Annotated in this window: 52 protein-coding genes, 2 tRNA genes and 1 pseudogene (2 of these 55 running past the window's edge); 31 read left to right on the top strand and 24 right to left on the bottom strand. The window is 65.5% G+C overall.

Annotation, left to right across the window (positions count from 1 at the left end):
• Positions 1-365: the 5' portion of a PucR family transcriptional regulator gene (locus ACFTS5_RS12695; protein WP_378630417.1), read on the bottom strand. The gene continues 775 nt to the left of window position 1, outside the view; 365 of the gene's 1,140 nt are visible here — the first part of the coding sequence; the start codon lies at positions 363-365; its stop codon lies off the left edge, out of view.
• 257 nt (positions 366-622) lie between these two features.
• On the opposite strand from ACFTS5_RS12695, the gene ACFTS5_RS12690 reads away from it, so the two are divergent.
• From ACFTS5_RS12690 to ACFTS5_RS12675, 4 genes and pseudogenes are all read left to right on the top strand, one after another.
• Positions 623-1,957, top strand: coding sequence for a YhgE/Pip domain-containing protein (locus ACFTS5_RS12690; RefSeq protein ID WP_378630415.1), 1,335 nt, complete (start codon positions 623-625; stop codon positions 1,955-1,957).
• A gap of 124 nt (positions 1,958-2,081) precedes the next feature.
• Positions 2,082-2,258: pseudogene (locus ACFTS5_RS12685) on the top strand (TetR/AcrR family transcriptional regulator); the annotation flags it as partial.
• A gap of 18 nt (positions 2,259-2,276) precedes the next feature.
• Positions 2,277-3,320: a TetR/AcrR family transcriptional regulator gene (locus ACFTS5_RS12680; RefSeq protein ID WP_378631433.1), complete on the top strand. Its 1,044-nt coding sequence runs from the start codon at positions 2,277-2,279 to the stop codon at positions 3,318-3,320.
• Positions 3,321-3,484: 164 nt separating this feature from the next.
• A complete protein-coding gene (locus ACFTS5_RS12675) occupies positions 3,485-5,320 on the top strand; it encodes an acyl-CoA dehydrogenase (protein ID WP_378630413.1) in 1,836 nt (611 codons plus the stop codon).
• 68 nt (positions 5,321-5,388) lie between these two features.
• Here ACFTS5_RS12675 and ACFTS5_RS12670 read toward each other — a convergent pair whose 3' ends face one another.
• The 3 genes from ACFTS5_RS12670 to ACFTS5_RS12660 all read right to left on the bottom strand — a co-directional run bounded on the left by ACFTS5_RS12670 (position 5,389) and on the right by ACFTS5_RS12660 (position 8,926).
• On the bottom strand, positions 5,389-6,987 hold the full coding sequence (locus tag ACFTS5_RS12670) for a succinic semialdehyde dehydrogenase (protein WP_378630410.1): 1,599 nt from the start codon (positions 6,985-6,987) through the stop codon (positions 5,389-5,391).
• 78 nt (positions 6,988-7,065) lie between these two features.
• Positions 7,066-7,983: an acetoacetate decarboxylase family protein gene (locus ACFTS5_RS12665; protein ID WP_378630407.1), complete on the bottom strand. Its 918-nt coding sequence runs from the start codon at positions 7,981-7,983 to the stop codon at positions 7,066-7,068.
• 226 nt (positions 7,984-8,209) lie between these two features.
• Entirely contained in the window at positions 8,210-8,926 is a 717-nt protein-coding gene (locus ACFTS5_RS12660) for a type 1 glutamine amidotransferase domain-containing protein (protein WP_378631432.1), read from the bottom strand.
• A 240-nt stretch (positions 8,927-9,166) separates the two neighbouring features.
• Here ACFTS5_RS12660 and ACFTS5_RS12655 point away from each other — a divergent pair, with 240 nt between their 5' ends.
• Together ACFTS5_RS12655 and ACFTS5_RS12650 are read left to right on the top strand one after the other, a co-directional pair.
• Complete coding sequence (locus ACFTS5_RS12655) at positions 9,167-10,003, top strand: alpha/beta fold hydrolase (protein WP_378630405.1); 837 nt, start codon at positions 9,167-9,169, stop codon at positions 10,001-10,003.
• Between the two features lie 114 nt (positions 10,004-10,117).
• On the top strand, positions 10,118-11,020 hold the full coding sequence (locus ACFTS5_RS12650) for an oxygenase MpaB family protein (protein ID WP_378630402.1): 903 nt from the start codon (positions 10,118-10,120) through the stop codon (positions 11,018-11,020).
• Here the strand turns inward: ACFTS5_RS12650 and ACFTS5_RS12645 are convergent.
• Positions 10,988-12,004 (bottom strand): AraC family transcriptional regulator ligand-binding domain-containing protein, encoded by a 1,017-nt coding sequence (locus tag ACFTS5_RS12645; RefSeq protein ID WP_378630399.1) that lies wholly within the window; start codon positions 12,002-12,004, stop codon positions 10,988-10,990. The genes ACFTS5_RS12650 and ACFTS5_RS12645 overlap by 33 nt on opposite strands.
• Positions 12,005-12,079: 75 nt before the next feature.
• Positions 12,080-13,336: a PucR family transcriptional regulator gene (locus tag ACFTS5_RS12640; protein ID WP_378630397.1), complete on the bottom strand. Its 1,257-nt coding sequence runs from the start codon at positions 13,334-13,336 to the stop codon at positions 12,080-12,082.
• A 135-nt stretch (positions 13,337-13,471) separates the two neighbouring features.
• On the opposite strand from ACFTS5_RS12640, the gene ACFTS5_RS12635 reads away from it, so the two are divergent.
• Positions 13,472-14,974: a flavin-containing monooxygenase gene (locus tag ACFTS5_RS12635; protein ID WP_378630395.1), complete on the top strand. Its 1,503-nt coding sequence runs from the start codon at positions 13,472-13,474 to the stop codon at positions 14,972-14,974.
• A 181-nt stretch (positions 14,975-15,155) separates the two neighbouring features.
• On the opposite strand, the gene ACFTS5_RS12630 is transcribed toward ACFTS5_RS12635, so the two are convergent.
• A complete protein-coding gene (locus tag ACFTS5_RS12630; RefSeq protein ID WP_378630393.1) occupies positions 15,156-15,902 on the bottom strand; it encodes a type 1 glutamine amidotransferase domain-containing protein in 747 nt (248 codons plus the stop codon).
• A gap of 216 nt (positions 15,903-16,118) precedes the next feature.
• On the opposite strand from ACFTS5_RS12630, the gene ACFTS5_RS12625 reads away from it, so the two are divergent.
• Positions 16,119-16,667 (top strand): YbhB/YbcL family Raf kinase inhibitor-like protein, encoded by a 549-nt coding sequence (locus ACFTS5_RS12625; protein WP_378630391.1) that lies wholly within the window; start codon positions 16,119-16,121, stop codon positions 16,665-16,667.
• Between the two features lie 34 nt (positions 16,668-16,701).
• On the opposite strand, the gene ACFTS5_RS12620 is transcribed toward ACFTS5_RS12625, so the two are convergent.
• From ACFTS5_RS12620 to ACFTS5_RS12610, 3 genes are all read right to left on the bottom strand, one after another.
• On the bottom strand, positions 16,702-17,631 hold the full coding sequence (locus tag ACFTS5_RS12620; protein WP_378630389.1) for an alpha/beta hydrolase: 930 nt from the start codon (positions 17,629-17,631) through the stop codon (positions 16,702-16,704).
• Positions 17,632-17,828: 197 nt separating this feature from the next.
• Positions 17,829-18,743 carry an acetoacetate decarboxylase family protein gene (locus ACFTS5_RS12615; RefSeq protein ID WP_378630387.1) on the bottom strand — a complete coding sequence of 305 codons (915 nt, stop codon included), beginning with the start codon at positions 18,741-18,743 and terminating at the stop codon, positions 17,829-17,831.
• Positions 18,744-18,974: 231 nt separating this feature from the next.
• Positions 18,975-19,874, bottom strand: coding sequence for a bile acid:sodium symporter family protein (locus tag ACFTS5_RS12610; protein ID WP_378630385.1), 900 nt, complete (start codon positions 19,872-19,874; stop codon positions 18,975-18,977).
• Positions 19,875-20,153: 279 nt separating this feature from the next.
• Between ACFTS5_RS12610 and ACFTS5_RS12605 the strand changes: the two genes are divergently transcribed.
• Positions 20,154-21,212 (top strand): AraC family transcriptional regulator ligand-binding domain-containing protein, encoded by a 1,059-nt coding sequence (locus tag ACFTS5_RS12605; RefSeq protein ID WP_378630384.1) that lies wholly within the window; start codon positions 20,154-20,156, stop codon positions 21,210-21,212.
• Between the two features lie 174 nt (positions 21,213-21,386).
• On the opposite strand, the gene ACFTS5_RS12600 is transcribed toward ACFTS5_RS12605, so the two are convergent.
• Complete coding sequence (locus ACFTS5_RS12600) at positions 21,387-22,682, bottom strand: NADH:flavin oxidoreductase/NADH oxidase family protein (RefSeq protein ID WP_378630382.1); 1,296 nt, start codon at positions 22,680-22,682, stop codon at positions 21,387-21,389.
• A 272-nt stretch (positions 22,683-22,954) separates the two neighbouring features.
• On the opposite strand from ACFTS5_RS12600, the gene ACFTS5_RS12595 reads away from it, so the two are divergent.
• From ACFTS5_RS12595 to ACFTS5_RS12580, 4 genes are read left to right on the top strand one after another with little or no spacing between them, the layout of a single operon-like run.
• Positions 22,955-24,184: a DUF2236 domain-containing protein gene (locus ACFTS5_RS12595; RefSeq protein WP_378630381.1), complete on the top strand. Its 1,230-nt coding sequence runs from the start codon at positions 22,955-22,957 to the stop codon at positions 24,182-24,184.
• An 18-nt stretch (positions 24,185-24,202) separates the two neighbouring features.
• Positions 24,203-25,894, top strand: a complete 1,692-nt coding sequence (locus ACFTS5_RS12590) for an aldehyde dehydrogenase family protein (RefSeq protein WP_378630378.1) — start codon at positions 24,203-24,205, stop codon at positions 25,892-25,894.
• 17 nt (positions 25,895-25,911) lie between these two features.
• Positions 25,912-27,498: an AMP-binding protein gene (locus ACFTS5_RS12585; RefSeq protein WP_378630377.1), complete on the top strand. Its 1,587-nt coding sequence runs from the start codon at positions 25,912-25,914 to the stop codon at positions 27,496-27,498.
• 22 nt (positions 27,499-27,520) lie between these two features.
• The gene (locus ACFTS5_RS12580) at positions 27,521-28,186 is read left to right on the top strand and encodes a TetR/AcrR family transcriptional regulator (RefSeq protein WP_378630375.1); all 666 of its coding nucleotides are present in this window, start codon (positions 27,521-27,523) and stop codon (positions 28,184-28,186) included.
• 7 nt (positions 28,187-28,193) lie between these two features.
• Here the strand turns inward: ACFTS5_RS12580 and ACFTS5_RS12575 are convergent, their stop codons facing one another.
• On the bottom strand, positions 28,194-28,883 hold the full coding sequence (locus ACFTS5_RS12575) for a TetR/AcrR family transcriptional regulator (protein WP_378630374.1): 690 nt from the start codon (positions 28,881-28,883) through the stop codon (positions 28,194-28,196).
• Positions 28,884-29,097: 214 nt separating this feature from the next.
• On the bottom strand, positions 29,098-30,096 hold the full coding sequence (locus ACFTS5_RS12570) for a hypothetical protein (protein ID WP_378630372.1): 999 nt from the start codon (positions 30,094-30,096) through the stop codon (positions 29,098-29,100).
• 481 nt (positions 30,097-30,577) lie between these two features.
• Between ACFTS5_RS12570 and ACFTS5_RS12565 the strand changes: the two genes are divergently transcribed.
• From ACFTS5_RS12565 to ACFTS5_RS12520, 10 genes are all read left to right on the top strand, one after another.
• Complete coding sequence (locus ACFTS5_RS12565) at positions 30,578-31,372, top strand: SDR family NAD(P)-dependent oxidoreductase (RefSeq protein ID WP_378630370.1); 795 nt, start codon at positions 30,578-30,580, stop codon at positions 31,370-31,372.
• 43 nt (positions 31,373-31,415) lie between these two features.
• Complete coding sequence (locus ACFTS5_RS12560) at positions 31,416-32,192, top strand: hypothetical protein (RefSeq protein WP_378630368.1); 777 nt, start codon at positions 31,416-31,418, stop codon at positions 32,190-32,192.
• Positions 32,189-33,466, top strand: a complete 1,278-nt coding sequence (locus tag ACFTS5_RS12555) for an aminotransferase class III-fold pyridoxal phosphate-dependent enzyme (protein WP_378630367.1) — start codon at positions 32,189-32,191, stop codon at positions 33,464-33,466. The genes ACFTS5_RS12560 and ACFTS5_RS12555 overlap by 4 nt, the downstream gene beginning before the upstream one ends.
• On the top strand, positions 33,463-34,614 hold the full coding sequence (locus ACFTS5_RS12550; protein WP_378630365.1) for an MFS transporter: 1,152 nt from the start codon (positions 33,463-33,465) through the stop codon (positions 34,612-34,614). The genes ACFTS5_RS12555 and ACFTS5_RS12550 overlap by 4 nt, the downstream gene beginning before the upstream one ends.
• Positions 34,615-34,643: 29 nt before the next feature.
• Complete coding sequence (ald, locus tag ACFTS5_RS12545; protein ID WP_378630363.1) at positions 34,644-35,741, top strand: alanine dehydrogenase; 1,098 nt, start codon at positions 34,644-34,646, stop codon at positions 35,739-35,741.
• Between the two features lie 270 nt (positions 35,742-36,011).
• On the top strand, positions 36,012-37,064 hold the full coding sequence (locus ACFTS5_RS12540) for an NAD-dependent epimerase/dehydratase family protein (RefSeq protein WP_378630362.1): 1,053 nt from the start codon (positions 36,012-36,014) through the stop codon (positions 37,062-37,064).
• Positions 37,065-37,419: 355 nt separating this feature from the next.
• Complete coding sequence (locus tag ACFTS5_RS12535) at positions 37,420-38,019, top strand: molybdopterin-dependent oxidoreductase (RefSeq protein ID WP_378630360.1); 600 nt, start codon at positions 37,420-37,422, stop codon at positions 38,017-38,019.
• The gene (locus ACFTS5_RS12530; RefSeq protein ID WP_378630358.1) at positions 37,989-38,753 is read left to right on the top strand and encodes a ferredoxin reductase; all 765 of its coding nucleotides are present in this window, start codon (positions 37,989-37,991) and stop codon (positions 38,751-38,753) included. Before ACFTS5_RS12535 ends, ACFTS5_RS12530 begins: the two co-directional genes overlap by 31 nt.
• Complete coding sequence (locus ACFTS5_RS12525) at positions 38,750-39,046, top strand: DUF6510 family protein (RefSeq protein ID WP_378630357.1); 297 nt, start codon at positions 38,750-38,752, stop codon at positions 39,044-39,046. Before ACFTS5_RS12530 ends, ACFTS5_RS12525 begins: the two co-directional genes overlap by 4 nt.
• A 139-nt stretch (positions 39,047-39,185) precedes the next feature.
• Positions 39,186-40,154 (top strand): alpha/beta hydrolase, encoded by a 969-nt coding sequence (locus ACFTS5_RS12520; protein ID WP_378630355.1) that lies wholly within the window; start codon positions 39,186-39,188, stop codon positions 40,152-40,154.
• 60 nt (positions 40,155-40,214) lie between these two features.
• Here the strand turns inward: ACFTS5_RS12520 and ACFTS5_RS12515 are convergent, their stop codons facing one another.
• The 4 genes from ACFTS5_RS12515 to ACFTS5_RS12500 all read right to left on the bottom strand — a co-directional run bounded on the left by ACFTS5_RS12515 (position 40,215) and on the right by ACFTS5_RS12500 (position 44,640).
• Positions 40,215-41,900: an FAD-binding dehydrogenase gene (locus tag ACFTS5_RS12515; protein WP_378630353.1), complete on the bottom strand. Its 1,686-nt coding sequence runs from the start codon at positions 41,898-41,900 to the stop codon at positions 40,215-40,217.
• A 121-nt stretch (positions 41,901-42,021) separates the two neighbouring features.
• The gene (locus ACFTS5_RS12510; RefSeq protein ID WP_378630351.1) at positions 42,022-42,687 is read right to left on the bottom strand and encodes a TetR/AcrR family transcriptional regulator; all 666 of its coding nucleotides are present in this window, start codon (positions 42,685-42,687) and stop codon (positions 42,022-42,024) included.
• A gap of 90 nt (positions 42,688-42,777) precedes the next feature.
• Positions 42,778-43,971: a saccharopine dehydrogenase family protein gene (locus tag ACFTS5_RS12505; protein ID WP_378630349.1), complete on the bottom strand. Its 1,194-nt coding sequence runs from the start codon at positions 43,969-43,971 to the stop codon at positions 42,778-42,780.
• Between the two features lie 595 nt (positions 43,972-44,566).
• A tRNA-Pro gene (locus ACFTS5_RS12500) sits at positions 44,567-44,640 on the bottom strand.
• A gap of 1,183 nt (positions 44,641-45,823) precedes the next feature.
• Between ACFTS5_RS12500 and ACFTS5_RS12495 the strand changes: the two genes are divergently transcribed.
• The 3 genes from ACFTS5_RS12495 (at position 45,824) to ACFTS5_RS12485 (ending at position 47,819) form a co-directional block, all read left to right on the top strand.
• A tRNA-Pro gene (locus ACFTS5_RS12495) sits at positions 45,824-45,897 on the top strand.
• Positions 45,898-46,225: 328 nt separating this feature from the next.
• Entirely contained in the window at positions 46,226-46,717 is a 492-nt protein-coding gene (locus ACFTS5_RS12490; protein WP_378630347.1) for a DinB family protein, read from the top strand.
• Between the two features lie 49 nt (positions 46,718-46,766).
• Positions 46,767-47,819 carry a fused (3R)-hydroxyacyl-ACP dehydratase subunits HadA/HadB gene (locus ACFTS5_RS12485; protein ID WP_378630345.1) on the top strand — a complete coding sequence of 351 codons (1,053 nt, stop codon included), beginning with the start codon at positions 46,767-46,769 and terminating at the stop codon, positions 47,817-47,819.
• A 1-nt stretch (position 47,820) separates the two neighbouring features.
• Here the strand turns inward: ACFTS5_RS12485 and ACFTS5_RS12480 are convergent, their stop codons facing one another.
• Positions 47,821-48,228: a helix-turn-helix domain-containing protein gene (locus ACFTS5_RS12480; RefSeq protein ID WP_378630344.1), complete on the bottom strand. Its 408-nt coding sequence runs from the start codon at positions 48,226-48,228 to the stop codon at positions 47,821-47,823.
• Positions 48,229-48,455: 227 nt separating this feature from the next.
• On the opposite strand from ACFTS5_RS12480, the gene ACFTS5_RS12475 reads away from it, so the two are divergent.
• Complete coding sequence (locus ACFTS5_RS12475) at positions 48,456-50,987, top strand: molybdopterin-dependent oxidoreductase (protein WP_378630342.1); 2,532 nt, start codon at positions 48,456-48,458, stop codon at positions 50,985-50,987.
• Positions 50,988-50,989: 2 nt separating this feature from the next.
• The gene (locus ACFTS5_RS12470; RefSeq protein WP_378630341.1) at positions 50,990-51,565 is read left to right on the top strand and encodes a TetR/AcrR family transcriptional regulator; all 576 of its coding nucleotides are present in this window, start codon (positions 50,990-50,992) and stop codon (positions 51,563-51,565) included.
• A 1-nt stretch (position 51,566) separates the two neighbouring features.
• On the opposite strand, the gene ACFTS5_RS12465 is transcribed toward ACFTS5_RS12470, so the two are convergent.
• Positions 51,567-52,700, bottom strand: a complete 1,134-nt coding sequence (locus tag ACFTS5_RS12465) for a helix-turn-helix transcriptional regulator (protein ID WP_378630339.1) — start codon at positions 52,698-52,700, stop codon at positions 51,567-51,569.
• A gap of 86 nt (positions 52,701-52,786) precedes the next feature.
• Between ACFTS5_RS12465 and ACFTS5_RS12460 the strand changes: the two genes are divergently transcribed.
• The gene (locus ACFTS5_RS12460) at positions 52,787-53,257 is read left to right on the top strand and encodes a grhN (protein ID WP_378630337.1); all 471 of its coding nucleotides are present in this window, start codon (positions 52,787-52,789) and stop codon (positions 53,255-53,257) included.
• A 9-nt stretch (positions 53,258-53,266) separates the two neighbouring features.
• Entirely contained in the window at positions 53,267-54,064 is a 798-nt protein-coding gene (locus ACFTS5_RS12455; protein WP_378630335.1) for an MBL fold metallo-hydrolase, read from the top strand.
• Positions 54,065-54,067: 3 nt separating this feature from the next.
• On the opposite strand, the gene ACFTS5_RS12450 is transcribed toward ACFTS5_RS12455, so the two are convergent.
• Positions 54,068-54,652, bottom strand: coding sequence for a TetR/AcrR family transcriptional regulator (locus ACFTS5_RS12450; RefSeq protein ID WP_378630334.1), 585 nt, complete (start codon positions 54,650-54,652; stop codon positions 54,068-54,070).
• Positions 54,653-54,757: 105 nt separating this feature from the next.
• Between ACFTS5_RS12450 and ACFTS5_RS12445 the strand changes: the two genes are divergently transcribed.
• On the top strand, positions 54,758-55,594 hold the full coding sequence (locus ACFTS5_RS12445) for an SDR family oxidoreductase (RefSeq protein ID WP_378630332.1): 837 nt from the start codon (positions 54,758-54,760) through the stop codon (positions 55,592-55,594).
• Positions 55,595-55,598: 4 nt separating this feature from the next.
• Here ACFTS5_RS12445 and ACFTS5_RS12440 read toward each other — a convergent pair whose 3' ends face one another.
• The 4 genes in view from ACFTS5_RS12440 to ACFTS5_RS12425 are tightly spaced (at most 51 nt apart) and all read right to left on the bottom strand, a layout consistent with a single transcriptional unit that may run on beyond the window.
• Entirely contained in the window at positions 55,599-56,075 is a 477-nt protein-coding gene (locus tag ACFTS5_RS12440) for a nitroreductase family deazaflavin-dependent oxidoreductase (RefSeq protein ID WP_378631430.1), read from the bottom strand.
• Between the two features lie 51 nt (positions 56,076-56,126).
• Positions 56,127-56,507 (bottom strand): carboxymuconolactone decarboxylase family protein, encoded by a 381-nt coding sequence (locus ACFTS5_RS12435; protein WP_378630331.1) that lies wholly within the window; start codon positions 56,505-56,507, stop codon positions 56,127-56,129.
• Positions 56,504-57,391, bottom strand: coding sequence for an NAD(P)-dependent oxidoreductase (locus tag ACFTS5_RS12430; RefSeq protein WP_378630330.1), 888 nt, complete (start codon positions 57,389-57,391; stop codon positions 56,504-56,506). Before ACFTS5_RS12430 ends, ACFTS5_RS12435 begins: the two co-directional genes overlap by 4 nt.
• A protein-coding gene (locus ACFTS5_RS12425) for an SDR family oxidoreductase (RefSeq protein WP_378630328.1) crosses the window boundary here: on the bottom strand, positions 57,388-57,671 show its final stretch. It continues 466 nt past the right edge of the window; only the last 284 of its 750 coding nucleotides appear in the window; its start codon lies off the right edge, out of view; the stop codon is at positions 57,388-57,390. Before ACFTS5_RS12425 ends, ACFTS5_RS12430 begins: the two co-directional genes overlap by 4 nt.

Raw genomic sequence — 57,671 nt, 5'->3', positions numbered from 1 at the left:
GCGCGACGCTCGGAATCCATTGCCTCACCGACCGACTCGGCGATGTCGTCGATGAAGGTGCTGATCGATTCCGCCGATCGATCGAAAAGCTCCGGCAAGTCATCGGACTCCGTGGACAGCGTGAAGCATGTGTGCATCCAGTGCCGCCACATCACGGTCTGGCCCGTTCGGTAGGCGTTGAGAATCGACTTGTCCAGGCCGCGACGCGCCATATCCCGCGCACTGGCGAGCAACTCGGGTGGCACCTCGGCCCGCACACGCATGCCGGGTTGCTGCATATTGGCTACCGCCCACTGCCGCAGCACGGCCACATTTCCGCGCCGCACCGCCTCGGCGAGCGTGGGATCTTCGGCGATCGCGCGCATCCGAGCCCCCCTCAAGATCTCGCCGCGACTGCCGAACCACTCGTCGGCGGAACTGAACGCCACCTCCGCGGCACGGCGCCAGATCTCGGCAACACTTGGCGATGGATCCGGCCACAAGTGAGTCATTCGAACACTATGCACCAGTTTCCCGGAACAATGACAGCACTTTGACCTGGAATCTGGTCGCTTCGCAGAGGATCGTTAGCTGCATCGCACAGCAGGTCGACCAACCACACACCTTCACCAGGAGCACTCAGATGAGCGATAACCCCGTCTCCAACGACACAGCGACCACCACGACCGGTCCGCGTTCCGTGGGCCTTCGCTGGATCATGCCGGTCGTCGTGGTGACAGTGTTCACGTCTCTGCTCGGCCTCATGTACCTCGCCTACGTGGCGAAACCGGACCAGAACCTGCATAACTACCCCATTGCCGTTGTCAACAACGATGTCGGCGACAGCTTCGGTCCACCTGGGCAACAGTCGACCGTCAACTACGGAACCCAGGTTCTCGACGCGATCACCACGAACACCTCCGACGAGAAGTTCGACCTGCAGGTGGTGGGTATCAACGAAGCCCAGCAGTTGATGCAGAACGGCGAGGTCTACGGCGCACTCATCATCCCCGGCGACTTCACCAAGCAAATCGGGATTCTCGGCACCGGCTCGGTGGTACCCGGCGATGTGCAAAGACCGGCGATCACGATGGAGACCAACCCACGGCTGGGCCCGTTCAGCACCTCGATCTCCACTCGATTCGCCAACGAGACGGTCAGCGCGGTCAACACCGCACTCGGCGCACAACTCACCGACCGTGTCCAGCAACAGCTCGGCACGGGGACACAGCTCAGCGCCGCCACACGACTGACGCTGGCCGAACCTGTCAGGGCGATCGTCGAGCCGTACCACGGTGTGCCCGAAGGCTCCGGACAAGGCCTGACTGCGTTCTTCTACGCGCTGACCATCCTGCTCGGCGGTATGACCGGTGCCATGACAGTGCACGCGATCATCGACTCCATGCTGGGATTCGCCCCCACCGAATACGGGCCGTACTTCAGTCATGCTCCCGCCTCGAAGATTTCGCGCCTGCGCACGCTCGTCATCAAGTGGGCAACGATGGTGGCGACCGCGGCATTGAGCTCGGGAGCGCTGATCGGGATCGGATCAGCACTGGGTGTGCATATCGATCAACCGTTCGAGTTGTTCCTCTTCAGCACCTTCGCGATGACCGCCGTGGGTGTCACCTCGTTGACGATCATGGCCGCCGTCGGCTCGATCGGCGTCCTGGTCAACCTGATCCTGTTCGTCATTCTCGGCATGCCGTCGGCCGGTGGCACAATTCCGGTCGAGGCGACTCCCCGGTTCTTCGGATGGCTGGCCGACTTCGAACCGCTGCGCCAGGTCTACCTGGCTGTTCGCTCTCTCATGTACTTCGACGGCAGCGCCGCCGCCGGGTTGGCACAGGGATTCTGGATGACCGCGGTCGGCCTGGCCATCGGCACCGTCTCCGGGGTCCTGATCACCTGGTACTACGACAAGAAGGGCCTGACTCGCAGCTCTCGCACCAACGCCGCGACCGCGATACCTGCCTGACCACACCCTCGAATCCCGAAGTGTGCGGCCCGATCGGCTCGAAGCCGATCGGGCCGCACACACGCGCACAGCACACTCATCACGCTCCGGCCATCGCTCGTCGGAGCAATCACCTTCGAGGACCATGAAAATAGATCATCCAATCCATCGCGCGCGTCCACGGAACCGGCGGGCGAAAGTCCTGGCCGCGGCATTCGACGCGTTCGCCCACAACGGTTACCACGACACCTCCATGGCCGACATAGCCGACGCGGTCCGGATCACCCCCGCCGCGCTGTACCGGCATTTCAACAGCAAGCAACAGCTGCTGGGACACTGTGTGCTCGCCGGCCTCGACGACGCTCTCGCCCGGCTCGACTCCGCGGCCGCGTCGCCGAATCCGGATGACGCGATTATCACTACCCTTGTTCATGTCGCGCTCGCCCAACGCGGACTGCCGAGGCTTTGGCAACTCGAGTCCCGGCACCTTCGCGAACAGGACCGGGCCGCGGTGCTGGTGCGCGCGACCAGAATCACGCGCCATGTCCGTCGAGCGATCCGGTCGCGACGTCCCGAGCTGTCCGCCGCCGAGGTGGACAGCTTGAGCTGGTGTGCGTTGTCGGTCGCTGTCAGTCCGGCCTACCACCGCGTCGAACTGCCGCTCCCCATGGCCGCCCATGTGCTCAGAGCGACAATACGGGCAGTCATCACAACCGATCTCTCGACTGCCCCTACCACCGCGGCCCGCGCTGAGTCGAAATCCGACCAGCCTCTCGGTCCCGAACTGGACCGGGGGCAGCGACGTGAGCGCATCCTCGCCGAGGCGGCGCGCCTGTTCACCGTGCACGGATTTCCTGACGTCAGCATCCATGACATCGGGGCCGCGGCAGGCGTTACCGGTCCGGCGGTCTACCACTATTTCGACAGCAAGGCCGGGCTCCTGGACGTGATCGTCCGTAGCCATGACGCATCGATCGAAGACCTCTTCGACGAGACGGCGATCGGGGCGCTGTCACCCACAGCAGCATTGGCGACCCTCACGCGCGGCTTTGTCCAGTTCGGTGCCGACGAGCCCGATCTGCTCGCCATTACCGTCAGCGAGACGCGGCACCTGCCGGCAGCCGCCGAACACCGCTACCGCTCGGTCCGCCAAGAAGCGATCGCACGCTGGGCCCGCGTGTTGAGCACAGCGCGACCCGAGCTCGCACCGCCGATCGCCCGAATGCTGATCCGAGCGCTCACCACGGTCGTCATCGAGGCGGTACGCAATCCCCGACTCAGCCGACGCGGCGACCTCGTGGAAGTTCTCGTCGCCGTCGGCCACAGCATCCAGTCGACTCCAGCAGTTCGCGCGCACTACCCGACGCTGCTGCGCCAGCCCTGACCGCGACTCACCTTCCACTCGCTCATCCGGTCGGCCCCTTAACGGCCGTTGACTTTTCTTTGCCTGGCCTTCTCCGCGTCACGCACAGTGTCACGGGGCGCATGGATTCGCCCGCTCACCCTTCGGACATCCCGAACGTCCGTCAACCCAGAAGGCAATGTTCCGTGAGTCATTACAAGAGCAATGTGCGCGACCTCGAGTTCAATCTGTTCGAGGTGTACGGACTCGAAAACATCCTTGCGACAGGCGCTTTCGGCGACCTCGACGCAGACACCGCTCGTTCGGTGCTGACCGAGGCCGCCAAACTCGCCGCAGGCCCGGTCGCGGGGCCCTACGCCGAAACCGACCGCAACCCACCGACGTTCGATCCCGACACCCACACGGTGTCGCTGCCGGAACCGTTCAAGCGCGCGGTCCGCGCCTGGTACGACGCCGAGTGGTGGCGTCTCGGCAAAAGCGAGGCCATCGGCGGAGTTCCAGCGCCGGCCATGCTGGAGTGGGCGGTCACCGAGTTCGTTCTCGGCGCCCAGCCCGCCGCGCACATGTACAGCATGGGCCCGGTGATGGCCGACATCCTCGATCGTGTCGGCAACGACCTGCAGCGCGAATGGGCCCGAATCATCATCGATCGCAAGTGGGGCGCGACGATGGTGCTGACCGAACCGGACGCCGGTTCCGACGTCGGTGCGGGCCGGACCAAGGCGATCGCGCAAGAGGACGGATCCTGGCACATCGAGGGTGTGAAGCGCTTCATCACCTCCGCCGACTCCGACGACCTGTTCGACAACATCGCGCATCTGGTGCTGGCCCGCCCGGAAGGCGCTGGTCCTGGCACCAAGGGCCTGTCACTGTTCTTCGTGCCGAAGTTCCACTTCGACCACGCCACCGGCGAACTCGGTGATCGCAACGGGGTTTTCGTCACCAACGTCGAGCACAAGATGGGTCTGAAGGCCTCGGCCACCTGTGAACTCACTTTCGGCGGTCACGGTGTGCCGGCCAAGGGCTGGCTGGTCGGTGACGCGCACAACGGCATCTCCCAGATGTTCGAGGTGATCGAGAACGCTCGGATGATGGTCGGTACCAAGGCCATCGGCACGCTGTCCACCGGATATCTGAACGCGCTGGAGTATGCCAAGACTCGCGTCCAGGGCGCCGACCTGACCCAGATGACCGACAAGAACGCGCCGCGAGTCACGATCATGCACCACCCCGACGTGCGCCGTTCACTGCTGATGCAGAAGGCCTACGCCGAAGGCTTGCGTTCGGTGTACCTGTTCACCGCAGCGCACCAGGATCCCGAAGTCGCGCAGCGTGTTTCGGGCGCCGATGCCGAACTGGCCGCACGGGTGAACGACCTGCTGCTCCCGATCGTCAAGGGTGTCGGCTCCGAGCGCGCCTACCAGTACCTGACCGACTCGCTGCAGACCTTCGGCGGCTCGGGCTTCCTGCAGGACTACCCGATCGAGCAGTACATCCGCGACGCGAAGATCGACTCGCTCTACGAGGGCACCACCGCCATCCAGGCGCAGGACTTCTTCTTCCGCAAGATCGCGCGTGACCGCGGTGTGGCCCTGGCCCACGTGGCCGGCCAGATCCAGAAGTTCCTGGAGTCCGACTCGGCCAACGAGCGCCTCAAGGGCGAGCGCAAGCTGCTCGCCACCGCGCTCGAGGACGTGCAGACCATGGCCGCCACCCTGACCGGCCACCTGATCGGCGCGCAGGAGCAGCCGACCGAGCTGTACAAGGTCGGCCTGGGTTCGGTGCGCTTCCTGATGGCCGTCGGCGACCTGTTCATCGGCTGGCGCCTGCTGGTCAACGCCGAGATCGCCGTCACCGCTCTGGAAACTGTGCAGTCCGCCGCGGATCGCGCCTTCTACGAAGGCAAGGTGGCCGTGGCGGCCTTCTTCGCCCGGGAAGTCTTGCCGCGCCTGACATCGGATCGGACCGTGATCGCCGACATCGATGCCGACATCATGATTCTCGACGAGACATCGTTCTGATGACAGATGCCCTGGACGCGGTCCGATCGGGACCGCGTCCAGGGCATTGTCGATCGGCGACCGGATGGTCAGCGGGCACCGATCTGCTTGAGCCCCTTCAGTGCCAAGGTCAGCATCGAGGCCCAGTTGCTCTCCGAAATACCAGGAGGCGCAGTGAATCCGAGCACGCGCTGGTGGGCGACCGTCTGCGCTTCGGTGTACTTCAGGATGCCGTCGGCGCCGTGACGGCGACCGAGCCCGGAATCGCCCATCCCGCCCATCGGCGCCTCTACGCTGCCCCAGGCGGCAGCGTAGGCGTCGTTGACGTTGACAGTGCCGGCATGCACGCGGGCCGCGACCGCGCGAGCTTTGCCACCGTCGCGGCTCCACACACTGGCGTTGAGCCCGTAGGCTGTCGCATTGGCCCGCTCGATGGCCTCCTCGGCGTCGCTGACGGAGTAGATCGAAACGACCGGACCGAAGGTCTCGTGTTCGTAGAGTGTCATGTCCGCGGTGACGCCGGTCAGGATCGTCGGCTCGTAGAACAGCGGTCCGAGATCAGGCCGCGCTCGACCACCCGCCAGCACTGTAGCGCCCTTGGACACCGCGTCCTCGACGTGAGCGATCACGGTGTCCAGCTGCGCCTGGTTGGTCAGGCTGCCCACATCGGCGCTGTAGTCGTAGGCCGCACCGATCTTCAGCCGCTTGGTGCGCTCGACGAACGCCGCGACGAACTCGTCACGGACGGAATCGGCGACGTAGAGCCTTTCGATCGATACGCACAGCTGGCCTGTCGAGGAGAAGCACGCGGTCACCGCGCCCGCGGCCGCCCGTGCGATGTCGGCGTCGTCGAGCACGATCATCGGGTTCTTGCCGCCGAGCTCGAGCGAAGCCCCGATGAGCCGTTCACCGGCATCACTGGCGATCCGGCGGCCGCTGGCAGTGGAGCCGGTGAACATCATGTAGTCGGCGTTGTCCATCAACGACTTGCCGATGGAGCTCCCTCGGCCCACCACCATCTGCCACACGCCACTCGGCAGCCCGGCCTCGTGCATGAGGTCCAGAGCCCACAAAGCGGTGAGCGCGGTCTGGGTATCGGGCTTCTGCACCACGGCGTTGCCGGCCAGCAGCGCCGGAATCGCGTCTCCGGCGCCCATACTCAGCGGGTAGTTCCACGGCGAGATGACTGCCACGACACCCTTGGGATGATGCAGCTCGGTGGTGTGGGTCAGGACCGGAATCGCGCCCCGGCGACGCTTGGGCCCCAACAGCTTCGCGGCGCTGCGTGCGTAATACCGGGTAGCGATCGCGATGTCGGTGACCTCGAGAAACGCGTCACGACGAGCCTTTCCGTTCTCGACCTGCATCAGATCGAGAGCTTCGTTCTGACGGCTGAGCAACAGGTCGTGGAACCGCAGCAGGATCGCCTTGCGCTCGGAGATCGGCATAGCCGCCCAATGCGCTTGGGCGGCACGAGCGCGCACGAACGCCGCCTCGACGGCTGCGGGCGTGGACACCGGTAGATCGACCAACGCCTTGCCGGTGAACGGGATGGTTGTTGTCACGCTCGCTGCGTCGGCACTCGCAGAAACGCGGCCGGCCAAGCGGCCGAGCAGGGTGGGGGTCAGGGCCGATGGCAGGTCCGCGCCGCTGATCGACGCAGGACGGACGGCAGGGTCGATGGACATAATGCTGGCTCCAAAGTGTTGAGGCAGTCTGTACAGGGGGGCAGGTCAGCTGGTACTCATCCGGACCTGCCGAGATCTCTATCCGCGGGCAGGAACCGACGTCGGAACCGGCATGTGCAGGGCGAGCTGTCCGTCGGTGACCACATCGAGGCGCACAGTCTTGATCGGCGACAGCGATTTCAGGTCCTGGGACAGGCGTCCGCTGCCCGTGTTCAGCTCGATGCCGCGAGGCAGCAGGGAGGTTCCGGCCGACAACACGTTGGTCTGGCTCAGTGTCGACAGCCACGCACCGTCTCGGGAGGTGTACGACGTCAGCGTCGAAACACGTTCACCGCTTCGGTAATCGGTCAGCGCGGGAGTCGCGACCGACAACGAAAGGTCGGTCGCACCGGTGTCGTCGGCGACCCGTGCGGTGGCCCGCGTCGGGTTGATGTCGACGTCGATATCGGTGACCCACTTGGGGAAGCCGTAACCGTCGTGCCCTCGCACCTGTGCGATATCGGTGTTCACCGGAAGCGACAGCACATACGATTCGAGGTGGTCGGTGTCGAGCGCGCCGAGCAGGTCGACGAATCCGAGCCGACCGTGCCTGGCCGGTCGCACCGCGACACCGACGGCCGCCTCGGTGTAGAAGTCGATATCGCACACGTCGTAGCGGAAGAACATCACCGAAACCAGTCCCACGCCGGGACCGACCTCCAGTGGAGCCAGCTCTGCCGGCAGTCTGGATCGAATCGCGCGCGAGCGTGCCAGCATCGTCAGCCGGACACTCGACATGCGGTAGTAGAAGTTCGGGGTGAAGGTCTCCCCGATCGGTGAGTCCACCCGGATTTTGGGCAGCTGCCGGAAGAAATCGACATTACCCACCCGTGGGTCGCGCGCGACCTCGTCGAGATCGGTGTTCATTCGGAACCGATCGTAGAGGCCGCCTTTCGGAACGGTGACAACACGGCCACCCAGGTCGACATTGACGGTGCTTTGTTTCGTCGGTGACATCGGCGTAGCTCCCTTGCTCGCGGTTCGATACGAAGTCGACGCTAGTCACGCATGTAAGCAGTGTCAACAACAACGAGTGTGAAACCGGAGACACTTCCTCCGGAACGCCTGGAGTCAGCTTTGCCAACCCGAGCCCAAGGCCGCACCGACCAGGAATATGACGACGCAGAAAAGACGCGACGAGCCGTGGCCACCCCACCAGGGACGGCCACGGCTCGTACGCGACTCATTTCGAGGTTCGAACCGCATTCACGTCGGCGATGAGCCGCTCGGCAAGCGCGTCCGACGACTGGGGGTTCTGCCCGGTATAGAGGTTTCCGTCGACGACGACGTGCGGACGCAGCGGGATCCGGCCCTTGGAGTACTCGACGCCGAGCTCGACGAGCCTGTCTTCGAGCAGCCAAGGAGCCTTGCGCGCAAAACGATTCAGCAATTCCTCCCGATTGGACAGGCCGGTCATCCGTCGGCCGGCGAACGGCGAAGTGCCGTCGGGCCCGGCCGTCGCGGAGATCGCAGCAGGCGCGTGACACAACAGAGCCAGCGGCCGGCCCGAGGCGAGCCGACGAGCGAGAAGTGCGCCCGATACCCGGTCGTAGGCGAGATCTTCCATCGGCCCGTGACCACCGGGGTAGAACACGACGTCGTAGTCATCGGGATTCGCCGCACCGAGGGGCACCGGCCTGGCGAGTTGATCCCGAATACTGCCGAGGTAACGCTCTACGGCTCGACGCTTCCACGGCATACCGCCGGCGATCCCGAGGCTCAGCTGGTCCAGCGTCGGCGCCTTTCCTCCCGGCGTGGCGATGGTGATGTCCCATCCCGCGTCGGCAAAGGCCCGATGCGGGACAGCGACCTCCTCCGCCCAGTAACCCGACGGATGCACTGTTCCGTCATTCAAGGTCCAGCGGTCCGCGGCCGAGATCACCATCAAAACCTTTGTCACAGCCCATTCCTCCTGATGCAGTCTTGTTGACGATCGAACGGCAGCGGCAGCCTGCACACACCGCCCACACGCATGAAACGCTGAAAGAAGTGAACCCAACCAGCATGTTTTCACTGCTTACATTAACCTGTGTGTTGCCGACCGTCAACGGACCGCGGTCAGCGAAGGCCACTACAGCACAGCCACCGAGCCGACAGACACCAGCCATCGGCCGGACGAACCAATCGAAGGAGCACAGTCGTGACCACGTGGACCGACCAGAACCCGTACGGCGAGAACCCGACGACAGAGGAGAGGGCACCGGTCGTCCTGATCGCACCCGCCATGGCGATCGGCGCCCGGTTCTACACTCCGCTGACAACGGCGTTCGCCGAGCGGGGTTGGACCGCACGCGCCCTGCCCCGCCGCGGATTCGAACCCGACGAGCCCTCGGCCTCGCGCGCCAATGACTGGTCGTATCAGGACGAGATCGACACCATCGCCACTGCGGTAACCGACGCCCGAAACGACTACCCCGGTCGGCCCGTAATCATCCTCGGTCACAGCTTGGGCGCCCAGCTCGCTGTCGGCTACGAGCTCAATTTTGCTGGCGCTGACGGCCTGGTCACCATCGGCGGCTGCCTACCGTACTTCCGTCACTACCCGAACCTGGGCCTGCCGGTCGCCGCCGGAGCCGCACTGGTGCCAGCCCTGACGACTGCGTTCGGCTACCTTCCCGCGCCGGCCTTCGGCGCTCCCGGCGCGCGCACACTGATGCGGGAGTGGGCACGAATGGTTCTGACCGGTCGACCCCCGTTTCCCGCACAGCACAGGATCGAGATTCCATCCCTGGTCATCGCGCTCGGCGAGGACAACCTCGCGCCACTACGCGGTGTCGACGCGTTCGCCCGGCAACTCTTCGCCTCCGGTGCCGTCACTCGGTGGGACTACAACCGATCGGATGTACCGGCGGGTGCGAGCAACGACCACATCAAGTGGGTTCGAACCCCCGCAGCCGTTATCGATCGCATCGCGCTGTGGTGGCAGCAGGTGCCTGCAGCACGGGAAGCGCCGTCGACTGTGGGACATTCCGGCTGAACCAGCGCAGGCCGTCAGGGATTGTCGAGTGCCGAGCCCAGTCAGCCTGTCGCGAAGTATCAAGTCTTGGTCGCGAAACCGCGTTCCGCGCCGAGGTCGGCGACCATACCGTCAATGGTCATGACGACCACCCCTAATCCACCTCGCCGTGTCGAGACCGCGATTATCCGACCGCGGTGGAAGCGGATCCGACGAGAGATCGCGGGTCTCGACCCAGCCGTCGACAGCGAGCGGATAACGCGCCTGGTACTCGCCTCACTTCTTCCTCCTGTGGGGTCACGCATGGTGCTCGAGGTGGTCTTCACCGTGTCACTGATGCGAGTGATGGGCCAGTTCGAAGGCGCGGCCGCCGTCGATCGTCAAGGCCATGGGAAGGTACATCGTCATGGCGATCAGCGCGCCGCCGACACAATCGGTCATCTGGTCAGCTGGATGACGGACGGCGCAGGTAGCGCGCGCACACAATCCGCCACCGCCGAGGTCAAACGCATCCATGACGGAATCGGCCAGCGCTATCAGATGTCCAACGAAACACTCGTCCACACCATCGCCTATTTCACCGTGCAGATCGAGTACATCACCGCGATCGTCGGCGCTCCCGGTTTCACCGAGATCGAACGCGAGGCTCAGGTACGCCACTGGCGCACGATCGGCGAGCACCTGGGCGTGCGTGACATGCCGACCAGCTGGCAGGGAATGGAGGACGCCGTGCGGGCCTATGAACGGGATCCGGAGTGGTTCGGCGCCTCCGAAGCCGCGCATCGGGCCGGCGAGGCGATCCTGCAGCAGTTCGGTGTACGAGCATTTCCGTCGGTGCTTCGGTGGCTGGCCCGTCCACTCGTTCTGTCGCTCCACGACGACCATGTGCTCGACGCGCTCGGATTGAGCAAGCCGGCGCCGGCGGTGGTGAGCTCTCTTCGCGCCGCGGTACGTGCCACGTTCTTTCTCATCCGCGAGGTCCTACCCGACCCTCGGATACAGCCCTCAGCGGCGGTGCGCACGGAATCGTCCCGGTGACGTTCCGTGCCAGCGGATGAAGGCGTGGGTGAACGAGGCTGTTTCGGCGTAACCGAGCAGGCCGGCGACCTGCGCGACCGAGTATTGCGTAGTCATGAGCAGCTCGGCGGCCAACGTACGCATCGCGTCGTCCAGCAATGTCCGGAACGTGGTGCCTTCACGAGCGAGGCGCCGCTGCAACGTGCGCCGATCGATGTGCAGTTCATCGGCCAGCGCAGTCAATGACCGCACCGTGCGGCCACGTTGGTGTAATAACGTCCGAACCAGCGACCGGGTATCCAATGCGCGGCTGTCGAGCAGGCGCTCACACTGCTCGACGCAGTCCCGGACGGTCTCGATATCGGCGTGAATCGGTCGGCGGGCCGCCCAATCCGCGGGAACGACGAGGGCCGTCCGCGTGGCGGCGGGAACGAATTCGTCAGCCGGTAGTTCTGCCGCCAGGAGCGCTGCCCGATCCGCGCCCAGTTCGACCTCGACACGCGGCACGGCCACGGTTCCCAGCACCATCGGCACGATGCCTGCGACGACGGTGAGATCCCGCTCGATGACGAAAGCTCGCACGTCGTCTCCGAGATCGTTGAAGTCGCAGACCAGCGCCAATGACTCGGTTGTTCTCTGCACGACGTAGCCAGCACAGGTATTCGTCAGAAGGGCATAGCGGGCCGCGAGCTCGAATGCCTCGGCAAGGTGTGCGCTCGACATGAGAGCGAACCCGAAGATCCCCAGATTTCCCATGTTCACCGCGCGGCCGGCTTCGACACCCAGGCCCGGCGGATCTCCGAGTCGACGGACCAGATTGGCGATCACGACAAGTTCCTGCTCCGCCACGACCCAGAAGGGCTCGCCGTCGAGGTGATCGGCGGACACGCCACTGCCCCGTAAACATTCGCCCGCCGTGAGACCGTGCCGGACACCCAACTCGACCAGGCTCGTCACCCCAGCCGAGGTACCCCGCCGCACGTCCTTCCACATTGTCGCGGTCACCCGCTCGATGTTATCGCGTACCCGCGGCCGGCCACCGAGGACTGCGCATGGCGATGCCGGGGCCTGCGCCCATCGTCAGTGACGCGAGATGCCCGGCTCCGCGGTGGCACCCGCTTTTCCCCCGCGCCAGTACAGAATCTCCAGCGCCATCGCGACATTGAGCGGGTTGTCCTGCACCGGGCGCGGCAGGAGGTCGTTGGCGCGTTGAATTCGGCGCAACACCGTGTTGCGGTGTGCGAAAAGGCGTTCGGCAGCACGCGACGCATTGCATTGCTCGTGGAGATAGGCCCGCATGGCTTCACGGACGGCGGGAGCCGAGTGCTCGAGCGCGCCCAGAGTGTGCGCGATGAATCGGTTCGCCCGATCGGCGTCCTTCGTAAGTAGCAACACGCCTTCGACATCGGCGAAAGTGGCGACTCGATGGTCGGTATCGAGGCGCGACATCGCCTGCTGAGTACTCAGGGCATCGAGATGCGCGACTCGGAAGCCGTCCAGGCCGTGTCCGGTCGAGCCGATGGCGATCTGCAGGTCGGTCGCGGCTCCGATGGCCTTGTCCGCAGTGCGCAGCAATGCCTCATCGGCCCCGCCGAGCCACACCCAGACAGTTCCCGGGCTGGCCACGATACGAAGCCGCTCACGGGCTTCGACCTGCCGTGCCAACGATTCCGCCACTCGCTCCAATTCCGTCAGCCGCGGCGCCGCGACGGTGGTCCACACGATCGCTGCGGTGTGTGTCTGCACCAGTCGATAACCCAGCGCGTTCTCCGCTGCCCGAGAATCGATCCGATCACCGTTGATCAACAGTGCCACGACTCCGCGCAGTTCGGAATCCCTGGTACGCGTGAGCCAGTCTCGCTCGAGCGCGATCTGTGCTTTGGTGGCCGCGATGGTCGCGTCGACGAACTCCGAGATCGACTGCGCAGTCACGTCGAGCATCTCGCGTAAGTCGTCGACGTCCGATGTCAGGTCGAAGGCGATCCGCATCCAGCGACGCCACGCGACATTCTGGCCGAGTCGATAGGCGTCCAGACTCGCTTCGTCGTAGCCGCGGCCGGTGATCAGGCGGGCGGCTTCGATCGGTTCGTCGGTGTTCGCCGAGACCGGAGCTCCTGGTTTGCGCAGGTTGGCACTCGCCCAGTGGATCAGATTCGCATGCGTACTACGGACGCTGAACGCGCGCAGTTCGGGATCTTCTGCGATCGGACGCATGTCCACCGCCGAAAATGTCGCGGCGTCGACCTCATCGAACAGATCAGGAGGCGCGGTCAATACGATCTCGGCGCCGCGCCGGATGAGTTCTTTCACTCGCGGGGAGGGGTCAGGCCACGGCACCGCTGAACACTAGCGCCCGCATGGTGCACTATGCACCCAATTTCACGCTATTCGGGTGCCCGGCACCTTCATCTGGACGAGTTCGCAACCTCATCATTGAGAGCGACATCACGCTGACCCACGGGAGTAATCGCCATGAACGCTGCCTCAGACGTCGACATCGAGGTCGATGTTCTCATCGTCGGAGCCGGGATCTCAGGTCTCGGCGCCGCCTACTATCTGCAGCGCGACCTTCCGAAAAAGTCTTACGCGATCGTCGAATCGCGGGGCGCCATCGGCGGCACCTGGGATCTGCATCGGTACCCGGGAATCCGCTCGGATTCAGATCTGTTCACCTTCGGCTACGAGTTCAAGCCGTGGAAAGGCGATTCGATCGCTTCCGCCGAGTCCATTCGCGCCTATCTGGGCGATGTCGCCGATCAGTACGGCATGCACGACAAGATCTCCTTTCATACGAAGGTCGTCGGCGCGTCCTGGAACACCGACGAATCGCGGTGGACAGTCGAGATCGAGAACACCGAGACCGGACAGCGCAGCCGCGCTCGGTGCAGCTGGCTCTTCGCCGCGACCGGCTACTACCGCTACGACCAGGGGTTCACACCGGAGTTCGCCGGACGGGCGGAGTTCGAGCGCACCGGCAGGCAGGTGATCCATCCTCAGCTGTGGCCGGAAAATCTCGACTACACAGGCAAGAAGATTGTCGTCATCGGCAGTGGCGCAACCGCTGTGACCCTGGTACCCGCCATGGCCGCCGACGCGGAGCATGTCACCATGCTGCAACGCTCCCCCAGTTACATCGTCGCGCTGCCCACTCGCGACAGAATCGCCGACACACTGCGCGCCCTGCTGCCCGAGCAGCGCGCACACGCCATCATCCGGGGCAAGAATGTGCTGACCCAGCGCGCGATCTGGCGGCTGTGCCAGCGTTTTCCCGTGGCTGCTCGCCGGTTGATCCGGAACAACAATGCCAAGCAGCTCCCGCCCGGCTATCCGGTCGATGTGCATTTCAACCCCCGCTACAACCCGTGGGATCAGCGATTGTGCATGGTCCCCGATGGCGACCTGTTCGCCGCGATCTCGCGCGGTTCGGCTTCGGTGGTCACCGACACGATCGAGACGTTCACGCCCACCGGAATTCTGCTGACCAGCGGCAAGCACCTACGAGCCGATCTAGTCGTCACCGCGACCGGCCTGAATCTCCAAGCGTTCGGCGGGATCGATCTCACCATCGACGGTGAACGGTTTTCGCCGGCCGACGCGGTGTCGTTCAAGGGGATGATGCTGACCGGAGTGCCCAACTTCGCCTACTCGATCGGCTACACCAACTCGTCGTGGACGCTGAAAGTCGGCTTGCTCTGTGAGCACTTCGTGCGGCTGCTCGATCACATGAATTCGCACGGCTACAGCACCTGTTCACCGGTTCTGCCGGACAATCTGGAGACCAGGCCACTGCTCGATTTCGACGCCGGGTACGTGCTGCGATCACTCGACCAGTTGCCCAAGCAAGGGCCTGGGTTCCCCTGGTTGACCTCACGCGACTATCTCAACGACGTGAAGCTACTGCGCCACGGCCCTGTCGCCGATCCCAATCTGCATTTCGGGACCCGCAGGGCTCAGCCGACAGCGGCCTCGGCATGACCTTCATCGCCGACTTGTCCACCACCGGGCACCCTCACGTCGTCCAGCCGGCTCTCTGGCTGCTCGGCCGGGGCCCGTTGTGCCCGCGACCACGCCCTCGACAGTTCACCGCAAGAGGACATCGTGCCGCGGCGGTGGTGACCGAACGCCGCGACTGACACAACGGTTCCGGCGCTGCGGCCTAGACCCTCGATCGCGCGCCGATGTCTGCTACCAGCCGTTCCGCCAGCTCCTGCGCGGACCGAGTGTTCTGCCCGGTATAAACGTTCCGGTCGACAACGACGTGGGACCGCAGCGGGTACCGGCCCCGAATGTAGTCCACGCCCAGTGCCCGCAGCCTGTCCTCCAGAAGCCACGGCGCCTTCTTCGCGAACCTGTTGAGCAGTTCCTCACGGTTGGAAACCGCCGTCATCCGATATCCGCCGAACGGCGAGACCCCGTGCGGACTCGGCACTGCCAGAACCGCAGCGGGCGCGTGGCTCAGCAGGGCGAGCGGCCTGCCGGACTCCAATCGTTCCGCCAGCAGCACACCCGACACTTCGTCGTAGGCGAGATCCTCCATCGGACCATGTCCTCCGGGGTAGAAGATCAGGTCGAAGGTATCGCTCACGACGGTCTTCAAAGCCAACGGAAAGGTGAGCTCGTCGCTGAGCCTGGCGAGATACCGCTGCGCGGCGATGTCGAGGAATTGCTCGACGATTTGGGAACTGCCTCGGCGCGCTTTCGCACTGCCCGCGGTTGGGATACTGCGCTGATCGAGGGTTGGCGCTCGACCGCCTGGCGTCGCGAAGACGATTTCCCACCCGGCTTCGGCGAAGGTCCGATGCGGTACTACGACCTCTTCGGCCCAAAAGCCCGAGAGGTACACAGACCCATCGGTCAACGACCAGCGGTCGGCCGCCGACAGCACAAAAAGGACCTTCGTCACTGCAATTCCCTCTGACCTTGGACCGATTGAGCGGTGAGGTCGGGCCGACCGCCCGGGCTATCCGGTGTGTGGCGGCGCGAATGTCGACTATATGTTAATTCTGCTTACATTAGGGGGCACTCAACCACTCGTCAATATCGGCGAGGATCGCGGCACTCTGTACGCTTCGAGTTGGACCGTGACCGCGGAACTGTCGCTGCGTCGGAGGTGTCGACCGTGATCGGCAAGCTATTACGAAGGGTGCGTGTCGGGCAGGACAAGCTCGCATGGAACATGCCCGCACTCCAGTCCGACAATGATCTGGCGCTACGCAGCGACGACTTCGCGCACGAGGCCGACCTTCCCGTCGGCAGCCTGAGCGCCGAGCTCGGCGGCCACGACGTTTCGCCTGCGCTGCAATGGAACCCGCCACCCGCGGGTACCGCACAACTACTGCTGGTGATTCAAGACGCGGACGTACCGTTACCGTTTCCACTGAGTCACGTCTTCGCGCTCATCGACCCCTCGGTCACCACGTTGCCCAGTTCCGGCCTCAACACAGGCTCATCTCCCGCCGGCGTGCGACTGCTCGCGATCGGGACCACCTCCGGCTACGGTGGCCCTGAACCACTGAAAGGCCACGGCCGCCATCGGTATGCTGTGCAGCTGTTCGCACTCCCCACCGTCATCCCCGACCGCGAACCCCGTCGCCTCAAGACCGCACTCGGCGCCATCGACCATGTCTTGGCACGAGGCCGTATAGATGGCTTCGCCGAGCGCACGTGATGAACACACCGTCGGTCGCCCGACGCGGTAGGTCTCATCGTCGAGACCCGAGCTCGCGGGGCAGTTCGGCGATCACCGGCAGATGGCGAGCCAGGAACGCCAGCTGATCGGCGAGGTTGGCCTCGAACCGCGCACCGACGTAGATGTCGAATTGACTGAGACGATAGGAGACAACCTCACCGCGCGCCGCCTGCGCGGCGTACTTCCGGGTCGCATGGGCGGGAGCCACAGCGTCTTTCTCGCAGACGACAAAGAGAATCGGGCAGGCGAGCTTGCGCACGTACCGGCCGGGGAAGTGCCGCACGATATCCAAAGTGAAACGCGCGGCTACCGCATTCGGCACGACCACGCCCGCGGCTAGCATCGCCTTTGCTCCCGACTCGCAGCCAGGGGCCGACATCAGCGCTGTCGAGCCGGGCGGACCGTAGGCGGGTACCAGAATCGGATCTCTGCCCCGCAGGCCACCCATGCGATCGCTGGTCGCAAGGTCGGCCAGGCGAAGCGCAGTCATGGTCGGCACGGCCAGAGAACTCGCGATGCCATCGACGAAAGGACATTGCGCGACGACGGCGGCGATCTGCGGATCCTTCGCGGCGGTGATGATCGCGTGCCCGCCACCGAACTCTGCGCCCCACAACACAACCCGCGTGTGATCGACCCCGTCCAGGGTTCGCGCGTAGGCGACTGCGGCACGCCAGTCCTCGAGTTGCCGATCGATGTCGAGCACTTGGCGCGGCTCACCGCTGCTAGCGCCGAAATTCCGGTAATCGAACAACAAACAGAGATAGCCAGCGTCGCAGAAGTTCTCCGCGAACGCACCCAGGCGCATCTCCTTGACTCCGCCGACGCCATGGGCCAGCACGATGACCGGCCGCGTATCACCGATCGCCATGCCGGGCGGACGGTAAAGCCATGCAGCACAAGTGCCATCACCGGCCCGGAACCGTAGATCGGTACGTGTCATTCCGCATCCTGTCCAATCCCCCGCGCCAAGCGGACACACGCCTGCAGTTGCCCTACCACTGTCGACACTGACGAACCCGACCGTCATCTCACAGTTCGTCACGTGACGGAGCTAAGCGGGGAATCCCGAGCTGGTGCGACACACCGCCCTGGCGTTTGAGCTTCGATGCTCGAACGCAGGACGCCAGGGCAGCGTGGTCAGACGTTCGGCATCGAGATCGGTACCGGCATGTGCAATGCCACTTGCCCCTCGGTGATGACATCGAGTCGCAGGTTCCTGATCGGCTCGAGTGATCGCAGATCGTCGGAGAGTCGCCCCTTCCCGAGCTGGAGGTCGACCCCGCGCGGGAAGGAAGTCGACGACGCTGAGAGGGTATTGATCTGCGTCATCGTCGAATGCCATGCGCCGCCGATCGTGGTGTACGAGGTCAGAGTCGACACGCGTCGACCGCTGGGGTATCGCTTCTGAGCAGGGGTCGGCACCGTCAACGCCAGATCTGCGCCGCCGTCGGAATCGGCCACTCGCGCAACTGTCTTCGTGCTGTCGATATCCACATCGAGCTTGGTCACCCACTTCGGGAATCCGTACCCGTCATGCCCGCGGATCTGGGCGATATCCGAGCTGACCGGCAGCGACAGCACATAGGAGTGCAGGTGGTCGTTACCCAGACCGGCCATCAGGTCGATGAAACCAAGTCCGCCATGGCGCGCCGGGCGGGCGACAATCGCGATCGCCACTTCAGTGTAGAAGTCGATGTCGCAGACGTCGTAGCGGAAGAAGACTGCCGAAATCAATCCGATTCCCGGGGCAACCTCTACCGGCACCAGCTCGCGCGGCAACCTGGCGCGGATGGCTCGAGACTTCGCCAGCATCGTCAGACGGGTACTGGACATGCGGTAGTAGAAGTTCGGGGTCAACGTCTCCCCGATCGGCGAGTTCACGCGCTGCTTGGGCAGCCGACGGAAGAACTCCACATCACTGACCCGAGGATCGCGGGCAACCTCATCCAGATCGGTGTCCATCCGATATCGGTCGTAGAGACCGCCTTTGGGCACCAGGACCGAGTGACCGCCCAGGTCGACCTTCACCGTTGCGCGCTGAGTCGATGGCATCGACATGGCTCCCTTGCTCGCTTGTTGTGATGCATGACGCTAACTCCAAATGTTAGCACTGTCAACACGCAGATTCGTCGATGTCACGTCCGAAGATCGACCCCACTGAACACTCCTCGGACATGGAACACCGAGCCCGCGACACCCAAGTACTCACCGCTAACATATTGGCGCGATGCAATCACGTCAATGGACCGCTCCGACGACCCCACGCCGTCAGCACCGTCACCATCAGGACTTCACCGGCAATGCCGCAGTGTCGCCCCCCCGACTGCGGGCCAGTGGCCGAGAGATGATGTACCCGAACAGACCTGCGATCGGATACATCAGAATCCCGTAAACCGCTGCCGGAACAGCAAATTCGCTGTTGCCGAGAACTCCGGACGCGACGGTGATGGCGACGGCGCTGTTGTGGATACCGATCTCCATCGAACACGCGATCGCTTGGCGGGTCCCGATGCCGAGGACAAGTGGTGCGAGGTATCCGAGGCTGAGGCTGAGGACACAGAAGACTGCCGCCACCGCTCCGACCGAGGCCAGATAGTCCCCAACCTTGTCGCGCTCGGCGATCAGTGCCGCGACGACGACCACCCCGAGCAGCGTCGCCGACGCGATCCTGGCGGGGCGGTCCATGAGCGTGGCGAACCGGGGTTTGCGCCACCGAATGAGCATCCCGAGCGCCACCGGCGTGAGGACGACCGCGAACACCTGAACGGTTTTGCCGAATTGGAGTCCGACCGCGCCTTCCCCGGCCGGCAGGAAGTAGCCGAGCGCGAAGTTGGTCACCACCGGCACGCTGACCACCGCAGCGATCGAGTTGATCGCGGTGAGCGACACGTTGAGCGCGACGTCACCGCCGAACAGGTGGCTCAACATATTCGCGGTCGTGCCACCCGGCGATGCCGCGAGCAGCATCATTCCCACTGCGAGGGCCGCAGGCAGGTCGAAGAGCTTGATCAGGCCGAACGCGAGGACCGGCAGGATCAGCAATTGGCACGCCAGAGCGAGCGCGAGGGTGCGCGGGGTGCGGGCAATGCGCACGAAGTCGGCGACCGTGAGATGCAAACCGAGCCCGAGCATGATCACGGCCAGCGCCGCGGGAAGAGCGATAGTTGTCACAGAGCTTTGCATGAGAACCCTTCAGAGGTGCGCCACAATGACCCTCGACGCCGAGAGAGGCGCCGCACTGCGGCATCCGGTGAGCATCCTGCTCCCTCTTCGACCCGCCCCTCTTGTGCAATCACGACATTTCCGACAAACTGCCCGAATTGGACGACAGCGTGCCCCAGCACGCGAACACCAACCCCTCGGCGCCGCCGCATGTGGAACACCACCCGGGTCGCGCCGACGATGCCGACTTCCGAAGGCTGCAGCGACAGTCGCACGGAGTAATGATCCCGAGGAACTTGTTTGTCACTGCCACGCGCACGAACGGACTCGCAGGCCACAACAACCACGGAGTTCGTCTCCGACGACCACACGTCGGCAGGCTGGGTCAGCGCGATCGCAGCCGCGCTGGACACACACACCGGCGACAGTCGCTCCGCGATGGCTTCGGCGGGCCTCGACCCCGATCGGTTGGCGGATCCGGCCGCCCGGTACCCGATGACAGCCGTAGGGCGACTATGGAAGCTCGCCCACGCAGAGTACGGCGAAGGCATCGGCCTAGAGGTCGCCAACAGCCTTCGACCCGACGGATGGTCTACTCTGGGTCGCGCTTTGCGGTCCAGTGTCACCATGGCCGAGTTCCTGCACAGGTGTTGCAGATACGGCGTGCTGGTCACCGACGCCATAACGGTCGACCTTCGGCGCTCACCGACCGCCGACGCACGCATAAGTACGAGGTTCCTCAGACCTGCCGCGGTGGACCACGATCGCATCGAGGCCTACATGGGCGCCGGTCTGCTGCTGGCGCGGCAAATCTTCGGCGGGGACGCCGCGCCGTTCCGTGTCGACCTGACCCGGCCCCGACCGACCGAGCCACGTCGCTGGCACCAGGTCTTCGGACCCGAGATCAAGTGGCAGGCAAGCGAAGTCGCCGTCCACGTCGACGCTGCGACCATGGCTGCCGCCGCTGCCGGCAGCAGCCGCATCCGGTCCAAGGTCTTCGGTGCCGCCATGGACCGCGAATTGGATTACCATCCGATCACCGTGCGCGCCCGGCGGGAGATCTTTCGCGCACTCCCAGACAGCGAGCCCTCGCTGACTCAGGTGGCAGCGCAGTTGTTCATGACGGAGCGGACCCTGCAGCGCCGACTCGCCGAGGAGGGCCTGGGTTTTCGCGAACTCGCCGAGCTTTCCCGCCGTCAGCTCGCCGAGCGTTACCTCGCGACTACCGGCCTGACATTGAGCGACATCGCATTGCTCACCGGCTTCTCCAACCAGAGCAACTTCACCCATGCCTTCCGTCGCTGGACAGGACTTCCACCGGGGATCTGGCGAGACGCGAACACCGACCAGACCGTATGAATCGAACACCACAGACCCCACCGGCCGTGTCGACATTCGACTGTATCGCCGAGCAGACCCGGTGCCGCCGGAAGCGTCACATGACATGCGCTTCCGGCGGCAGCCGCCCGCCTGGCCCGACATCGACTCTGATTCGAATTCCTCAGGGCGACAACGAACTCCAGAAGTACTGACTCAGCGAACCGACGAACTCGGTAGCCGAGGCCAGTTCTCCTTGGCTCTTTTACGTGTACTCAGCCACTTCTCGTATCGACGCAGCGCCCCCTTCTGAACACGCTGATCCGTGATCAGCGCCCAGACCGGGACGACACCGAGCGCCGGGTTCTTCCGCTTCGCCATACGCCGCATCTGGTATCGGACCATCGCCATCTCGGCAGCCGATGCCATCGACTTGTCCGACCACGTCACCCGCTTCAAAGCGCCAACCGCGTCCAACCCCTCCCGCCACCGGTTCGGCAGGTCAGGCGTCACGGCCAATGCGGTCGCCATGCCGATGAGCGCGACCTTGTTGGCGAGCACTCGGTCGGCAGTCTCACGCCGGGAGATGCCACCGGTCAATAGCAGCGGCAGCTCACTGGTTTCGGCGAGCTCGGCGGCAAGTTCCAGGAAATAGGCTTCGCGTTCGGCGGTGCGGCCGTCTTTGGGACGTCCTGACATAGCGGGGCTTTCATAGCTACCGCCTGATACTTCCACCAGGTCGACACCCATGCCGGCCAGCATGGCGATCACCTTCTTGGCATCATCGGCATCGAACCCACCGCGCTGGAAATCCGCGGAGTTCAGCTTGACAGCGACCGCGAATCCAGGAGACACCGCGGCACGAATCCCCTGAACGATCTTGAGCAGGAGCCTGGCCCTGTTCTCGAGCGAGCCTCCCCATTCATCGGTGCGATTGTTCACCAATGGCGACAAGAACTGCGACAGCAGATACCCGTGAGCCGCATGCACTTCGACGCCGTCGAACCCGGCGAGTTCAGCACGCACCGCAGTCGTGACGAACCGATCCCTGGTCTCCAAGATCTGCTGGCGTGTCATCGGCATGGGCCGCCCGAAGCGCTTCGAGTGCTTCCCGATATCGACGGCAATATCGGACGGTCCCCACACCACTCCGGGCATCTGCACCTGCATCTGTCGCCCGGGGTGGCTGATCTGCATCCACATCGCAGCGCCGGCGGCTTTACCCGCAGCGGCCCACTCCGCGAACGGCTCGATCGGCGCGTCCTCGTCCAACACGATGCCGCCCGGCCCGGTGAGAGCTTCGGCGTGCACCATCACATTGCCGGTAATCAGCAATCCGGCGCCGCCTGCGCCCCAGCGCCGGTACAGCGCGATCGAGCGCTCGTCCGGAAGCTGACCCACTCCGGCCATACCTTCTTCCATGGCCGCCTTGGCAATCCTGTTGGTCAGGATCTGACCGGACCGCAATCGCAATGGGGAAAACAACCCCGTTGCATTCGACTTGCTCGACATGCAGACCTCCTCTCGACATAACCACACCTCAGAACCACATAAATGTGCGCACTGCTAACATAGGGGGGGATGTTAGCGATGTCAACTCCCGCAGCCGCAGAGACTGCCGCTTGTCGAGGTCGATGCCCGAGCATCCCGACGTCGCAACCATCAGCCGAGGCCGCATCGCCCTTCAGGTCTTGCCTATCCTGCAATTTAGAGTCATACTCTAAATTAGAGTGCCACTCCAGATATCCTTCGGTGTGGCCCCCCGATAGGAGATGGCGTCAACGATGACTTCGCACGATCCTGCGGTGTTCACCACCGCGCCCCCACTGTCCGGACTCGACTCCCGGATCGCGACGCTGCGCGAGCTGGCCGCCACTCCGGGCGCCGAGGTTTACCTCGACCCGGAAATCGTCGACTACGAAGCGTGGAATCATGTCGGCGATCCACTGTGTGAGGCACTGATCGGCGAGTTGCGTGAGCGCAAGATGATGGGCGGTGACATCTTCGCCAATGCCCGCGCGCTCGAGGCGCAGGGATGCCTCGCAGCGCAGCGGTTCTTCGCCGACGCGGAGGCGGTGCCCGAGTGGTGCGACTTCGAAGCGATGCGACCCGGGGCGGAGATGGCCAAACGCAACCCGATCGGGCTGCTTTTCGGCATGCACGGCGGGCTTCCCTTCACCTATATCGATCCAGCGACCGCCGAGGTGATGGGCAGCACCGGTCGACTGGCCTCCGGTGGCGACTACCAGCGCCGATATTGGGAGACCGCGACTGGTTTCATCGGCGCACTCGATGTCGACGGCATGCGACCGGGTGGGCCGCGCTGGGAGCAGTGGGTGCGGATTCGATTCCTGCACACGATGATCCGGCTCGGAATCCTGCGTGCGCAACGCTGGGACCTGGACCAGTCGATGCCGATCAGCCAGCTCGCCACCGCGGCGGCCACGCACATCTTCGGTCCTTATCGGGTCAACATCATCGAGTTCTTCGGCGGCACCGCCACCCCCGAGGAGAAAGACAGCTTCGCACTGATGTGGCGGTGGATCAGCCGCATCGAAGGCGCGAACAACCAGATCCTGGGCCGCACCGCCGACGAGCAGTTCGGGCTGTCTGCGGGCATGCACCAGCACCTCTACGGGCCGACCGAGGGATCGCAGATTCTCACCAGGAGCGTGATCGACGGATCAGCGTCGATGAAGGGCTTCATCCTTCCTCGGCGCCTGCACTCGGCGATCGTGCGGATGCTGCTCAGCGAGCCGATGCTCGAGATCCTGCCGGGCCGGGACGTGCCCACCGACTTCGCCATCCCCCACGATCCGGCGGCGGAGCGGGCGGTCCGGGCACTGACCACCGCGCTGTGGGGGGTCAACCGGATCATCGTCCTTCCGATGGCGCGGCGACACACGTCTCGAGTCGGCATGCGACTTATCGAGTACGTCCTACGCAAGGGCCTGCGCGACAACCCGGCGCAGTACCGAGGGACCCCCGTCGCCGGACAGCCGACAGATCAGTAAGCCCGACAGGAGACCATGATGACTTCCCTTTCCACGGTTGCCGAGACCCCGGCAGCCGAGCTCGATCAGGCCGTCGCCGACCTCGTCGACGGCGCGCGAACCTGGTCCGAGCTGCCCTTGTCGGCGCGACGAACCCTGCTCGCCCGAACCCACGCGACCATCGACTCGGCCGCCGCGCAGTGGGCCGAGGCCGCGATCGTCGCCAAGAACACACCGCGTGGACCGCTCGAGGGCGAGGAGTGGATGTCGGGCCCCTACGCCACCCTGTCCGGCTTCGGCGCGATCCTGGGAACCCTCGACAAACTCCTCGCCGATAAATCACCGTTGGACGGCATCACCTCCGGCACCGCACCCGGCGGCCGCACCACCTTCCGGATGCTGCCGTCGAATCTGGCGGAGTTCAACCTGTTCAACGGCTTCACCGCCGATCTGTGGCTCGAGCCCGGCATCTCCGCCCAGCAGGCGCGCGCCCAGGCCGGTCTCGGTGCCATCCGGGCCGGTGAGAACGGCGGCGTCGGGCTGGTGCTCGGTGCGGGCAATATCAGCGCGATCGGCCCGCTGGACGTGCTCTACGAACTCGTCGCGCACAACCGTGCCTGCGTGCTGAAGAACAACCCGACCTTCGCCGGACTGACCGATGCCTTCACCGCCGCCTTCGCGCCACTGATCGAGGCGAACCTGCTGCGCATCGTCAACGGGGGCGCCGAAACCGGCGCCTATCTGACGACCCATCCGGGGATCGAGCACGTGCACATCACCGGTAGCGGCGCCACCCACGACGCGATCGTCTGGGGCGGGTCGGACAAGAGCGGCGACCCGGTCCTGGACAAGCCGATCACCAGCGAACTCGGTGGGGTGTCGCCGATCATCGTCGTGCCGGGCGAGTGGACCGAGGCGGATCTGCGGTACCAGGCCGAACACGTCGCCACCCAGCGCCTGCACAACGGCGGCCACAACTGCATCGCCGGCCAGGCCCTGATCCTCGCGCGCGACTGGGACCAGCGCGAGGAATTCCTGACCGTGCTGCGCGAGGTCTTGGACACGCTGCCCGCGCGCGACCCCTGGTATCCGGGCACTGAGGCCAAGCTCGCCGCGGCGGCCGAGTCCTACCCCGGGGCCGAGAACCACGCCGGGCGCGTCCTGATCGAGGTCGACGCCACCACCTCGCAGGATCTGCTGCGCACCGAATACTTCGGTCCGGTACTCGGATTCACCACACTGCCCGGGACCGGCATCGAATTCCTGCGCGCGGCAGTCGATTTCGCCAACACCGAACTCGACGGCACGCTCGGTGCGAGCCTGATCGTCGCCCCGGCCGACCGCAAGAAGATGGGTGCCACGTTCGACGAAGCCATCGCCGACCTGCGCTACGGAACCATCGGCATCAACGTGTGGAGCGCCATCGGGTTCCTGCTGCCCGCGGCGAGCTGGGGTGCGTACCCCGGCAACACCCTCGCCGAGGTCGGATCCGGAATCGGCATCGTCCACAACGCCCACCTGGTCGAAGGCGTCGAACGCTCCGTGGTGACCGGCCCGTTCCGGCCGTTCCCCCGTTCGGTTCTGGCGGGCGAACTCGCGCTCTCGCCCAAGCCGGGCTGGTTCGTCACCGCCCGCAGCGCCCGCGAGACCGCTCGTCAACTCACCAACTATGCCGCGGCACCGAGCTGGCTGAAGATGCCCGCCATATTCGCCGCTGCCTTCCGCGCCTGAGTCCTCCGGAGACGACGATGATCTTCACCAGCCCCTATCCCGCCGTCGACCTGCCCTCGACATCGGTCTACGACTACGTATTCGGTGGGCTTCCGGACACCGACGGCGAGCGGATCGCCGTCGTCGACGGTGCCGATCGGATCACCTACGCCCAGTTGCGATCCGACGTCGACCGATTCGCGGGCGCGCTCGCCGCACGCGGGATCGGACCCGGCGATGTCGTGGCGCTACATGCCCCCAACGGCATCGGCTTCGTGATCGCCTTCCATGCCATCCTGCGGGCGGGCGCGACAGCGACCACGATCAATGTTCTCTACAGCCCGACCGAGATCGCCGCCCAACTCGCCGACGCGCACGCCACCACCTACATCACCGTGGCCGCTGTGTTGCCGCACGCGACCACCGCGGCCACGCTCGCCGAGCTGCCTATCGCGAAGATCATCGTCCTCGACAGCGCGCCGGGGCACCAGTCGATGCGCGACCTGCTCGGCCAGGACCTGCCCGCGCCGAACGTGATCGTCGACCCGTCGAGTCTAGCTGTGCTGCCCTACTCCTCGGGCACCACGGGCAAGGCCAAGGGCGTGATGCTCACCCACGCCAACCTCGTCGCCAACATCGCCCAATGCGCACCGATGTTGCGGATCGACGAGAATGACACCGTGCTCGCGGTTCTGCCGTTCTTCCACATCTACGGCATGAACGTCATCATGAACCTGACCCTGCGCCGACGGGGCACCCTGGTCACGATGCCGCGCTTCGACCTAGCGGAGTTCTTACGCCTCATCGACAGCCAGCGGTGCAGTTACCTCTTCGTCGCGCCGCCGGTAGCGGTGGCATTGGCCAAACACCCCGTGGTCGAACAGTTCGACACCAGCAGTGTCCGGGTGATCGTCTGCGGGGCAGCACCATTGGACGAGGCGCTCGGCAACGCGCTGGCGGCACGGATCGGTTGCCGACTGCTGCAGGGATTCGGGATGACCGAACTCAGTCCCGTCTCGCACGTGACCCCGATCGACGACCCGGACATCTCGATCGGTTCGATCGGCGTGGCGATCCCGAACATCGAATTCGCCGTGGCCGACCCCGCCACCGGTGCGCGGATCGACCACTCCGGTGCCGGCCGCAGCAAGCCAGGCGAGATGCTGGTGCGCGGGCCCGGGGTCATGCTCGGCTACCTGGGCAATCCCGAAGCCACCGCCGCGACCATCGACCCCGACGGCTTCCTGCACACCGGCGACATCGTGGAAGTCGGGCCCAAGGGCGAGGTATACGTGGTGGACCGGCTCAAGGAACTCATCAAGTACAAGGGCTACCAGGTGCCACCGGCGGAGCTCGAAGCGCTGTTGCTCACCCACCCCGCTGTCGCCGACGCGGCAGTCGTGGCCTACCCCGACGAGGAGGCCGGTGAGTTACCGCGCGCTTTCGTCGTCGTCCAGCCCGGCGCCGGGGTCGGAGCCCCTGAACTCTTCGACTATGTAGCGGCCCGCGTCGCCCCCCACAAGCGAGTCCGCATGCTCGAGTTCATCGAATCCGTGCCGAAGTCATTGTCGGGCAAGATCTTGCGCAAAGATCTGAAAGGCCGACCAGTCGCCGCACCACAGTAGCCGGAAGCTACCGTCAACACCTATGACCGACACCCCACAGCTTCGAGGTGAACGCCGCCGGATGCGCACCCGTGCGGCGATCCTGGAGGCGGCAGAACAGCTGCTGTCGGATCGATCCACCGACGCCGTGCGGATGGAAGACGTCGCCGCGGCGGCGGGGATCTCACCGGCGTCGGTCTACACCCACTTCGGCACCAAAGAGGCCCTGGTCAGCGCAGTGGTGGAACGCCTGCTCGACATGTCGATGACCACCTTCACAGAGGTTTTCTCCGGGGAGGACAGTGCGTTGGACCAGGTCAAGGCTGCCGGAGCCGCCTACGTGCGGTTGCTACTCGATCATCCGGCCATGACCCGATATCTGTCTGCGGCCACCCTTGGACAAGCCCAGACCGAAATAGACGACACCGTCATGGCTCGGATCGAGTTGCTGCGGGCGAGCACCGAGCAACGTATGGACGCCGCGGCCGCGGCAGGAGAGATCGTCGCGGTCGACAGTCGGCTGTTCTCGTTCTTTCTCTTCGGCGCGTGGCAGGGCGTGGCGGCACTGGCCCTGCGTCACGACGAGCTGCGACTCACGCCGGCCGAGATCGAGCAGTGCCTGACACAGGTCAGCCGAACACTGGTCACCGGACTCACAGTGTTCGCATCGACACCGGAATCGCCCGGCCTCGCATCTGATTCGCGCTGACGCGCGGTCACAGCGACGCGTCGGGAATCGCGAGCAGGGTCCGGTGAAAGTAGATGAGCAGGTCCTCGAGATCGGGCAAGTCAGCGAAACGACCGAGCCGCAGATAGCGTCGAACCATGTCGTTGGTGGCCACGATCGCGGCCAGAAATGCCTGCTCCGGTACCGGTGCCAGATCGGGGAAAGCCAATGCCCGCCAGCCCGCGGACAGGGTCGCGAACCACTGCTGGCAGTCTTCGAACGCCTGCTGTGCCGCAGGCCCCGCATGCTGGGTTTCCAGGTAGAAGGCCTGTGCGAACGTCGGTTCATCGCGCAGAACCGCGAGATAGGCCCGCACCGCCAACCGCAAAAACCCCAATGGTTCCGAGTGCCCGGACACCGCCGCGACCTCGGCCTCGATCCTCGCTTTGACGAGGTCACGGCCCGTCTCGGCAGCAGCGAGGAAACAGGCTTCCTTGTCGGCGAAATTCTCGTAGAACGTCTTCCGGGAAACACCGGCGGTGGCGGTGATGTCACCGATGGTCATCGCCTGATACCCGCGCCGGCACGCCGCCGCCGCTACCGCCTGCAACAGTCGCTGCCGCTGCGCGCGGGCAACCAGATCCTTCGGGAGACTGTGTGGCCCGCGAGGTAAGTCGACGAAGGCTGGACGCAGCAACATGTCACGAGCCCGGTCCCCGGCGGGCTCCGACGGGCTCACTGGTCCCTCCGTACTGACACCCCGACATTCTACGAGCAGTCGGCCCGCAGTCCCTCATGGCTGCGGGCCGACCAGATCGGGCAGGGCGTGCGCTCACGTCAGCACAGAAACCACCGTCGCGATCAGTCGAGCGGCCACCTCGACCAACCCCGTTGCCCAGCCGGCGACATTGAAACTACCCATGACGGATCCTCTTTCCTGGTGAGCGATGTTGTCAGCCCGGGTAGGGGCCGACGTGGTCGTCGGATCGGGTGAGCCCGCACGAGTTGTCGTCGGAGGTGTTGGCCCCGTCGGAGACGATCGTCGCGAACTCCGTATTGCAGTTGTTGCGCCCCGCGCCGATGGTGTTGCGGGCGATCGTCGACCCGTTGAGATGGATGCTCGTCACGCTGACCCCGAGAGAGTCGGAGACCTGATCAGGAAGGGTGTCCAGATAACCCGCGGCGCTGTTCAGACCGCCGCCGTTGTCGCTGGCGAAGTTGTCGACGATCGTGGTTCGGATCAGGGTCACCGCGCCGATGCCCTTGACGTCGATGCCGCCACCGTGGCCGGCGAATCCGCCTGGGCGCCACCATTCGCCGGGATTCTGGGCACGGTTGTTGCGGACGACCGTATCGGTGATGGTGCACGTGTTGTCACAGCGGATGCCGCCGGCCGACCCGGCGATGTTGTCTTCGACGATGCTGTCGGTCATACGCATGTCCGCGGTCGGGATGTTGAACACTCCCCCTCCGTAGCCCGCCCTGTTCCCCGCGATCCGCACGCGGCTCAGCGTGAGGTTCGCGGTGTTGGCGATCGCCCCACCGCCGGTGTTGTAGAAGGGGATCTCGTGCTGCGCCGAGACTCCTCCGGTCAGGGTCAGATCGGTGATCTCGGCGTCGGCGGTGGTCAGGAACAGCCGATCCAGGCCCGTACCACTGATCGTCGTCTTGTCCCGTCCCGCACCGTGAATCGCGGTAGGCGCGATGATCGCGAGGTCGCCGGTTTGCGGGTCGATCAACGGGCCGTTGGTGAGCCAGCCGTTCGGCGCGATGGTCAGCCGGTACACACCCTCGGGGACGACGATGGTACTGCCCGGCCGAACATTGGCCGCTTGCACGGCCGCGCGCAGTGTGCACTCCCCGGAAGCAGTGCGGCATTCCCCGCTCAGCGGGTCCGCCGCGGCAAGGTCGAGTGTGCTGGTGACGGTGACCTGCTGTCCGGGTGCGCTCATTGCCCCGCCACCGGTGGCTATCCCACCGGCGATCACCAACGTCAGCGCACAACCAATCCCCATCAGCGTCGATCTCATCTGCATCGGAACCCCACAGCTATTTATTGAAAACGAGAGTCATGTACGCTCGCGTTTCTTCCTGGGTCGAGCATAAGCCCGCCAATCCGGCCAAGTCCCGGAAACCGACGAAAATCGTGAACCTCCCTCGCCCCCGATGACGTGCCACTTCCGCCGACCGCCGCGATCGAACCGACAGGAACAGTCACCCTCGCAGTGAATCGGACCACACGATGCCGATGTAGTCCCGCCCACTTGCGTTTCCGCGCAGTTCCTTGCGTCGAACTGCGGCGTTTCGGGCCGTGACGAAGCCGTAAACACCTCGCCGATCCCTTGCCTGCCAGACGTGGCCGGGGTCTGATTCAACAACTGGTCATTCGTCCAGATTGCGACCGTCCGATTTGTTCCTCCAACAAGGAGTCCCATGCCTACCGAACGCCGACCCGTCGCCCTCGTGACAGGCGCCAGCTCCGGAATCGGCCGTGGTTTCGCCACCAGGTTCGCGGCCCGGGGCTACGACCTGATCCTCATCGCGCGCCGCCGTGATCGGCTCGAGGAACTGGCCGCGGACCTCACCGCCGAGCACGGCGTCTCGACCACGCCGATCGACTACGACCTCGCCCTGCCCGAGGCTGCCGCGGCCATCGCGAAACATTTGGCCGACGGTGCCATCGAGGTCGACGCGCTCATCAACTGCGCAGGTTTCGGGACCGCGGAGCCGTTCATCGACGAGGACGCGCAGCTGATCGAGCGCGAAATCGCCGTGGATGTCACCGCACCGACGCTGCTGGCTCATCAATTCCTGCCCCAGCTCATGCGCTCTCCACGCGGGCTGCTGCTCATGGTGAGCAGCACCGCTTCGCATCAGCCGATTCCCAACATCGCGGTCTACGCGGCCTGCAAGGCCTATCTGACCTCGCTCACCGCCGCCATCTGGCAGGAATCCCGAGGTACGGGTCTGCGCGTGCTGGCGTTGTGCCCGGGCCCGACCGAGACCGAATTCTTCGATGCCGCCGGGTCCGAGCGGTTCAAGGTCGGGCGGGTCGCCGGCGTCGACGAGGTCCTCGACGCCGTCTTCCGCGCGATCGACAAGGGCAACGCACCCGTCGTCACTGTCGGATCGGTCAATCGCCTCCAAGCCCTGGCGTCGAAACTCGCGCCACTGCGGGTTTCGCTCGCGCTGGCCGAACGAGCCACCGGGGCACCGGGGCATCCATGACCCACCCACCGACCCGAATCCCGCACTACACGAAAGACATTCGATGCTGACCGAATTGGACGACCGTGTTCACGCCGCGATCAATCTGCACGCCGTCCTGGGAGCACTGCCGAGACTGGCCGAGCTCGACAGCGCGGCGGCCGCTGTGCTCGGCACCCTGGACCGGGACGTCACCCTCACCTTGTCCGTCCTCGGCGGACCGGAGGCCCGCTACACCTTTACGCCGACCTCGATCCGGCCCGGCGGGCGCGGCGTCGGCCCACGGCTGCTGTTCACCTCTTCTGCCCACCTCAACGCCGTCCTCGGCGGCACCGCGAAACCGATCCCCCTCGGCGGACCGGCCGGAATCCGTTTCCTGACCAAGCAATTCGCGCCACTGTCCGAAATTTTGGCGGGCTATCTCCAGCCCGCCTCGGCGCAGGCCGAGTCCGAGGACGGTGCGGACATCGCCACATTGCTCGCCCTGCACATCTCGGCCGTCGCCATCACAGTCGTCGGCAACGAAGACGTCAGCGGCAAGTTCTCGGCCGAACACATGCCCGACGGCGACTTCGACCTCGAAGTCGGGGAGGACATCCGCTACCGCCTCGAAGTCAAGGATCACCGGCTACGGGTGGACCACGATCTCACCGGATCACCCCGCGCCGCACTGCGTTTCGCCGATCTCGGCGTCGCCGGTGCCATCCTCTCCGGCCAGGACAGTGCGCTCGCGTGCATGTGCGACGGCCGGCTGACCATGCGGGGTTTCGTCCCCCTCATCGACAACGCCAACCGCATCCTCGACCGCGTCGGGGCCTACCTGGGAGCACACCGATCATGACCTCGTCCGACCTCGTCACCACCGCGACCTACGAATACGCGCGCAGTGCAGCCGCATTCCAGCGGGCGACCCGCGTCATCCCCGGTGGCATCCACGGCCACCAGGGCCCCCGCGACGGGTGCTACATCCCGCGCTCGGCCTACCCGCTGTTCTCCGCGCGGGCGGAGGGCACCCGCTTCTGGGATCTCGACGGCAACGAATTCATCGACTACATGTGCGGATACGGCCCCAACGTCCTGGGCTACGGCGATACCGACGTGCGGGCAGCCGCCCGCGCGCAAGCCGAACTCGGCGATGTCGTCACCATCCCCACGACCACCATGGTCGATTTCGCCGAACTACTGGTCGACACCGTCGCGAGCGCGGACTGGACGTTCTTCGCCAAGAACGGCGGTGACGTGACCACGCTGGCGATCATGACCGCGCGCGCCGCGACCGGCCGACGCGGCCTGGTCTTCATCCAGGGCTACTACCACGGCGTCGCACCGTGGACCCAGAAGCTGGACTATCCCGGTGTGCTCGAACAGGATGTCGCGGGCAATATCGAGTTGCCGTGGAACGACCTCGGCGCCCTGCGCGAGACGTTCTCCACCCACCGGGGCGAGATCGCGGCGCTCATCGCCCAGCCCTATCAGCACCACAACTTCGCCGACAATGTCCTGCCCGTGGCGGACTACTGGAAAGGGGTGCGCCGGCTCTGCGACGAGTTCGGTGTGGTGCTGATCGTCGACGACGTCCGCGCGGGCTTCCGGCTCGATCTGGCGGGCAGCGACCACTACTACGGTTTCCAGGCCGACCTGATCTGCTTCTGCAAAGCGATCGCCAACGGCTACAACGTCTCCGCGCTGTGCGGACGTGACAGCCTGCGCGAAGCGGTCTCGAGCATCACCTTTACCGGCAGCTACTGGCTCAGTGCGGTCCCCTTCGCCGCGGGCATCGCCACCCTGACCAAACTGCGCGAGATCGACGGCCCCGCGCTGTTCCGGCGCCTCGGCACCCGCCTCACCGACGGCCTGGTCGACGTCGCCGCCACCCACGGATTCCGGCTCGTCGCCTCCGGCGAACCGGCGCTGTTCTATCTGCGTCTGGCGGACGACGACTCGCTGATGCTGCATCAGCGCTGGATCGCCGAATGCGTTCGCCGCGGCGTGTTCCTGACCTCCCATCACAATCACTTCATCAATGCCGCACTCACCGACAGCGATATCGACAAGACCCTCGATGTCGCCGACGCGGCATTCCGTGCGATCCGTGCTCAACCGGAGTCACGGTGACGCCCCGTGCGGGGACGATCGCGGTCGCGGGAGCTTATGGGGCGCAGGGGCTGGGGTACGCGATCGCGGTCACCGTGCTGCCGGAGTTCAAGTCGCGCCTGGACATGACCGAGACGACGCTGGCATTGCTGCTGCTCGGGATGTGCATCGCCGCGGCGGGTGGTTCGATCCTGGCCGATCTCATCGCGGTTCGATGGGGCAGCAAGCAGTCGCTGGGTGCGGGATTGGCGATGGAGGCCGCCGCGCTGATCGCGTTGACCGTGCTCGGCGATCTCGGGCCGTTCCTGGTCGCGTTCGGGATCTACGGAATCGGCCTCGGGGTCGTCGACGCCGCTGCGAACATGCAGGGCGCGCTTGTCCAGAGACACACCGGTACAACGGTTTTCGGTCGGTTCTACGCCACCTACACCGCGGCCGCCATGATCGGCGCGCTGGTGGTGTCGGGTGCGGTGTCGGGCGGATTCCCGTTGCTGCCGCTCGCGGTGGCGGCAACGGTCCAGATCGGCGTTGTCGTGGCAGGTGCCAAGCTCTTCGATCCCGCCCGGGCAGCACGGAAGAGCCACGAGGACACCATGGCTCGGGTGCCGATGCCATGGCCAGGCATCTGGCGTATCGGCGCCCTGGTGCTGGCGGCGTTCACAGTCGATTCCGCGGTGGCGACCTGGAGCACCGCCTACCTCAGCGACGGACTCGCGGTCGCAGCCGCGACCGCTCCCTTGGGCTTCGCCGTTTACCAAGCTGCCGTTCTCGTCGCCAGACTCACCGTCGATCCCCTGGTGCGCAGGTTCGATCGCACCGCTGTCACCGCGGCCGCCATCGGAATCGGAGTCCTCGGAACCGTGACGGTCGCGGTAGTTGCCACCCTGCCCGGCGCGATCATCGGATTCGCCGCAGCCGGTCTGTCGATCGGCGCACTGGTACCGATCGCGTTCGCCGCCGCGGGCGAGCTCGAACCCGACCGCAGCGACGAAGTGATCGCGCGGGTCAACCTCTTCAACTACGGCGGCGCGGTCGCAGGCGCTGTGGCCCTCGGTCTGGTCGCGGCGGGACCGTCGTTGGGGACCGCGTTCCTCATTCCCGCCGTCGTCCTTATCGCCGTCGTGCCGACCCTGACACGCCCCACCGTCACCCGCAGATCCCGGGTCTGACCGAACATCACACTCAGAAAGGAACTCTCATGCACATCGGGGTACCGACCGAAGTGAAGAACAAGGAAGCACGAGTCGCCATCACCCCCGCGGGTGTCGTGGAGTTGACCCGCGCAGGGCACCGCGTGACCATCCAAGCGGGCGCCGGTGTGGGCAGCGCGATCACGGACGCGGACTACCTTGCCGCAGGCGCCACGCTCGGCACCGTCGAGCAGGCATGGGAAGCCGAACTCGTCCTGAAGGTCAAGGAACCCGTTCCCCGCGAATACCAGTACCTACGACCGGATCTCGTGCTGTTCACCTATCTGCATCTGGCTGCCGACGAAGCACTCGTCGACGCACTGCTGACCGCCCGGACCACCGCCATCGCCTACGAGACCGTGCAGGCACCCGACGGCAGCCTGCCGCTGCTGGCGCCGATGAGTGAGGTCGCCGGACGCATGTCGATCCTGGCGGGCGGCTATCACCTGCTGGGCAGCAACGGCGGTCGCGCGAAGTTGCTGGCCGGTGTGCCCGGCGTGCGACCCGCGACGGTCACCGTCATCGGCGCGGGGATCGCGGGTCTGAACGCGGTACACCAGGCCGTGGCACTGGGCGCCGATGTCACCGTGCTCGACATCTCACTGCCCCGCCTGCGCGAGATCGACAACCTCTACCGTGGCCGGGTCGCGACCGTCACGTCGAGCGGGTACGAAATCGAGCGCACCGCACTGGATTCCGACCTGGTGATCGGCGCCGTCCTGGTCCCCGGCGCGAAAGCACCCAAACTGATCACCCGCGACATTGTCGAGCGCATGCGGCCCGGCAGCGTGCTCATCGACATCGCGATCGACCAGGGCGGATGCTTCGCCGACTCACGGGCCACGACCCACGACGCACCCACCTACCGTGTCGCCGAGTCGATCTTCTACTGCGTGGCCAATATGCCCGGTGCCGCCGCGGCGACATCGACACCGGCATTGACGAACGCGACCCTGCCCTACGTCCTCGATATCGCGAACAAGGGCTGGGAAGGCGCCACCGACGAAGACTGCGCACTCGCGGGCGGGGTGAACACCATCGACGGGTCGATCACCCACCCGTCGGTGGCGACGGTTTTCCCCGGCAAGTCCGCGATTCTCGCCTGACCCGCATCACGACCGAATCCGAAGGACACCCCCTGTTCACCCGTCGGCATCCACCCGTCGCACGGCACTGACCGCAGGAACAGCGACACCAGTAGGCGAGACACGCACGATCCAGCGAAATTGACAGTGGTCACACGGCAGCCCTACTCTTCCAGTTAGCACCGTATACATTTTTCTTGCCGCTCACTTTGCCCGCCGAATCCCGCTCCAGCGTCACCGCGCCACCAGGAAGGGCGGGCAAAACACATTTCAAGGAAGCAGGGAACCTCGATGACGGTAATCGACCCAGATGCACCAGTCCTTGTCACCGGCGGCAGTGGCTACGTCGCGAGCTGGATCGTGCGCCAACTCCTCGGCGACGGCTACACCGTCCGGGCGACAGTGCGCGATCCGCACAAAGCGCGCGGCCTGGAACATCTGCAAGCCCTGAGCGAACAGTTTCCGGAAAAACTCAGCCTGCACCAGGCAGACCTGCTCGACGAAGGTAGCTTCGACGCGGCGGTGCAGGGGTGCGAGCTGGTGATCCACACCGCTTCACCGTTCCTGCTCGGCAAGATCAGCGACGCCGAGGAGCAGCTCGTTCGCCCGGCTCTCGAAGGCACCCGCAACGTGCTGTCGAGTGTCAACGCCGCCGAGTCGGTGAAACGAGTGGTGCTGACCAGCAGCGTCGCAGCGATCTACGGCGACAATGCCGACATGGTGGGCAGAGGCAGCTTCACCGACACGGACTGGAACTCCACCAGCACCGTCGACCACCAGCCCTACTCCTACTCCAAGACCGTCGCCGAGAAGGAGGCATGGGCGATTCAGCGGACTCAGCAACGCTGGGATCTGGTCACCATCCATCCCTCATTGGTGCTCGGCCCCTCCCTGACCACGGCAAGCGCATCGGGAAGCATGACGACGATGCAGCACTTCACCGACAACTCCTTGGCGCTGGGCGCGCCTGCCTTGCAGATGGGTGTCGTCGACGTCCGCGACGTCGCTCGCGCACATATCGCCGCCGCCTTCACCCCAGCAGCGAGCGGACGCTACATCGCCAACTCCGAGACCACCAGCTTGCTCGGAATCGGCGCAGTCCTGCGTCGTCAGTTCGGCAACAGAATTTCGTTCCCCCGCCACGAACTTCCGAAGTTCGTCGTCGAACTCGCCGCACCGGCCGCCGGAATGACCAGAAAAAATGTGCGACTCAACGTCGGACTCCCCGTTCGCTTCGACAACTCTCGCACCGATGCCGAACTGGGCGTCAGCTTCCGGCCCGCCGAGCAGTCGATCACCGAGCATTTCCAGCAGATGATCGACGACGGCCTGGCGCGTCGATGAGTGCACCCGGCAGCTACCTGACGCCGCGCACAATTCGCAGACATCTACGGGCCTGAACTGCTTGACGACCCCCGTCGGAGGCGGGATCCGCATTGCCGATGCAGCCGAGAACAGCGCCGACCGCCCAATGTGGACACTGATCACAACAATCCTTGACACTGCCGCTCCCGACCGGCAATAGTGGCAACAGACGAGCAACCATCAGATGGGCGAGCCGGCCGCTGCAGCACCGCCGGTTCATCGGGGCTCGAACCGGAGCTCCTAGGCCGCAGGCATCCCGCCGACGGACGATCCACCGGGATGTCGACTGCCGCAAATCGCGTGCCGAATGTCCATTCTGTTGAAAGAAGCTGCCGTGACCGACTTTTCACCCGGCTTCCGGGGGCGCGCACGCCCGGACAGCGACCGGCTTCCACCCGGGCAGTACCTGGTCGATGACTTCCCGGTGCTCTCGACCGGGCCGACGCCGCAGATCGATACCGACAGCTGGACATTCACCATCATCAATGAAACCGGCGAAACCTACGACTGGAATTGGCAACAGTTCCAGACACTGCCCAGAGACCGGCCGCACGTGGACATCCACTGCGTCACCCGCTGGTCCAAACTCGACACCGACTGGTCGGGCGTTTCGCTGGATACTCTCTTGGCCGCCGTGGAGACACAAGCCGAATACGCGCTGGCCTACAGCTACGGCGGCTACACCACGAACATGCCGCTCGAAGACCTTCTCGACGGACAGGCCTGGATAGCGGACCAATTCGGTAACCGCGAACTGGACCCGGCCCACGGGGGGCCCGCCAGACTGCTCGTCCCCCACCTCTACCTCTGGAAATCCGCCAAATGGATCCGCGGGATCCGCTTACTCGATCAGGACGAGTCCGGTTTCTGGGAAGAAGCCGGTTACCACGATTACGGAGACCCATGGCGCGAACAGCGGTATCAGGGCGACTGACCACAACGGTCGGATGGCGTGCCGCTACCGTCGTCGCCGAGCGCTTCGAAACTCGCAGTGCCCGAACGCTGCTGCTCGAGGTCGATGGCTGGCCGGGACACCGACCGGGCCAACACATCGATGTCCGTCTCACCGCACCCGACGGCTACCACGCGGAACGCAGCTATTCGCTGGCCACACCTTCGAACGGTGACAGAGTCGAGATCACTGTGCAGCGTGTACCGGGCGGCGAGGTATCGGAATACCTGGTCGACGGGTTGCCGATCGGTGCGCGCATCGAGATCCGGGGACCGATCGGTGGATGGTTCGTGTGGGATCCCGAACACGACGGTGCCGCGGTACTCGTTGCCGGCGGGTCGGGGATCGTGCCTGTCAGGGCAATTCTGCGCGCCCGGCTCGATGCCGCGACCACAGTGCCGTTCCGGGTCATCTATTCCCTCCGCTCTCCCGAGCAGAGCTATTACTCCGACGAGATCTTCGGGATTCGACGACCCGATGTGGCGGTGTATCCGATCTACACACGAACTGCCCCGCCGCAGTACCCGCGTTCTCCCGGCCGGATGACCCGGGCCGACCTGGAAACACACGGACTCGCGCCCGCGCCCTCGGTCACGTGTTTCGTGTGTGGTCCGACCGGCTTCGTCGAATCCGCCGCTGCCGGCCTGCTCTCGCTGGGCCACGACGCCGCGCGCATCAAAACCGAGCGCTTCGGACCGACAGGAGACGATCGATGACAGACACGATCGACACAGCAGCTCCGCACACCGGTGATGCTCATCTCGACGGCAATGCGATGGCCGGTCCACTGTCGGCGGTGTTCCGCGTCGAGATAACGACCGTCACCTGCCGATGCGGGCATTGCGGCAGCACAGAGCCGGTAGCGCGCGCCATCGTCTATCACCGATGTCCGGGACTGGTCGCCCGGTGCATCGCCTGCGCGGAAATTCTGATGTGGCTCACCGAGACTCCCCGGGGAATCCGATTCGGACTCGGCGACGGTGTCACGCTGTCGATATCGAGCGCCTGAACACACCTGCACCGAACGCCGACAGAAAGGAGCGAAACCACTCCCGCGGACCACCGCAATCCGGTGACGTGCGATATCTGTTCACGCATCGTCGCTATCGGAGCCGAACACCATCCACTTCTCACGTATGGAGAGACGAATGACCGCGCTTCCGCCCCCCATCACCCCCTACCTCGAACCGGCCGCGAAGGAGTTGGCCGAGGCCACCGATCCGCACCCCCGAATCTATGAGGTCCCACCCGAGCAGGGCCGCCAGATCCTGGTGGACCTGCAGAGCGGCGAGGGCGTGTCGCGTCCGGATGTCGACGAGGAATGGGTCGACGTGGATGCGGGCGAGTGGGGCACGGTCCGCACCCGCATCATTCGTCCCAAGGGCGTGAGTGGTCCGTTGCCGGTGGTGTTCTACATCCACGGCGCGGGCTGGGTGCTCGGCGACGACAAGACCCACGATCGCCTGTTCCGGGAACTCGCCGTCGGCGCCGGTGCGGCGGGTGTCTTCCCGGTCTACGACCGGGCACCGGAGAATCGCTACCCCACGCAGGTCGAGCAGAACTACGCCGTCGGCAAGTGGGTGCTCGAACACGGCGCCGAACACGGACTCGACACCAGCCGCATCACCGTCACCGGCGAATCGGTCGGTGGCTGTATGTCGGCGGTGTTCGCGCTGATGAACAAGGACCGCGGGGGCATCGACCTCAAAGCCCAGGTGCTGCTGTATCCGGTGACCAACGCCGACTTCGACACCCCGTCCTACCTACAGTTTGCCGAGGGCTACTACCTCACCCGCGACGGCATGAAGTGGTTCTGGGACGCCTACACCACCGACCCCGACAAGCGCGCGGAAAAGTACGCCTCACCGCTGCGAGCATCGCTGGACGAGCTGAAGGGGCTGCCTCCCACGCTGGTCATCACCGACGAGGCCGACGTGTTGCGCGACGAAGGCGAGCAGTACGCCAACAAGCTGCGTGAAGCAGGCGTCGACGTCACCTCGGTCCGCGTCGCGGGCATGGTCCACGACTTCCTGCTCCTGGACAGTCTGCGTGACACCCGCGCCGCCAATGTCGCCCGCACGCTCGCCATCGATGCGCTCAGAACAGCCCTGAACTGACGCTGTTGCACGACAAGGCCGACCGGACCTGCACGGTCCGGCCGGCTTTGCCAGAAGGAATCAGGGAAGGGACCGCGCCAGCGCGCGGCCCGCTGCGCGACCGGAGAAGATGCAGCCACCGAGGAAGGTCCCCTCCAGCGCGCTGTAACCGTGCACACCGCCACCTCCGAAACCGGCTACCTCGCCCGCAGCATACAAGCCCGGCACCGGCGTACCGTCTGCGCCGACGACCTGGGAGTCGAGGTCGGTTTGCAACCCGCCCAAGGTCTTTCGGGTGAGGATGTTGAGCCGCACAGCGATAAGCGGCCCCTTGGCCGGATCCAGGATCCGATGCGGCGCCGCCACCCGGCCTAGCCTGTCCCCGACATAGCGGCGCGCGTTCGCGATCGCGGCGAGCTGTCCGTCCTTGCCGTAGGAATTGGCCACTTCCCGATCACGGGCCACGATCTGACGTTCCAGATCGACCGCGTCCAGCTGTGGCCCCCGCGCGATCTTGTTCATGCCCGCCACCAGCTCGGCCAGGGTCTCGGCGACCACGAAGTCCTCGCCGTGCCGCAGGAACGCGTCGACCGGCCCCGGCGCACCCTTGGCCAACCGGCTGCGGAGCGTGAGCAGGAGATCCTTGCCGGTGATGTCGGGGTTCTGCTCGGAGCCCGAGAGCGCGAACTCCTTCTCGACGATGGCCTGATCGAGCACGAACCAGGAGTAGTCGTATCCGGTGGCCAGGATCGCCTTCATCGAGGCGTTGGTATCGAAACCCGGGTAGCACGGTGCGGGCAGCCGCTTGCCGCACGCGTCGAACCACAGCGAGGACGGGCCGGGAATGATGCGAATCGCATGGTCGGGCCAGACCGGATCCCAGTTGTGGATCCCCTCGGTGTAGTGCCACATCCGATCCCGGTTGACCACCGCCCCACCGGCGGCTTCGGTGATGGCGAGCATCCGCCCGTCCACATAGGCGGGCACACCGGGAATCATGGTCTCCGGGCACGGCCCGAGACGCTCCGTCGGCCAACTCTGGCGAACGAGTTCATGGGCATGACCGATCCCGCCCGAAGCCACCACCACGGCGTCGGCACGAAACTCGAACTCCCCGACCACTTCTCGCGAGGAGGCGACGCCGCGGGCCAGATCGGACGGAGCCAGGACACCGCCACGAGCACCGACAACGACGCCGTCCTCGACCACCAGCTCATCGACCCGGTGCCGGAAAGCGAAGCGCACCAGCCCTTCCCGCTCGGCGGCGAGGACCGGCTCGGCGAAAACCCGCACGACGTCCGGTCCAGTGCCCCAGGTCAGGTGGAATCGGGGTACTGAGTTGCCGTGCCCGTCGGCCTCGGCCCCGCCACGTTCGGCCCAGCCGACCACTGGGGTCATACGCAGACCGAGTTCATGCAGGTAGTCCCACTTCTCAGTGGCCGCGAACCGAACATATTCGTGCGCCCACCGGCGACCCCATTCGTCCTCGCGGTCCCGATCGAACGCGGCCGCACCGAGCCAGTCCTGCAGCGCCAGTTCGTAGGAATCACGGATGCCGAGCCGACGTTGCGCCGGGCTGTCGACGAAGAACAGCCCACCCAGCGACCAGAAGGCCTGCCCACCGAGATTGTCGCGATTCTCCTGATCCAGCACCAGCACTCGCCGACCGGCGCGGATCAATTCGTAGGTGGCGACGAGACCGGCCAAGCCGGAACCGATCACGATCACCTCGGCCTGCGGGACGGATGGGTGGTTGCTGTCGGACACGACTACTCCTCGAACGAGTACGCCGGCCCACCCGCGACAGACAGACCGCACCCCGGCGAGACCACCGAAGTAGCCAATACATTACCGCATCTGATTCACTTCTGTATTCAATTGCGAGCCCTCAGTCCGGCGACTCTCGGTCCGTGAACGACTCGATGACGCGAAGAAACAGGTCGATCCGCCGAGCCATCACCTTCGGGTCGTCCGGTTCGATCAGGCACTGAGCCATGGTGCCGTCGTGGACCGCGATCAGCGCCTGCCCGAAGGACTCTCGGTCCGCTACCGTGCGGCCTACCCGCGCGAGCAACTCCTCGACGACGGGCAGGATCGCGTCGATGTTCGCCCGCTCACGCGCGGCGACGAGGGCACAGAGTTCGGGATTGCGGAGAGCATGCGCCGTGAACTCCGCATTGACGCGGAACCAGTTGCCATCGATCGGCACCGCTCTCAGCAGGCGCTCGACCAATTCGCGGTCGTCCTCGACGCCGGCGACCTCCCGAGACGCCAGCACCTCCCGCATGCCGTCGAGCATGCGTGCCGACCACTGTTCCCACAACGTCAGGAACAGTTCATCCATCGAGGCGAACTGCGAATAGAACGCCCCACGGGTGTAACCGGCACGCTCGCAAATCAATTCGGGCCGAGTTCGACCGAAACCTACCTCGGCGAACACCTCGTAGGCGGCGTCGAGCAATCGCTGACGCGTCTGCGCCCTCCGCTTGGTGACTCGCCGTGGGCCGTCCTCCCCCACCGCCTGCGAGGTCCCGGGGGTCGCCGTCGTCGCCACATGAACACCGCCGTTCTCGTCGAAAGATCCGAGTCCAGCCTACGACGTCGGCCGTGACGTGCGATCACGCAGCGTCCACGCACCCGACCATCAGCTCGCCGGTACCCGGCTCCCACTCAGCACAGTGAACGAGATGCCCGCGGCGGTCAATCGGCGCAGCAGGTTCTCACCCATCGCGGTGGCCGTGGTCACCTGACCCGCGGTCGGCGGATTGTCGTCGAAGGCCAGGCACAGAGCCGATTCGGCGAGCATTTTCGCGGTCTCGCTGTAGCCGGGGTCGCCACCGCGGACCTGCGTATGCGCCCGTTGCCCACCGCCTTCGCCGACGAAATCGACCGTGAACCACGAACGGGCACGTCGTGACTCCGACGGTCCGGTGCCGCGCGGAATCCGCTCACCGATGACCCGGCGCAGCGCGGGTATCTGGACAGCGACCGCCGCCACGGAGACGCCGATGACGGCGCCTAACAGAACCAGCGGGTTCTTGATACCGGCGTAGTGGGTGTAGGTGAAATCGGGCCCGTAGTCGACCCGACCGAGCGCCGACCGCTGGACGATCTGCGGATCGACGGTCGGCATCGGCAGCAGCCAGGTAGCGAGTGCGGAGTCATGCCGAGGCACACCGTTGCGGATTCGGGCTCGACGGCCGTCCGTCGGCGGCTCGGTCCGTTTACGCGCGAGCGCGGCCTGCCGCATTTTTCGCAAGCGGGAGAGCTGTCCGAGCCCCGAATGCACAGTTCCGCCGGAGATCATCGCGTTGCTACGCACCGAGCCGCGAATCGTCAACGGCACGCCGGCGGGAAGTTGTCCGACAGTGAACAGGACACCGAGATCGTGAGGGATGGAGTCGAATCCGCAGGCGTGAACCAGCCGAGCGCCGGTCGCCACGGCTGTGTCGTGGTGCGCGAGATACATCCGATCGATGAACTCGGGCTCCCCCGTGAGATCGACATAGTCGGTCCCAGCCGCAGCGCACGCCGCGACCAGCGGTTCCCCGTGCTCGAGATACGGTCCGACGGTGGTCACCACGACACGCGCCGACTCCGCAACCGCCAGAAGCGAATCCGGCTCCGTCGTGTCGGCATGGAGCAGTTCCAGATCCGCGGCCGCGGGGTTGATGGCGGCGAGCCGGCCACGGACTGATTCGAGCTTCGCCCGACTCCGTCCCGCGAGGGCCCAGCGAGCGCCGCTGGGAAGACTGGCTGCGAGATATTCCGCGGTCAAGCCCCCGGTGAATCCGGTTGCACCGACGAGCACGAGGTCGAATTCACGTCCGACAGACATTAGAAGGGTCCATTCCGTGGATCGGCGAAGACAGGTCAGTTGACAGATGAGCTCACCACGCCCGGTGAACGGCGATTCGACACAGTCGGCGACGACCGAAGCCTCATCTTCCGCAAGCTGTATGAAGCGCTCGCACAGCCTAGGAAGGCTAGTTAGCGATGTCAACATCCGATCACTGAATCAGACGGTCATCACAGAGTTCGTCGCCCTAGCCAGACTGCCGATTCAGCAGCAGCCGCAACCCCTCGACCCAGTTGCCCGCTGCGACATCCAAAGGAGGCGAGAGCGCGGCGCTCCGGTGCGAACGCGCCGAGTTCGGCATAGCCGACCCTACGAATCGGCTCAGTCCCGTAACCACCTTGGATCACCCCGACCGAGCCGGCATCTCCCGACGAGATCGGGCCCTGTTAGCGCTCCCCCACCCCGCCCTCGTCTCCACCGAGCTGGCCGCAATAGGCGCGAATCCAGATTCAGCATCCCGCAACCAGGCTGGCTGGAGCAATTAATATGCAATAAGTGTGCATATCGGGAAGAACACGTCAAATCCCAACGTACAGAAAAACCCCTCCGACCGAGGTCAGAGAGGGTTTCACTGTCGGGCTGACAGGATTTGAACCTGCTACCACCTGACCCCCAGTCAGGTGCGCTACCAAGCTGCGCCACAGCCCGTTCTTGCCCTCGTCTCCGGGTGCTCGAAGAGATTACCTCTGTGAACGCCGAAACGTTGTGACGCAAACCCAGGTTCCACGCTGATCACTATTCGTAAGCGTTCGACGGAGCGGGCCGAGTGGGCACCAACGTAATACGCGCATCGGTAGCAATACCGACCTGCCCGAGCGTCAAAGGGTTCATGCAGTTCCGCTGCGGGTAGGTGAAGATCGGGTCCAAAGTCGGATCTGTATGACCGACGACTGACTTGTAGTACGGCCCGAACGGCTGCCCACCGGACACGCTCACGCCGAAACAGTCGACCTCCAGAATATAGGTCCCATCGCCTCCGCAATGGGCACTCGCTCCGCCCCACGATCGGTCCAGTGTGCAGCCCTGCGGCTCCGCCATCGCAGGCCCTGATGAGATCATGGCCGTGGCACTCGCTATCAGCACCGACGTACCGAACACGCGCCACTTCATGTTTGACATTCAGGTCTCTCCAACGATGGACGGGGCAAGTGAGTAAGTCGGGTCATCATACGATCGCGGCAACGGCCCCACGGCAAACCGACACGGCACCCGCCACGACCAAGCTGACGGAAGCATCGACTGCCGAACCCACACACCACCAACACGGCCAGCCGTCTCCACTCTCAGGCCGGCAAGCGTCAGGTAGTTGGCTGATCAGGCACGAAATCGACGGCGCCCATTCTGAATCGACGCGCGTGCCGTTCGCGGTAACTCGACCACGCGATCACACCCAACAGCTGATGCTCATGCTGACCGCTTGCCGGCCCACCACCTCAAGGTCCGCGTGCGCTGACGGCACACCGCACCTGCTTGCCACCGTAGACAGGTGAACGCCCATGGCCTGCGGGCAGTTTGCGGCAACAGCCACGCCCAGCAAACACGGTGCACGGGCGGAGGCGTGACCGCCGCGAGAATGTGCCGAACGGGCGCACGTCACGTCCGAGGGCCACACGAACCGACCGCGCGCACAGGCCATGAACGCCCTGGCAAGGTCGGGCTCCTGACACGCACAGTCTTCTATGGGATCCCTACGAACTCGGCGCGGTTGTGGGCTCCGGTGCAAGACGCCGACACTCCTCCGGATCGATAGAAAGGTGCCCCTACCAGCCGATTAGTACCTTCACCAAGAGGTGAGGTAATCTTTTCGAGCACCCGGAGACGGGGGCAAGAACGGGCTGTGGCGCAGCTTGGTAGCGCACCTGACTGGGGGTCAGGTGGTCGCAGGTTCAAATCCTGTCAGCCCGACAGTGAAAACCCCCCTCTGACCTGGGTCGGAGGGGGTTTTCTTGTGTCCCGAGATTTGATGTGGTTTGGCCGAATCCCACAGAAACCCCAGTGACATGACAGACTGACGGCAGGCGGCGTCGAGCTCTTCGGCGCTCGACCGGTATCGGCTGCGGTGAAGATCGACCCGCATCGCCTTGGTCAGCGCGCGTTCCGCGACGAAACACATCAGATTTCCCCTCCCCTGGTTCGCCTCCGTCACTGGCCGTGTTGAGCCCACCGAGCCGTGCCCTGCCGACTGCCAGACACCCCCGAGCCTTCGATCGGCAAGAGAATGGAGCGAAAGTCCATGGTTACCAACATAATTACTACCGGCGCCGAGCGAACGATCATCGAGAACACACTCGATCGCAACCGTGAAGCGCTCATCGCGACCGCACGCGGGTTGTCCGACGCCGATGCTCGGCGACGGCTTGTCGCGTCGTTGACGACACCGATCTCCTTGATCAAACATGCCGCCGCCGCGGAGCGGATCTGGTTCCAGCGGTTCTGGGCGGGGCTCGACGAAGCCGAATGCGACGGATACTCGAAACGCGACGAGGGCACGTTCGCCGTGGCCGACGACGAGTCGCTAGCCGATGTCATCGCGGAGTTCGAGCGTGCGAGCAACCGATCACGGGCGATCGCCGCGCGGTTCGACCTGGAGGACACCAAGCGCAATCCCCGGGAGGGGACTGTCAGCATGCGGTGGACTCTGCTCGCCATGATCGAGGAATTCGCGCGCCACGCAGGTCACGGTGACATCCTGCGCGAGCAGATCGATCGGACTACGACACTCTGAGAACAGCAAATATCGCTCGCACGGCTAACAATTGGTTACTTTGCTGAGTGTGCGGACAACTCCAGACGACTTCAGATCGCTCGATCCACCCGCCGATTCGGTCGCCTCCGCGACGACGGTCGGGCAGTCCTATCGAACCGGCGACTGCTACATCGTCGGGCGCGAGAAGATCCGGGAGTTCGCCCGTGCGGTTCAGGATGATCATCCCGCGCACCACTGCGAGCAAGCGGCCGAAGACCACGGTTACGGTGGCCTGGTCGCGCCGTTGACCTTCGTCTCGATCCCCGCGTTTCTGGCCCAGATCGAGATGTTCGATCGCGTGGCCGAAGGCTATGACCTGACCCAGATCATGCAGACCGACTACGGCCTCATCATCGACAGGCCGATCCTCGCGGGCGATTCGTTACGCTTCGAGGTCGAACTCGAATCGCGCCGAAAAGCGTTCGGGGGCGACATCTTCGGATTCAAGTGCGCGGTCACCGACCAGTACGGCAAGGAAGTCGTCACCACCCGCACGTCGTTCGCCGGCCGGCCGGAGGTGAACGTCGCCGCGGCGCGAATATGCGATCGACTGGTGATGCAGAACTTCCGTCATGGCGCGTCGATTCCGCGACAGCACCACACACCCGAGCATGCCGCGCCGGCGCGCCCGGCACCGACCGCGGACCCGGGCCGGAATATGGTGCCGTTCAGCACCGTCGCCGTCGGCGACGAGCTGCCGCCCAGGATCGTGGCTGTGACGCTCGGTGACCTGGTCAACTACGCGGGCGTGGCCGGCGACCCGAACCCCATTCACTGGAGCAAGGAGGCGGCGGCGTCGGTGAATCTGGAATCGCCTGTCGCGCACGGCATGCTGATGATCGGGATCGGTGCGGGGTACGTCACCTCATGGGCAGGCGGTCCCGGTGTGGTGCCCGAATACGCGGTGCGATCGACCAGCCCGGTCTACGTCTCCGACAGCGGAGCGATCGTCGAATACACCGGCAGGGTGAAGGCGGTCGACGCAGACCGCAAGACCGCGACGATCGCGGTCACCGCCACACAGGACGGCAGGAAGATCTTCGGACGAGCGGTTGCGGTGATCCAGTGCGCGGACCACTAGGTCAATCGTCGAGGCAAATGGCGAGCAATCTGTCACTCACACGGAGACGCTCGGCCATCGCGACGAGGATGTCCATGGCCTCACTCGACAAGCCGACAGCACGCAGCAGCAGGGCGCGCGGTTCCTCGAGTTCGAGCGCTCGGATGAGCGTGTGATCGTCGACGCCCGGATGATGCGGGGCGAGGAAGAAGTAATCGGGCGTGACCTGGAAGTAGTCGGCCAGCGCCGAAACAGTCTTCGCCGAGGGATTCTCGCGATTCCCGGATCGTAGCTGGGACAGGTACGGTGCGGAGATGCTGTGACCGGCCGCCTGAAGCATGCGCGCCACTTGGCGGTTTGTGCACTGACGCACGTCCGGACCCGAGGGGTTGTCGAAGAGTTCGTTGAGGCGGGCGGCGAAGTGCGTCACAGCAGTTCCTCGGCGTCAAGTTGGTCAGAAGACCATCATGAGACGCGCACTGTGTTCCCGGCAATAGTCCTAGCAAACTTGCGGCGCTCGTCACAAAATCTCCACCACTGGACTGTTCGAGATAACGACCGCCGATTCGTGTCGGCCGACGCGGAAGACCAGGTCAGCGACCGCGTTGACTGCCATCAGCCCGCGCCGATGTCCTGTTCTATGCAATACTGCATAGCATGCGTCTGACCAGCCCGGAATCCGATGACAACACCGCCGAGACCGCGCGGTGGCGCAAGACGGCCTGCATTCTCTGTGAATGCAACTGCGGTCTCGAGATCCAGACCGATGGCCGCAACCTGGTGAAGATTCGTGGCGACAAACAACATCCGGGGTCGGCGGGCTACACGTGCGAGAAGCCGCTACGGCTCGACAAGTACCAGTCTGGCGCGCACCGCATCGACACTCCGCTGCGACGCACCGCGGACGGTACGTACGAGCCGATCGACTGGGACACCGCGCTCGATGAGATCGCCACCAAGCTCGCCGGGGTTCGTGACACGCACGGGGGCGAGTCGATCTTCTTCTACGGCGGGGGCGGGCAGGGCAATCACCTCGGTGGCGCCTACGGCCGGGCGCTGTATCACGCGGTCGGTGGCCGGTATATGTCGAATGCGCTGGCGCAGGAGAAGACCGGTGAATCCTGGGTCGATTCCCAGCTCTACGGCAATCACACCACCGGCGATTTCGAGCACACCGAGGTCGCGATCTTCGTCGGCAAGAATCCCTGGCAGTCCCACGGCATCGCGCAGGCGCGGCCGGTGCTGCGCGAGATCGCGCGGGATCCGAACCGGACGATGATCGTCATCGACCCGCGCGTCAGCGAAACCGCGGCGCTGGCCGACTATCACCTGCAGGTCAAGCCGGGCACCGACGCGTGGTGCGTGTCGGCGATCGCGGCGACGCTGGTGCAGGAGAACCTGCACGACGAGGGGTGGTTGGCCGAACACGCGACCGGTGTCGCACCGGTGTTGCGAGCGTTGCGGGCGGTCGACATCAGCGCGAACGCGCACCGCTGCGGTCTCGACGAGACGCTGATCCGCACCGTCGCGCGCCGGATCGCCGCCGCGAAGAGCGTCGCCACCTATGAGGACCTCGGCGTGCAGCAGTCACCCAACAGCACCCTGGTCGCCTACCTGAACAAGATGTTGTGGATCCTGACCGGCAACTTCGCCAAACCCGGTGGGGTGCATATCCATTCGTGGATGTTTCCGCTCGCCGGACGTTGGCACGCCATCCCGAAGGAGGCCGGGGCGGGGAGGGCGCAGCGCCTGCGGCGTGGCGTCGCGACCATGGCGATGCGCTACGGTGCCACGCCCGCGCGCCGGTTGATCGCCGCGACCGCGCGACGTGGCGCGATCTCGCGGAACGTGGCCGGACTGACGGCGAGCACCACGCTCGACGTGTTCTTCGACGCTGTGGCGGTGCCGATCGCCCGCACGATCGCGGACACGCTGAGCATGGCCGACGGTCCCACCCGCACACCGGTTTCCGGGGCCCGGATTCTTTACGGCCTGATCCCGTGCAACTCGATCGCCGACGAGATCCTCACCGACCACCCCGACCGGTTGCGGGCCATGTGGATCGATTCGTCGAATCCCGCGCACTCGCTGGCGGATTCGGCGCGATTCGTGGCGGCGATGCGGTCGCTGGAGCTGTCGGTGGTCGTCGATGTGGCGATGACCGAGACCGCTCGCCAGGCCGACTATGTGCTGCCCGCGGCGAGCCAGTTCGAGAAGTACGAGGCGTCGCTGTTCACGCTGCACTTCCCGCACAACAGCTTTCAGATGCGCGTGCCGTTGATGGCGCCGTTGCCGGGCACCCGGCCCGAACCCGAGATCTACGGTGCGGTGATCGACCGTCTCGGCGTGGTCGAGCCCCGGCTGCTCGAGGAGCTGGCCGCAGCGGCGCGGGTGAGCCGGGAGGCGTTCGCGCTCGCACTGTTCTCCACGCTGAAGGCGCGCCCCGAACTGGCCGGGCTGACACCGTATCTGCTGTACCGGACCTTGGGCGCGAGCCTTCCGGACGGGGAAGCCGCGCTGGCGCTGGCATGGGGATTCGCGCTGCTGTGCGTGATCTCCCAGCCCGACGCCGTGGCCAGGGCGGGGTTCACCGGATCCGGGTTCGGGCAGGCCGAGGAGTTGTTCGAGGCTGTGCGCGCGCACCCGGAAGGGGTGATGTTCTCCGATGACCGCTACGAGGACGCGTGGCGCTACATCCAGCACGCCGACGGCAAGATCCACGCCGCCATCCCGGAACTGCTCGACGAACTGCGCGCGGTCTGCGCGGTCGACCCCGACTACACCAGCGAGGAGTACCCGTTCACCCTGTCCGCCGGTGAGCGGCGCGCGTTCACGGCGAACGTGATCATCCGCAACCCGGACTGGCGTCGCCGCGACCGTGAGGGCGCGCTGCGGATCGCGGTGGCCGATGCCGAGCGGCTCGCGCTGAGCACCGGCGATAGGGTGCGTGTGGTCACCGAATCCGGTTCGGCGACCACGTCGATCGAGATCAGCGAGATGATGCAGGCAGGACATATTTCACTCCCCAACGGCATGGGTGTCTCCTATCCGGGCGCGGACACTGTCGTCGGTGTCGCGCTCAATACACTGACCTCGACGTCGCGACGCGACAAGTTCTTCGGCAGCCCCTGGCACAAGAACGTTCCCGCCCGTATCGAGGTGCTCACGGCGCCGGTGAAGGAGGCCTGACGGTGGGAGCTCGTACCAACACCCGGCAGAAGATGCTGGGCAGTGCGATCGAACTGCTGCGGGAACGCGGCGCGGCGGGCGTGACCGTCGACGCGGTACTCGCCCGCAGCAGCGCTCCGCGGGGCTCGGTGTATCACCACTTCCCCGGCGGCCGCGCCCAGATCATGACCGAATCGCTCACTCTCGCAGGCGATACGATCAGCGCCCTCATCGAGGAGGCCGCCAAGCGGGGCGCCGCCGGGGTGCTGGCCGGGATCGCCGAGTTCTGGACCGCGATCCTGCTGACGTCCGATTTCGAGGCGGGCTGTCCGGTGGTGTCGGTGGCGGTAGGCGGGTCGCCCGAGGACCGCCACCTGCAACCCGAGGTTGCCGCCATCCTGCAGCGTTGGCACGACACCCTGACCGTCGCGATCGCCGCGGAAGGCGTCGCACCGGCACGCGCCGAACGCTTGGCCACCATGGCGATCGCGAGCGTCGAAGGGGCGGTGATCCTGTGCCGCGTCCACCGCTCGACTACCGCGCTCGACGAGGTCGTCGAGGAATTGCGCGTCCTGCTCGCCACCGCCGTCGGCACCTAGGTCAGTACGTCGGCCAGGGCCCACCCCGGATCGGTTTGGTGGCGGTGACGCGCTGCTCGTTGTCCCGGAAGCGGGGTTCGTAGTGGGTGAAGAACACCTTGGCGACCAGGTCTCGGCGGCTGTGGACACCGGTTTTGTCGAAGATGCTCTTCAGATGCTGCTGCACGGTGTGGGCCGAGACGGTCATATCGTGGGCGATCTGCGAGGTCGAGGCACCCTGCAGCACCAGCCGGGTGACGTCGCGTTCGCGCTCGGTGAGCCCATAGGCCGACATCAGCAGCGGGTAGATCCGGCTGGGGTGGGCCGGTTCGATGATCACCGCGACCCTGGTCTGTGCTGACGAGGTCAGGCGGGCGCCGTGCAACACCACCCAGGTTCCCGACCTGCTCAGCGCTCGCGACACCAGTACCTCGTCGGGTCGGTCGTCCGCCGCGTTGCGAAACGCGCGGGCGGCGAGGGTCACCACGGCGCTCGGCAGCTTCTGGCGATCCCAGTCGCCGTCGGGCAGGTCACCGAGCCAGCGCTGCACGCCGGCGCTGGCCGATTCGATCTCGCAGGCCGAGTTGAGCACCAGCAGACCGGGCGAGTCCCCGTATTCGGGTTCGTCCGCCTGCCCGATCAGCAGCGCCCGGCGCACGCCGTCGGCCAGTGTCGGCGCCACGGTCGCCACGAATTCCTTCTCGGCGGGATCGAACATCGCGGCGCCGGGTTCGCGATAGAGCGCGAGCGCGCCCCATACCTCGCCGGAGCGGGTGCGCAACCGGGCGATCAATTCCTGGTCCCCGCCCATCGTCATATTGCGTTGCCAGCGTTCGCTGTTCGAGGGGTCTCCACCAGTGGTGTCGTGCAGCGTCGACAATCCGGTCGCCGACTTGACGACGTCGACGATGCCGTTGCGTTCCTCGCCGTACTCGGCGGCCAGCCACTGCGGCGGAAACTCGGCGAGGCCGAGATGGAAGTGACTGGTCATCAGCAGCGACGCGGGATCGAGGGTGTACCAGCACGGCGTCCAGTAGTGCGGGACCGCGGTGGCCAGCACCTCCGTCGTCTCCTGCCACAGCGACACCAGATCGTGCGGCTCCCGGCACAACCGCCCGATCTTGTCGGCGGCGCGTTGCCTCGCATCCGTGCTCACAGATCAACGGTAGGCCGCGGCCGGACCAGGGGAAATACCAGATTTGTGGAATGTCGCGGCGACCGGGAAATTCCTAGCCTCGACCTATGACGAACACCGGAACCACGAATGTGCGCCTCAGTCCGCCACCGCCGGAACTGATGCGACTGATCAATCCTGTCGTGCGGCGCATCTTGGCGACGCGATGGCTCGGCAGCCGCATTCGCCGACAGGGAATGGTCGAATTCACCGGCCGCCGCACCGGCCGCACGCTGCGGATCCCGGTCTGCCTGCACCACGTCGGCGACGAGACGCTGATCTTCACCGAGCGAGCATGGCGCCACAATCTGGTCGGCGGCGCACCCGTCACCATCACCCACCGCGGGCAGATCCGCCACGGTCGCGCCGTGCTCCTCGATGTCGCGCCTGCCCGAGTCGGCGCCGCGATGCGAGCGGCGATGGACGACGGCGCCGGCCCGTTCGAACTCGGGCTGAAGATCACGCGCGGCTACGACCCGACCGCCGACGACCTCGCTGCCATCGCGCGCTCGATCATTCGAGTCGATTTCGAGGATTGAGGAAACACCATGCGTATCAATCGAATCCAGCACGACATCACTGTTCTCGCCGATGAACTGGAAGTCCCGGGCATCGGCCATATCCCGGTCAACGCCTACGTTCTGCACGCGGCGGAACCCGTCGTCGTCGACACCGGCCTCAGCCTTCCCGACCGCGGGTTCATGGCGGCACTGAGTTCGATCGTGGATCCAGCCGACGTGGAATGGCTGTGGCTCACCCATCCCGATCGCGACCACACCGGATCGCTGTTCGACCTGCTCGATGCCGCCCCGAACGCCCGGCTGATCACGACATTCGCCGGCCTGGGCATCATGTCGTGCGCTCGACCGGTCCCGATGGACCGCGTGTACCTGCTGAACCCGGGGCAGTCCCTCGATGTCGGCGACCGACGCCTCACCGCGTTTCGCCCACCGTTGTTCGATAATCCGAGCACGGTCGGGTTCTTCGACGAACGCAGCGAATCATGCTTCACCTCCGACTGTTTCGGCGCTCCGCTGCCCAGCGCCGAACTCGCGACCGCCGACGACGTGGGTTACACGCCACCGGCCGCGATTCGCGCGGCACAGCATCTCTGGGCGGCGGTGGACAGCCCGTGGGTGCACATCGTGGACGAGGGCAAATACCTCGCCACCGTGTCGGCGATGCGTGCCTTCGACCCGCGACGGATCCTCAGTACACATCTTCCGCCCGCGGGTGGACGCACGGCGGAGTACTGGGACATGCTTGCCGAGGCGCCGCATGCCGCGCCGTTCGTCGGTCCCGATCAGGCCGCGCTGGAACAGATGCTCGCGAGCTTCGAACCCTGAGTGTCAGGCGGTATGCAGGATCCTCAGTGCGGCCCGCTCGATCCGGTCGGCGATTTCGGAGTACGACTCGTAGCCCATGCCCGCCCGCACCAGCGCGCCCGCGTAGATGATCTCGAGCAATTCGATGACCTCGGTGTCGGCCTCGGGGCCGAGAGCGCGCGCGAGTCTGCCGCGGATCTCGATGCCGATGCGGGTGCGCAGGTGTTCGACATCCGGGTCCGAGCCCAGCAGCGCGCCGGTGACCGCGCCGGACAACTCTTGCTCCTCGGCTACCAGCAGCGCGATGTTGCGCAGCTCGGCCAGCACCCGCACCGTCGGGTCTTGGTCCTCGCTCGCGGGCGAGTGCGAGGCCAGCAGGCGCCGCCAGAAGATCTCGGCGACCAGGTGCTCCTTGGAGGAGAAGTAGGTGTACGCGGTTGCGGTGGCGACGCCTGCTTCCGCGGCGACCAGCCGGATCGTCATGCCGGAGAAGCCATCGCGTGTCAGCACCACCAGCGCGGCCCTGGTCAGCCGTTCGACGGTGTCGGCCTGCTTCCCGGTCAATCGACGCCGGGTCGCTTCGAGACTGATGGAATCGCTTTCAGACATGCGTCCGGATGTTACTCGCCAGTCCCATGGCGTCGGCGAACCACACCACGTCGGCGCGGGGGTCGGGGTTGATTCGTAACCATGTCCAGAATACAATCTGGACACATGTCTGATGCATCGAACATGCCGTCCACCGCGGGCAAAGTAGTCGTTGTCACCGGCGGCGCGCGCGGCATCGGGCGTGCGGTCGCGAGCGAACTGGCCGGGGCAGGGGCGGTCGTCGCCCTCGGCGATATCGATGCGAGCACGGTCGCGAACACCGGGACCGAGATAGGCGCGTCCATGGCGCGGCACCTCGACGTCACCGATCCCGCGTCGTTCGCGAGTTTCCTCGCCGAAGTCGAAAAGACCTGCGGCCCTGTCGATGTACTGATCAACAACGCGGGCATCATGCCGGTCGGCCGGTTCACCGAGGAGTCCGACGAGATCACCCGCCGGATTCTCGACATCAATGTCTACGGCGTCCTGCTCGGCACCAAGCTCGCGCTGCCACCGATGCTCACCCGCGGCCGCGGCCACATCGTGAACATGGCCTCGATGGCCGGTGAGAACCCGACGCCGGGAATGGCCACCTACTGCGCGAGCAAGCAGGCGGTGCTCAGCTTCACCGAGACCATGCGCCTGGAACACCGCGGCACCGGCGTGCGGTTCTCCGCGGTGCTGCCGACATTCACCCGCACCGAGATGATCGCCGGAACCCGCGCTCCGCGTGCGCTGCTCGCCGAGCCGGCCGACGTCGCCAGCGCGGTCGCCGCCCTGATCGCCCGGCCACGCCGCCGCGTGTCGGTCACCCGCGCCGCGGGCATGCTCGCCGCCTTCAACAAGCTGACCCCACGCCCGCTCGGTGAGTTCATGGCTCGGCGGCTGGGCGTGCACCGCACCTTCATCGATGTCGACCGCGATGCCCGTCGCGCCTACGACGACCGGCTCGCGGCCGACTGAGGGCTCAGGTGCGCGACAGGATCACGACGGGAATCTCGCGTTCGGTCCAGGACTGGTAGGCATCGAAATCGGCGTAGAGGCGGGTCAGCAAGGGCCACAGCCGCTGACGCTCGTCGGCGTCGGCCACACGGGCAACCACCGGGTAGTGCTCGCTGCGGATCCGGACATGGGCGTTCGGATCCGCGAGCAGATTCCGGTACCACTGCGGATGATTCGCGAGGCCGCCCTGGGAGCCGACGATGACCAGATCCTCGCCGTCGACGAGATAGAGCAGCGGCGCGGCGAAGATCTTGCCGGACTTGCGACCTCGATGTTCGAGCAGCAGCGTCGGCACCGGGCTGCGGAACCCGGCACCGATGCGCCAGGTACCGCCGACGCGGCCGTTGGTGCGGCGATAGACCCACGCCTGTGCGCGCGACCCGTATCGGATGATCCGGGTCGTCATCGGCGAGTTCAGCCCTTTCGGCTGATTCTTCGGCATAACCATCGTCCGCACGCTACAGCGATCGCGGATCGGCGATAACGGGGTCGATCATTTCTTGCGACGCTCCTGCGCGATCACCTTGCCGACGGTACCGTCGAGCTTCGTCCCCGCGGGCCAGCCGACGTAGTGACACAGGAACAGGGCGATCTCACGCAACTGTTCCTCGGACAGCTCCCCATTGCGCAGAGCAGCACCGATCTGGATCTCGGCGACATCGACATTGCCCTGCGCGGTGAGCGCCCCGAGCAGCAGCAGCCGACGCTCGCGCACGGTCAAGGCGGGCCGCGACCAGATGTCGGCGAACAGGTGATCGGCGGTGACGGCGAAGTGCTCGCCGGGGCCGTCCTCGAACTCCCAGCCGTAGACCTCGGTCATCTTGGCCAAGCCGCGCTTGCGGACGTCGGCGGGGGTTTCTCCGTTGGTGGTCATGAGATCTCCTTGTCGAGCGCGGGTTCGGCGACGCCGAGTCCCTCGGCGAGACGGGCGAGGGCCAGCCGCGCCAGTGGCAGGTCGACCGCGAGCCGGTCGCCGAGGTCGAGCGCGAGCGAGAGGTCCTTCTCGCCGAGATCGCGCACGTGGCCCAGGATGGGGAACCAGAAGTCGTCGGGGTCGATCGGCGCGGTGGTGTCGCGCAGCATGATCGCGCCCGGCCCACCGGTCACCGCGTCGGAGTGGCGAACCACCTTCCCGAGTGCGGTGAGACTGAGCCCGGCGGCCTCGGCCAGGCGCTGCGCCTCGGTGGCGGCGGTGAACGAGATGAAGTGAAGAAGGTTGCGTGCCAGCTTCATCCGTGTTCCCGCACCGACCGGACCGGCGTGCACGACGAGGTCGGAGAAGCACCCGAACGGCGGCCGGATCCGGTCCACCGCGGCGGCGCTACCGCCGACCATCACGGCCAGGCTCCCCCGGGTCGCGCCGGGTGCGCCGCCGCTGACGGGCGCGTCGACGAAGTCGACCTCGTGCTCGGCGCACCGGGCGGCCAGCTCCTGCGCCGTCCGGTCGCTGATGGTGGAGTGCACGGCGACCACCGTGCCCGGTGCCGCGGTGCTCAGGATGCCGGAAGGGCCGGTGAGCACCTCGGTCACCTGCGCATCGTCGATGACCGTCACGCAGATGATCCGCGCGTGCGTCGCGACCTGCGCCGGCTCGGCGACCGCACGCGCACCCGCGGCGACGAACGGCTCGATGACCTCGGGCCTGACATCGCAGACCGTGAGCCCGCCCGGCCAGTCCAGCAGCCGCCGCGCGATCGGCGCGCCCATATTGCCCAGCCCGATGAATCCGACTGGGGCGCTGGCGGATTCGGCCGTCATCGGATGATCTGCCCGCCGTCGACGTTGAGGATCTGGCCGGTCACCCAGCTCGCCTCGTCCGACAGCAGATACAGGCAGGCGCCGACCAGGTCCTGCGGGGTGCCCATCCGCTTGATCGGAATGCGCTTGACCATGTCCTTGACCATGTTTCCTGGCGTGACGGTCTGGGTGGCCTCGGTGTCGATCGGGCCGGGCGCGATGGCGTTGACTCTGATCCGCGAACCACCCAGCTCGGTGGCGAGTTGCTGGGTGAGGCCGTTGATACCGACCTTGGCCAGTC

Origin of the sequence: Nocardia sp. NPDC056952, assembly GCF_042674185.1 — a bacterium.
Taxonomy (GTDB): Bacteria; Actinomycetota; Actinomycetes; order Mycobacteriales; family Mycobacteriaceae; genus Nocardia.
Note: the sequence above shows the minus strand (reverse complement) of the source record. Positions and strands in the feature narration are given on the sequence as shown.

Bases quoted from the DNA above. Each gene is read 5' to 3' on its own strand.
- ACFTS5_RS12690 (WP_378630415.1), top strand. From the start codon at position 623: ATGAGCGATAACCCCGTCTCCAACGACACAGCGACCACCACGACCGGT.
- ACFTS5_RS12670 (WP_378630410.1), bottom strand. From the start codon at position 6,987: ATGTCCATCGACCCTGCCGTCCGTCCTGCGTCGATCAGCGGCGCGGAC.
- ACFTS5_RS12665 (WP_378630407.1), bottom strand. From the start codon at position 7,983: ATGTCACCGACGAAACAAAGCACCGTCAATGTCGACCTGGGTGGCCGT.
- ACFTS5_RS12650 (WP_378630402.1), top strand. From the start codon at position 10,118: ATGGTCATGACGACCACCCCTAATCCACCTCGCCGTGTCGAGACCGCG.
- ACFTS5_RS12635 (WP_378630395.1), top strand. From the start codon at position 13,472: ATGAACGCTGCCTCAGACGTCGACATCGAGGTCGATGTTCTCATCGTC.
- ACFTS5_RS12620 (WP_378630389.1), bottom strand. From the start codon at position 17,631: ATGACACGTACCGATCTACGGTTCCGGGCCGGTGATGGCACTTGTGCT.
- ACFTS5_RS12615 (WP_378630387.1), bottom strand. From the start codon at position 18,743: ATGCCATCGACTCAGCGCGCAACGGTGAAGGTCGACCTGGGCGGTCAC.
- ACFTS5_RS12610 (WP_378630385.1), bottom strand. From the start codon at position 19,874: ATGCAAAGCTCTGTGACAACTATCGCTCTTCCCGCGGCGCTGGCCGTG.
- ACFTS5_RS12600 (WP_378630382.1), bottom strand. From the start codon at position 22,682: ATGTCGAGCAAGTCGAATGCAACGGGGTTGTTTTCCCCATTGCGATTG.
- ACFTS5_RS12595 (WP_378630381.1), top strand. From the start codon at position 22,955: ATGACTTCGCACGATCCTGCGGTGTTCACCACCGCGCCCCCACTGTCC.
- ACFTS5_RS12590 (WP_378630378.1), top strand. From the start codon at position 24,203: ATGACTTCCCTTTCCACGGTTGCCGAGACCCCGGCAGCCGAGCTCGAT.
- ACFTS5_RS12585 (WP_378630377.1), top strand. From the start codon at position 25,912: ATGATCTTCACCAGCCCCTATCCCGCCGTCGACCTGCCCTCGACATCG.
- ACFTS5_RS12580 (WP_378630375.1), top strand. From the start codon at position 27,521: ATGACCGACACCCCACAGCTTCGAGGTGAACGCCGCCGGATGCGCACC.
- ACFTS5_RS12570 (WP_378630372.1), bottom strand. From the start codon at position 30,096: ATGAGCGCACCCGGACAGCAGGTCACCGTCACCAGCACACTCGACCTT.
- ACFTS5_RS12565 (WP_378630370.1), top strand. From the start codon at position 30,578: ATGCCTACCGAACGCCGACCCGTCGCCCTCGTGACAGGCGCCAGCTCC.
- ACFTS5_RS12560 (WP_378630368.1), top strand. From the start codon at position 31,416: ATGCTGACCGAATTGGACGACCGTGTTCACGCCGCGATCAATCTGCAC.
- ACFTS5_RS12555 (WP_378630367.1), top strand. From the start codon at position 32,189: ATGACCTCGTCCGACCTCGTCACCACCGCGACCTACGAATACGCGCGC.
- ald (WP_378630363.1), top strand. From the start codon at position 34,644: ATGCACATCGGGGTACCGACCGAAGTGAAGAACAAGGAAGCACGAGTC.
- ACFTS5_RS12540 (WP_378630362.1), top strand. From the start codon at position 36,012: ATGACGGTAATCGACCCAGATGCACCAGTCCTTGTCACCGGCGGCAGT.
- ACFTS5_RS12530 (WP_378630358.1), top strand. From the start codon at position 37,989: ATGGCGCGAACAGCGGTATCAGGGCGACTGACCACAACGGTCGGATGG.
- ACFTS5_RS12525 (WP_378630357.1), top strand. From the start codon at position 38,750: ATGACAGACACGATCGACACAGCAGCTCCGCACACCGGTGATGCTCAT.
- ACFTS5_RS12520 (WP_378630355.1), top strand. From the start codon at position 39,186: ATGACCGCGCTTCCGCCCCCCATCACCCCCTACCTCGAACCGGCCGCG.
- ACFTS5_RS12505 (WP_378630349.1), bottom strand. From the start codon at position 43,971: ATGTCTGTCGGACGTGAATTCGACCTCGTGCTCGTCGGTGCAACCGGA.
- ACFTS5_RS12490 (WP_378630347.1), top strand. From the start codon at position 46,226: ATGGTTACCAACATAATTACTACCGGCGCCGAGCGAACGATCATCGAG.
- ACFTS5_RS12475 (WP_378630342.1), top strand. From the start codon at position 48,456: ATGCGTCTGACCAGCCCGGAATCCGATGACAACACCGCCGAGACCGCG.
- ACFTS5_RS12460 (WP_378630337.1), top strand. From the start codon at position 52,787: ATGACGAACACCGGAACCACGAATGTGCGCCTCAGTCCGCCACCGCCG.
- ACFTS5_RS12455 (WP_378630335.1), top strand. From the start codon at position 53,267: ATGCGTATCAATCGAATCCAGCACGACATCACTGTTCTCGCCGATGAA.
- ACFTS5_RS12450 (WP_378630334.1), bottom strand. From the start codon at position 54,652: ATGTCTGAAAGCGATTCCATCAGTCTCGAAGCGACCCGGCGTCGATTG.
- ACFTS5_RS12445 (WP_378630332.1), top strand. From the start codon at position 54,758: ATGTCTGATGCATCGAACATGCCGTCCACCGCGGGCAAAGTAGTCGTT.
- ACFTS5_RS12440 (WP_378631430.1), bottom strand. From the start codon at position 56,075: ATGCCGAAGAATCAGCCGAAAGGGCTGAACTCGCCGATGACGACCCGG.
- ACFTS5_RS12435 (WP_378630331.1), bottom strand. From the start codon at position 56,507: ATGACCACCAACGGAGAAACCCCCGCCGACGTCCGCAAGCGCGGCTTG.
- ACFTS5_RS12430 (WP_378630330.1), bottom strand. From the start codon at position 57,391: ATGACGGCCGAATCCGCCAGCGCCCCAGTCGGATTCATCGGGCTGGGC.